The following is a 53,171-nucleotide window of genomic DNA, read 5'->3' as shown; positions in this document are numbered from 1 at the left end:
ACAGCTTCCGGAGTCCCAAGTTCCCGTGCCTTATCATAAAGAGGACAGCTTACCACATCCATGAAGCACTGTTCTTTAGAAACTTTAAGGTTCTTTATCTCATATCCATCGCTCAGTTTTGCAGCAATTCTATCCATCCTTTTCCACATAAGGGAAGGGATTCCCGGAAGAGCTGTGATTTTGCGAAAGATTCCCTGTAGTCTGCGTCCCATCTTAGTTCCGAAGCCTCGTGTAACACCCAAAGCTTCTCCGGGATAGAAATGTTCGACTGAACGATACAGTGCTACTGCTGGAAAGACATATGACACACTAGCATTATTTCTCCGGCGTAGGAAAAAGATACATCTTTTACTTCCGCATCTTCAAAATCTATTGGCGCTTTATCTGTTATATCTTTCGTCTCAGGTTCTTCATCAACGATAGCAAGCACTCTTGCTCCTGACGCCACCGTACTCTGGAGTGTCGTACCAAGTGCAGCCAGAGCTGTGACAGGGCCAAAGGATGACATTAGTGCAATAAGTGGAATCAGAAATCCATCAAATCCCACCTGCCCATTCTGATAAAACCAGGTGCATACAAACAGCATTACAATATCAGAAATCAGGATCAGCATATTTGCTATCGCCATATTTGTTCCGGTAAGCCTGCTAAGAACTCCTTGTCTTTCCGACAAGCCTTTAGTCATGTCGCCTATTTCCTTAAGTCTCTTTTCACCGTAGGAATACTGAAGCGTATCATCTATTCCTCTGATACTTTCAAGCAGTTCCAGTCTAATTTATTATCAATTTATTTCTTTACATGAAATGCATTCATTCCCGGCCAAACAGGCGCTTCGCCAAGCGGGTTTTATCATGAAGCTTGCAAATCAACCATATGTGCATACTCCCCATTCATATCCATCAGCACCTTGTGATCCCCTCGCTCCACTATCTTTCCATCAGATACGACAAGTATCTGATCTGCATCTTTTATGGTTTTGAGTCTATGAGCGATAACAAGAAGAGTTTTCTCTTTGCATAATTCTGAAATTGCTTCCTGGATTGCTCTTTCATTATCTGCATCCACGCTTGATGTTGCTTCGTCAAGTATAACGATAGGCGCATTCTTTAGAATACATCTTGCAATGGATATCCTCTGCTTTTCACCACCTGAAAGAGATGCTCCGCCCTCCCCGATCACAGTATCAAAACCTTCGGGAAGCTTCATGATAAAGTCATAGCACCTTGCCTTTTTTGCTGCTTCTTCAACTTCTTCCCGTGTTGCATCGGGGCGGCCAATGGCGATGTTATTATATACACTGTCCTGGAACAGATAGACTCTCTGGAACACCATACTTATATTGTCCATAAGACTCCCCAATGACACGTCTCTTATGTCCTCGCCCCGTACAAGAATACGTCCGCTCTTAACATCCCAGAATCTTGCAAGAAGTGAGGCTATTGTCGACTTTCCTCCACCGGAAGGGCCGACAAGTGCAGTCATCTCTCCCTGTTTCACTTCGAAAGATACATTCTTAAGCACATCTTTATCAGTATAGGCAAAGCTGACATTATCATACATGATCTCAGCAGGAGCGGATCCCGCATCTGAGATACTTCCCAGTTCTTTTCTTCCTTCATCCTTTAATTCCTCTGCTGCAAATACTTCTTCTATCCTGTCAAGGCTTGCATTTGTGACAGTAAGCCTGGCCATCTGACTGTAATAGCTCTTGATAGAAACAAACATATCAAAAAGGAATAATGCCATACCTACCATATATACATCCGATATTGCTCCTGCATTAAAAAGGTAAGCACACATCGCGAGCACAAGCGCGGTACCTATACCAAAGGTCAGGTAAAGAGCCCTCGACCAGGGGGTGTAAGCAGCTTCAAAGTCTATGCTCGATCTGCAGCTCTTTTCGAATTCATCTGTCAGCCTCTTTGAATTCTCGCCCAACATATTGTATGACTTGATGATTCCTATTCCTTCGGCAAAATCAAGCACTTCTTCTGTCAGAGACTCACTTGCCTCCTGCTTTATCACCGAATGCTTATCGGAAGTTTTGAGCATAAGATTTCCGACTATGATAAATGCCATGACAATCAGCACTGATAACAGGCCAAGCCTTATATCCATCACAAACATCATGACCGTCATAAGTCCCTGTGAAATGATAAAGGTCACCAGTTCAGATAATACACCCATACAGTTCTCTTCGATAAATACCATATCGGTGGCAAGGACCGAACTGATCTTTCCCATATTTCCTTCCGTAAAATATCCCATGGGAAGCTTTCTCAAATGATCACCAAGTCTTAGGCGCATATCCGCAAATACCATATACCCCGCCGCCGATTGGAGGACATTTGATAAATGCTCAAAAAGCGCCTGCAGAATAACGCTTAAAAGAACGGCCACTCCCAGAATTATGCACTTTGTCTTATCCATCACTCCCTGCATAAACCAGCTTATACAGAAGAAGCACAGCACAAGCGGGGCCTTCATCATGAGTCCTTTAAGGAAAGCTGTTATATATGAAGCGCGAATCCTTCCCTTATATTTTCCTGTATTATTTATAAGTCTGTGCATTATCTTTATCATGACATTACGCCTCCCTAACTTTCCAGGTACTTGCAGAAACCGATGCTTCCCATAGATTCCTGTATTCGTCACAGGAATCTATCAGTTTGTCGTGAGTATCTGCTGCGATACAATTGCCTTCCTTCATCACACAGATTTTATCAGCATTCTTTATGGTAGAAAGCCTGTGAGCAATAACGAGCACGGTCTTTTCCTTTACTATCTCATCCAGGGCCGCATTCATCTTCTCCTCATTTTCGGGATCCATAAATGCCGTTGCCTCATCAAGCACTATGATCGGCGCATTTTTAAGTATCGCCCTCGCAAGCGAAATCCTCTGACGTTCACCTCCTGAGAGCTGTTTGCCTCCATCGCCAGCCTGCGTCTCTATTCCCTGTGGAAACCTTTCAAGAAATTCATTACACTGGGCTCTCGCCGCTGCATCAAGCACTTCCTCTTTTGTAGCACCAGGCTTACCTATAAGGATGTTTTCATACAGACTTGTATTAAACAGAAACTGTTCCTGCGAAACAAATGCCACCTGATCATTCAGCGACTCAAGGGACATATCAGTGATGTCCTGCCCACCTATTGTTATACTTCCGGAATCAAGATCGTAGTAATGTACCAGAAGCTTAGCAAGAGTTGACTTTCCACTTCCGGATTCGCCCACAAGTGCTGTGGTTGTTCCCTGTTTGAGAGCAAGATCCACTCCATGCAGAACTTCTGCATCCTTGTAGCTAAAATGAACATCCCTGAATTCAACATCCATATTATTCCCTTTAAATCCTGATGTTCCTTCTTTAAGAGGAGGATGTTCCATCATCTTTTCCAACTCTGTAATCTTATAGTCGAGCTGCGGGAACTTTCCTGCAAAGTTAAGCGCCTTTAGTACTGACGGGCCCACAGCAAAGGACATACAGAATACAAGCACCATCTTATCCAGGGTGATAGTCCCGCTCAGTACCATCAGAGAACCGAATGGCAGCATAAGGAGTACAAGGCATGGCAGGACGCTTGAATATACTGCCATCCAAGGCCAACAGACCTTGTACCAGTCTAGGGTAAAGTCACGATAGCTTCTTACCACTTCCCCAAAACGCTTATAAGAATCGCCATCTTTATTAAAGACTTTAACTACCTCCATGCCATTTACATATTCGATGATTGTATTGTTCATATTTGCTGCGGATTCATAATAGGCATTCATCTTCTCCATTCCGGATTTCATCATCATGCCCATAGCAAACATTCCCACCACAAGCGGTACCAGCGATAAAAGACCAAGCCTCCAATTGAATACAAACATAAGAACAATAATGATGGCGGGGATTGCGATATTGGCAATTCCCTCAGGAATTGCATGCGCCAGCAGAAGCTCAACCTGATCTATATCATCGGTAAACACCTTCTTTATACGTCCCGAACCGAGCTCTGTTATATTTCCCAGCGGCTGCTTCTCAAGCTTTCCCTGCAGAGAAATCCTAAGGTTCTTCAGTGTGTTATATGCACTGATATGCGAAAACTCCAGCCCCTGCACATATGTAACGGAAAAAATAATCTCACATATAGCAATCGCCACGACTCTCAGCAAAATATAGGATGCATCGATATGCTCACCCCGCGTAAGAGGCGATATTATCTGATACATAAAAAAATACGGTGCAATATTTGCAATAATGCCTACAGACATCATTAACACTGCCCAAATGGTATACTTTTTGTATTCTCCGATATAAGGAGCCACTTTTTTAAACATTGCTCTCTCCTCTCTGAACATTGAAATAAAATGCAGCAATTTCACCTACGTTTACATCACAAAGTTCCATCATCTGTCCATCACTGCCTGCATCAAGATCAAGCAATCTTGTACAGGTATTCGTGATAAATTCAAAGTCATGAGAGACAAGAAAGATAATAGCCCCATTATCTGAGAGTTCCTTTATCATCTCACTCACTCTTATCATCGAATCATAGTCAAGGCCACTGGTAGGTTCATCGAAATAAAGGATCCTGCTGTTTTTTATAAGTGAAGCACCAATGGTAACACGTTGCTTTTGCCCACCCGACAGGGAAGCAGGATGCCTGTCCCTGAATTCGGAAAGAGCAAGTCTTGATAGTGTATGAGCCACCAATGCTTCATCTTTCCTGGATGTTCCAAGTGTAAGTTCTTCTTCCACACTTGATGCAAAGAGCTGATAATCCGCATCCTGCATCACCAGATATGATAATCTTCGCCTTTTTAAAGGCGAGATTCTCTTTCCCTCGAAATAAACCTTACCCGTTTTCTCTTTCATTATGCCTGTCAAAACCGATATCAGAGTTGTCTTTCCTGCTCCGTTATGACCAATGACCCCTACAACATCCCCCGGAACTGTTTCAAATGAAATTCTCTCCAATATTTTCTCTTTGCTGTCATACCAAAAAGAAAGATCATCCACTTTAAATATTTTTTGTGTATCTCTTGGTCTGTTATCCGACAGTCTTTTAAAATTGTCACCCAACTCCTTTTCCGGATAAGCGGACCTTAATCCCTTTTGTACCCTGAGAGATTTATCAAGGCTGCAAAATTCATCCTTATTGTATCTTGCGATAATCCGGCCATCTTCAATATATATGGCTGTGTCTATAAGGTCTCTCAAGTAGTAGAATCTGTGATCAGCTACAATGATCGTATAGCCTTCGCTCTTTAGTTTCTTCATAATATCCGACAGCCGTCTTGTTGCCTCATGGTCCAGATTGGCTGATGGCTCATCGAAAATATAGACACTTGGTGCCAGAGCATACACCGAGCCTATAGCTATCTGCTGTTTCTCACCACTCGATAGAGAAAAAATACTTTTGCCCAGAAATTCAGCCAGTTCAAGATCTATCACAGCTTTTTCAATCCGGTTTATGATCTCTTCGCGTGAGTACCCCATGTTTTCACAACCGAAAGCAAGTTCTCTTGTAGTGTCAGTCATAAAAAACTGCGATCTAGGATCCTGAAATACCGTTCCGACTTTTCCCGCAATCTCTGAGGGCGTCATCTCGAGCAGGGATTGATCTTCATATAAAAGCTCTCCTTTAGTCTTCCCTGGATAAAAATGTGGAATCAGACCATTTAACGAGCGTAAAATGGTTGATTTTCCGCAACCGCTCCGTCCAGTCAAAAGAAGAAACTCCCCGTCATTTATCTCAAGACTGATATTTTTCAATGTATCTTCAGGCATTCCTTCATAGCAGAAAGAAAAATCCTTAAATCGTATCATAGATGCCCCCACAAAACATACTGGCCAACTTGTAATCTGTCCAACAAAAAGAGGACTGCAACCAATAAGGCGATACCTGCCAGACTGGCATACTCCCGGATGCCAAATTCTATTTCCAGGAGCGAATTGCGCTTATTCTCTCTCTCCATACCCCGGGTGGTCCCGGATGCAGCCAGTTCATCAGAGACTTTTAAGCATCGCATGAGAAGAGGCACCAGAATGTATTCAACCGTTGCAAACGGATGCATCACAACCTTAAAGACCGTATCGCTTACACCGCGTATCTTCATAGTACTTCTGATCATTTTATACTCGATACCAAGCGTAGGAATGTATCTGAACATAACAACAAACGGTATTGTAACCGTAAGAGGTACGCCAGCTCTTTCAAGAGCCACAGTCAGTTCATCCATATATGTGCTTCTTAATACCCATCTCCCCAAGGTTATTATGGGGATCATTTTCAGCACCGTTACTCCAAACATACTCATCATAAGGCTGATAACAGGAACGGATAAATACTTAAGACAGGTATTGAGATATGAGATCAGGATATATATGAGGAGCATCTTTATTCCCCATTTCGATGCACTTCCCGCGCACACAAAAATGGCAACTGCAAGCATAAGCATCAGTTCCGGTATATCTCCGTTTATAAAAAAACTGACACATCCGAGCACAACAAGCATTATCAACTTTAGCCTCGGATCCAGCCTGGCTGTGCCATGATAGGACACAGCCAGAATTTTTTCCCTTATCGATTCATTCTCCATTTGCAAAACCCATTAAGCCTGCACAAGACCAGCTTTTACAAAATGCTTCTTTAATACTTTAAGCCCCAGCAATCCGCCAATAAAACCACCTACAAAACCTGCGATAATAATGATTGTAAGCATGGGCCACTGAGTCATCCTGACAAGGCCATCAACATACTCCTGGGAAACCCCGTTTCTGAGTGTTAATTCCATAAAGGCTTCCCTTAACAGATTCATGGGAGCAATTGCGCCAAAGGTAAATATCCCACTGAATACTGAATAAGCAGCGATCATCTTCTTTGTGGATATCTCATTTTTTCCGATAATAAGAAAATCCGCCAAAAGAGCTCCTACTATGAGCCCCGTTCCGACTGTCCAGAACGCACCGACAAGAAATGATAATAATCCCTGAATAATTCCTGCAATGGATAATGCCCCCAGCTTTGGTACCTTCGCAAGAAGGAGCATCATTACTATCCCGTTCACAACCGAAACAACCGGCGGGTAGAATACATTAGTGACCGGGCCTGCAAAACTCATGGCGATACTGATTATCATATATATGACAAACATCAGTGCTGTGAGCGCTCCCGTAAGAATCAGGTCTTTACCAACAAGTTTAGTGTTTTTCATCTTTTTTCATTCCTCCTTTAAATGTATGCGCTAGGTTAGCTATCGCTAACCAGCACTTATATTATTAGCCGTCTTTCGACGGCTTAATAACAACTGTATCAATTGATTTCAATGGCGTCTGTCCAATCAAAGAAACGGCATATGACCTTGCAATGTGTCTCAATATCATTCCATGACATGCCATGGATAAAAGGTTCATATACAGCTGTCCAGAAGGATGAGCACAGGATATGCATTTCTTCCTTGCTGATTTCCCCATTGACGAGACCTCTATCCTTTGCAGCTTTATAGAACTGTAAATATGCTTTGGTCATACGGAAAGAGAAATCGTGCTGGTAATTCTCATATCTTGTTCCGGCAGCTTTGTCTATTAGGAGTGTAAATCCATCGCGAAACTCCCATAAGGTCTTAAATAACTCCAGCGTATGCTTCTCATCCATTTTCCATGAATTTATCAGCTCTTCGTCTGACATATTCGAAAAGTCCACATTTGAACGGCTGTCAATAAAACGATCAAGAGCGTCTGTAGTATCCTTTACAACTGCACAGAAGAGTTCTTCTTTCCCTTTATAGCGCTTGTAGAGTGCGCCTGTTGTAATTCCTGCGTTTTTGCATATCGTCTTTAATTCAGCCTTTAAGAACCCAACTCTTTGGAATTCCTCCTGTGCGCTTGCAAGAAGCCTTGGGTCGATACTTCTATCCGGTACAGACATACTCTTCTCCTTGGATAATACATTTACCGATAATCTGATTATCAACTTCTTAATAATAAATACTCCAGGTTTTATCGTCAAGGAGTATTCACTACAACAAAGCGATAATATTTTTCAATAACTGCCTTTCTCTATTATGCATTCCGTATACATTAGCGGTATCGTGGATGCAAGCTGCTTTGACCTCTTTACTTCAAATCCGTTTTCCTCAAGAAATGTTTTGTAGCCGTCTGCATCCCATTTTGCTTCAAATACCACACCTGCACAGGAAAGTGCCTTGCTGAAAATCCCGCTTTCTTTAGAATTCCTACCAACATCGGCATCATGTCTGGCTGCGCTTAACGCATCCATTCTTTAATCGCCACCTGAATATGTTCATCAAGGTCTATTCGACTCCTGCGGCATTCTTTTACAAAGCCTTTCGTCTCACTGTAAAAGCGCTGAAGGATCAGATCAACCAAAAAATCCGGCAAAAGCAGCTTCACCATGGATTCCGGGAAAATCAAATGACTGCAATGATCATAAATGAGAACTTCCAGTTTGCAATTACATTCGGTTTCTTCAATCTTTTTCTTCATTCTGGAGATACCCCTGCAGGTATTCCACATAACATCGTCCCTGGCTCCTGCGAGAATCAAGTAACCATTTATCTTTTCAACCGGGATCCTTTCAGCTTCGGTCACTGGATGCTTTTCTTCAGCGAGGTCATGAAGATTTAGCGAGGCAACAAAATCTCCACGCTGTTTTCCCTCTTTCCTGAACATGTTCCAGTAATCCGGATGCTTATATGGAGAGGGCATATATGGCAGAGGCTTTCCTCTCCAGGTAAATGCTGATTCACCATCGGCAGGTCTTTCCGAAGTGCCATCCACTTTATCATTTAGTATTCCCCAATATACCCAGTCATTCGGTGTCAAGGCTATGGTCAGTGTAATTTCCGGTATTCTGGCAGCTGCAGAAAGAGCCATATTGCTGCCAAACGAACTGCCTATCACACCAAACTTCTCATATCCCTGAGACTTAAGAAAATGCACTGCATTTTCAACGTTCTCCAACGACCAGTTGTGAACACCTTTCATATACTTTTCAGGTCCGATACCCATAGCGGAAACACCGGACCTGTTCAGCCACTTCATCGCTGTCTTTACAAGATAGTTATCTGGGTGTCCGTCCTCCAGGACGATAACTGCTGCATTCCTGTTTTCTGCAATCGGTGAAAACAATCCACAGAAGCCGTCTTTTTCCACTGTATACTGTATCAAACTCATGTTGTTTGTCCCTTTATATCGTGATTACTTGCCCTGTATACTTGAAACAATTTTTAAAATGCCCCTTAAACTTCCATTTCCATAAATACATCTATTGCCTTTAGCACGGGATCTGCATATTCCTTTCCGCCAAACAACCACTGCTCGTGTTGCATGTTAAACTCTCTGATATCAGGGTCATAGAAATACTTCTTATAACGTTTCAGATACTTCTCTCCCATCTTATTGGCATAAATGAAATGCGCCCTAGTATGCTCTACACTGATATCATCCTCAAGATGTGTTAGGAGATCCGTATAATACTCATTCTTAATTGACTCAGGATTAAACTTTGAGAAACAACTCATGAACTTTTCGGCGTTTTCATCATCCATTTCAAAGAACTTTTTCAGCTTTTCCTTTGACTTATTTCTTTTCTTCTCGCTGCCTGTAAAGCTTATGAGAAGAGGTACTACAAGCATTGACTGCAGCTTTGCAGATAGTTTTCCGCTCTGATCAAGATCCGGACTGCCAAATATGGCATGATCTATATGCACGTTCTTTCTCATAACAAGCTGTCCTACAAAACTAGATCCAAGAGAAGACCCAATAGCCCCGTCTATTCTCCCGGAATGGTGCCCTTTTATGTACTTCTCAATTTTCTCAGTTACAGTTATCATATCCGGAAAAATATCATCACTTCCATCGAATCCATCGTAATTCACACATATGAGATGATACTTCTCTGACAAACTATCGATTACTGTTCCAAAATTCGTCTGCCAGTCACAGCATGTTCCCGGCAACAGCATCAATGTCTTCCCGGACATATTCCCCATCTCTTCAAATTGCATATTTCGTACTCTCCTACTATTTTGCTGTATTTTTTACTAAATCCACCATCTTATCCCAGCCTTCCTGGGCCTCTTTCACTATTGGGAATGCCGGATAACAGTGGAACATGCCTTCGCCTACGATCATTTCATAGTCCACACCATATTTTTTCATGACCTTTTCAAAAGACGGTGCACATGCATAGAGGGTCTCATCAGAGCCGTAAACATAAGTCACTCTGGGACAGTTTGTAAAATCAGCCTTCTGAAGCCATATCATATATTCAGGCACTGACATATCCCCATGTCTCATGACATCTACAGCAGTTTTCATATAACTTGCGGGAATTGCCACATCCTTTTTATTAAGCTTCAGCATCCGCTCCCACTCTTCATCTGTTTCAACGCAGGTTCCAGGTGAAATGGCTAGAATATAGCCAGGCATCGGTGTATCATCATGCCCGTCATTGATGTATGGAACCATTCCCAGCGCAAGATTACCGCCTGATGATGTACCTAGAACCGAGATGTTCCCAGCGTCATAGTCCTTTAGCATCTCTTTATATGTCTCATGGATCATTGCATATGCTTTGGTAAGGGGATAATCCGTGCAAAGGGGATAGTAAGGCACGTACACATCCACTCCTGTTTCCTTGGCAAAACGGAGTGCTTTCTTGACAGCGTCAGGTCTTGGAGCCATCACCATTCCACCACCAATGATAAAGAGATTGGCATGGGATGCCTTAGCTTTATGCTTCATCCTAATCACTGTGAAACCCATAACCTTTATCCGGTCTATGTTAAACTCAGGATCTTTAAGATCAGGTATGCGATTCTTTGCATTCGCCTTCTTTTTAGCAGCGACAATGTCTGCGGCAGATTTTCCCTCCCACATCTTTTTGAGCCCTGCGGCTTTTACTATGCGCTTAAGAATTTCGTATTTAACGCTCATTACTTCGTTCCCCACTTAAAATAATTTATTTCTCAAAACAATGAACATATCCAGGCTGCAAGCGCTGATGCTGCCGGGAAAATGATTAACAACTTTAATAACTGACTCTTGATGTTATAGCCATACTTTCTGTTCTTATAAACACTTTCAACTTCCGGAAAATAAAACTGAAAGAACTGGAATTTCATGAGCAGGAAGTAGTCAAAGCAGATCATGTCATAAAGCTTGTAAACAGTGAATATAAAGACAAATCTGAAAAAGAACTGTCCAAACGTGTAACCACTCCTGAAACCGTCCCAGATTGAGATAACGCCTACGCCCAGTATCATCAGAAAACTAAATATCATTAATGTCCATCCGATTGTCCTAGCGCCGTAGAACAATTCTTTTTCCCTTGGCAAAATAGCCTCCTGCGCTTCTTTCGGTGCTGAAGAAAAGAATTTCTTATCTTGAATAAATGCTACAGCAGAAAACATCATCAGTGTAATTGCCACACCAAAAACTAACGCCAGAAAAACAGTTAACAGCATACTCGTTTACCCCTCTGAAATATAATCCTCTATTGCTTTAACAGCCTCCATTACACCGTTTTCTTTCATTATCAGTTCCGAAATAGTCTGCGTCGTAACATCATATTTCCCGCTGACCAGGTCTTGTAGAGCATCTGAGATTTCTTCAGCAGTACATAATCTCTTTCTTATGTACAATGGTTTAGGTCCACAACAGAGTTTGTGATCAACTCTCCCATAAAAATACTGGTCAAGCGCCAGTGCTATCACCAGTGTTGGAAGCCCTGCCCTAAGTCCCAGACCATTTGTAGTGTTTCCGCCATGATGCACTACTGCTCTCACCTTTCCGAAGATATAAGCATATGGGACGTTATCTATAAAAAACAGCTTGTCAGTATTTATCTTGTCTTTTTTCGGTATCTGGTATGCCTGCACGACAGCACGAATTCCGGTCTTTTTTAAAGCATCTAATGTCAGCAGCTGTAGTCTCGCAAGTTCAGGTGACTCTGCCTTTCCAAAAGCTACAAATATCGGTTTCTCACCCGCTGTCAAAAAGTCCGTCAATTCCTCGGATTCTTCAAATTCTTTTATACTCTCTCCCGGATGATACCAATACCCTGTCACATGTATATGGTCTCCCCATGTAGGATCCATTGGCATAAGGAGAGGACTTGTGGGGTAAAAAGTAAGTACTTTTCTTCCTCCCAGCTCCGTATATCTGCTGCTTTTCTTCCACTTTGGAAGACCTACACTTTTTCTCCATTTATTTAGGGCGACAATTGTCATGAGGCTCATCCCATCCGATAGTCCATCATAGCTTTTAAGCACTTTGTCAGAATTAAAATCATCAGTATAAAGCGAGTATTGTCTGGTCGGATCCATCGGACTGTAAAAATATCTTGCACATTTGATTCCAAGATACTCAGCCGCATGTCTTGCAAAAGCTGAGCACGTACCATACATTACAAGGTCAGAGCCTTTTATAGCATCAATGGTCTGCTCCATAAATCTCGGATTTTCCTTCTTAAGCTTAAATAGCCCATTAACAAAATCAAGGCTAGTCTTATAGTCTGTAACCATATATTTCATGACATGATCTGCATCCGTATCAAGCCTTAAGAAGGTCACGCCTTTACTTTCTATGAGCGGACGGAAAGCCTCCGATGTCAGTATCCGGAACTCATGTCCCCTTTTTGTCATTTCCTCGCCAAGCTCTGCCAGAGGATTTACATCTCCCCTGGTTCCCACTGCGACAGCTGTAACAATCATTCCTTACTCCCAATACGTGTAATCCAACTAAGTATTTCATCTATAGCCAATTTCCCATTACCCACATTACAATGATTTTCCGCTTCTTCCTTGTCAGTAAACAGGCGAAATGTAAGGCTTCTGACATTCCTTAGCATGTTGATCTCTTTTCCGATAAGATGGTAATCAATGAAATGGTCTCCACTGGCCCCAAGAATCAGCATATCCTGCGTAATCTGATCTGCGACGGGTGCAATGTCATATAGCTTCAGCTTCTTGGCATAACTATATGCATCCTTGGCCTCATAGGCATAGCATCCATGCTTGATCCCCCAATCGATTATGGGAGATTTCTTAGCCTTTTTGCCAAATACCAGATTAAGAAGAGGACGAGCATGCAGCTTCATAAGGACATGGAACGCCCTCTGTGTACCCTGTGGCTGCATACTCACAAGAATATCCTGAAAGCATGGGAATATGGACCAGGCAACAACCTTTGTGATCCTCTTATCAAAGGCTGCAGCTCTCGGTGCAAGGTAGCCACCAAGGGAAATGCCTATGATAGTCACATCGGAAAGTCCAAAATAATCAAGGATTGATTTAACCGGCTTTTCCCATTCATGGGTGAAATGCATTCCCTGAACACGCATTACGCCACCCTGCCCGGGGCCTTCAAACATGTATACTTCAAAGCCCTGTTCCTGCATATATAGGACAGTGAAAAGAAATTCCTCAAAATAGCTGTCATTGCCGCCATGGATAAGTATAGTCCCCTTGCTCTCACCATAAGGCACCACATGCATCACAGGGAGTTTCACATTCTCATAGGGGACATCATATCTTTCAATCCTTGGATTTTCTCCCTCAAAGAAATCTGCATAGTACTCGTAAAAGAGCTTGGTTGCCTTCTCATAGTACTTTCTCTTATCAGGATCACCGTCATACATGAAGAACTCGCTCATTCGATAATAGGCAATGGCATTATCTGTCCTGCCCTCTTTCATGGCTTCGTCGCCGAGCAAGATAAGTTCTCTTTTCCAATCGTCACTGTTGTGGATCTTGCCGGAAACTTTTTGGACATCCTCCAGTCTGCCACCATCCCAGTTGATAACACGGTTCAGCTGATAATTGAAATTTGCTTCATCATTGAGCTTATATACACCCTTTTTAAGGATTACCGGTCTTGTGATATCGTACTTTTCCATATAACGCTATTGATCCCCCTCACAAACTTTTCCGGCCTAAATGGGGCCAGCCCTCCGTGGCCTGTGTCCTTGATCTTTCTAAATACTGTATGTGGAAAGATCTTTTTTATATATTCCACATCCCACTTTCTATCTTTGATTTCTTTTTCTGCGACCCAATATTCTATGTATTTACAGTCAGTATGGATATACTTCGGCATCGAGTAATTGTCGCAGGATTCAAATGTACGCCAGATGGTCTTAGCACTCATCATCTTCAGTACATTTGCTGCATACTGCACATCGTCTTCTGACAATTCATCCATACAGAATGCCTTTTCCAAAAGCTTTGCACCGCCTATCTTTCCAATACATATCATCAAAAAATCTCTTACCGCAATAAGCCTTGTCACAATCCAAGGAAGCTGATAAGGAGTAATACCGCCATCTATCACGGCACTCTGCACATTCACTTTGTTGTTGGCAAGCATCCTGACCACAATGCTTCCACCCATGGAGCAGCCGTAAAGACACGTCACATTGCTCAGTCCGTTCAGGTTCAGCCATTCTTCCAGTTCTGCTGAGATCTCTTCAACACTTGTGAAATCGCTCTTGTTGTCAGGGTCATACCCCGGAAGTGCAGGAATTATCAGGTGGCATTTCTTTTCCAAAAGCGGAATCACATACTCGAAGTAATCCCACATAACCACGGACGGATGTAGCAACACTATGACCTTATCATTATCTTTTCCAAATTCATGTATCGTCATTTTTCCTATCATTCCTACATTCCACGTACATTAAAGGTATTGTTGAAGGTAACTGATTTGAGTAAACTGCTGTGAATCCATTATTCCTAAGGAATTTCAGATATCCGTCAGCATCCCATTTTGCCTTGAAATCAACTCCTGCACACGAAAGAGTCTTACTCATAATCCCACTTACTTTTTTATTATTGTCATGTATGAAATTTGGAGCAATAAGCAGCCCGTCTTTTCGCAATACCCGTTTTATCTCTGATAAGACCTTTTCAGGTTCCGGGATAACATGAAGTGCATTGGCGATGATAATCACATCAAAGCTGTTATCAGCATATTGCAGGGATGACGCATCAGCTTTTTCAAAGACAAGGTTTTCAGGCACAATTCCCCTTCTTGCCATAGCAAGCATCTTCTCGGAATAATCTGTAGCAATCATCTTTTTTGCTTCATCCGCAACCTGCCTTGCAATAACACCTGGACCTGTAGCAAGTTCAAGCACTTCTTTATCCTTGATCACTGCTTTTATGCGCTTGTACATGGACTCATATGCCCTTTTGTTTCCCGGAGTTCCTGTGACAAAGTTGCTATAAACAGGTGCAAAGCGATCCCATACATTTTTATTGGACGAAGACAGAATTCGCATATCCTCAAGAACAATTTCGCTCTTCCACTCTTTCGGGATATTGTCGGGCTCATATACCATTCCGTACAGTTCTACTCCATCAGTAAAGTGCTGAGTTACTACACATTTCATGCCCAGATGCTCATATTTATTTTTCTTCAGCACAGCATCCGTATCCAATACCACAGGAACTGCCTGTCTTCGGCCTTCCTCAAATGCAATCTCCAGGACCTTGCGCATGAATCCTTTGCCCTGATATTCTTTTCTTACCGCAACCATGCCTACATAAATGAAAGGCACTTTAAGTTTGGACAGTATGGCTCCATAACTCTTTCCCGAATTAAAAAAGCCCCTCGCGGCACTTCGCAAATGACCTACATCCGCGCATCCGGGAATAGTTTTCAAAAGACCTGCAGCAGATTTCAGACTCATGTTGACTCCGGGATTCTTAAAGGCAATAAATCCCTCATGTTCCTCGCTTGTTGAGTAAAGAACTCTCTCATTAATGGCCATGCGCACATAAGCGCATATGTAATCACTCACGGCCTGTCTGCCTTTTCCAAGATACCCCATTCCAAATTCTGATTCAGCATACTGAAAATCTGCGAAAGCATCGCCTATATCACGAATCTCTTTTTCACTCAAAGAATTTATCTTAATCGACATGCCCTACTCTTCCCCCTGTTTTATATCAGATATCCGTTAGTATCCCTCTCAAGGTCTGTCCACTGCTTTGGGATATCGCCGTATTTTGCAATGTATTCCTTGAAATCTCTGTTGAGCGCACTCATCTCATCAATTGCATTCATTGCGTGGTCAGAGGTGCAGAGTTTTCCAAGTTTTGTTGCGAAAATGAATTGGTAAAATGGGGTATATTTCTTCTTGAATTTTGGATTTCTAAAGTCTTTATCAGAATCAGGCATAATTTCATGCCCGTTGTCTTCCAAAACTGTATAAGCCGCAATAGTTGCATCCATGATCCTATTGATGTAGGCTTTGTCACGCTTAAGCTTTTTTATGTCTCCGTTTGCATAGTAGCATGCAAATGCTATGGGAATAACAGAAGCAGCATGACATAGCAGCCAATCAGCCATATTGGATTCATAGACGACTTTGAAGTTTGTTCCGGAAAAGATATTTCTTATAAAAGCCTCTTGAGATGGATTTCCTTTGACACTTCCTACGGTTATCTTATTTAGTGTTACCGATCTGATATAGCTCTTTTCCCTGTGCCCGGCAGACATTGCAAATGCAAAAAGAACTGACTTCTTCGATAGTGCTTTTGTGAGTTCGTCTGTCTTGAGATTGTTCCCAACAAATACTATGTTCTTGGAGCCATTGTTATTTAGATCCTCAACAACACTGTCCACTTGAGTGTATCTGACCACTACAAAAATAACGTCGTATATATCATCTGATTTCAGTTCATTTATCACAGGTATCTTCACATTGGTCTTCCTGCCAAAATAGTGATGTATACTGAGACCATTTCGTTTTATCTCTTCATACCATTTTCCACGGGCAAGGAGTGTGACATCTTTTCCCTGTCTGTACAGGCTGTTTGCAAGATTACCCCCTAGTACTCCTGCTCCATATACAAGTATTCTCATTTCATTCCCCTTTTTATATCCACGCTCTTAGGAAACCACGGGATGCACCTATTTACGTTTTTCTTATACTCAGCGTATTCTTCCCCGTATAAATCCAGGAGCCACTTCTCTTCTGTGTTGATCAAAGCTATTGTCATGATCAGCCAGTCAATAGCAGGAAACAAGAACAGCCATGCATTGTGCCACATTAGAGTTATTCCGGATAACGCAATCCACCAACCGCTGTACATGGGGTTCCTTACCCAGGAATATATACCCTTAGTCTGGAGCCTGTTCTCTATTATTGAGTCGTCCATATCCGAGCGCAGCGCGCCTATATACCAAACAGCTACTCCTAATACAATGAGCACTGCACCAATAATGCGAAATATGAGTATCCATGGATCATAAAGGATTCCTGTCTTAAACACATAGTTGAACAGGATAATGCCTATTATGTTTACCATGGCAATTCCATAGATTATATAAGGCCCAACTCCAAAAAGCGGAAGCTTTTGGCCTTCCTTCATGTAATTCTTTAACATTTTCTGATTACCTCGTCATAGCATGCCGGACCATCTGACAAATCTGAGTGTCTGATAAACTTTACATGCCTGGTAAGCCCCGAATAGGCCCTTGTATCCGTATTGCAGAATATTTTACAAAGGGGTCTTATTCCATAGGTTTCAAACATTTCAACATACATACATTTCGAAATACTATATTCGACCTTGTCCCTGGTGACATTGAAATATGCATAAGTTATGCTGCCATCAGTCACTCGTTTTTCATGGTCGCCAATGTTCCACTTCCTGGCGATGTCAAAGCTATTTGGCAGTGTATTGATAATGGCAATAATAACATTGAAAAATGCCCTTCCAGCTTCAAATCCACTGTTTACTATATCCATAATTTCACTGCCTGAGAAACCAAATTCCTTTAGTTCCAGGCACATTGCGATTACTGCATATACGTGAGGAGTGCTTGTGGATGGATAAACATTATGCTTTTTGAAATTGTCGGAAGCATACATCTCTGATAGTCGGGCCGCAAAAGCCTCAACTTTAGCATCGATATCCCCTAAGCCGGCTTTTTCAAGGGCTTTCCTATATATCTTTTTATAGGATTTTATCTTTTTCTCCATCTGTACTTCTCCGCTTTTATCGATGGTTACTGCCTACTAAAATATAACCACTACTATCCCCGCCACAATGGCTGCACCTACTATCCAAATCAACGCAAGAAAGGTGTGGAAAGTGTTCCGAGCACACCTTCCTTCCAAACAGCGGTATTATCAGCGTTTCCTGTACTGTATTTTTCTCAATGTGATACATGCTTCTCTACTCCGCTCCTTATTTCTTCGCCATAACTGTGATCCAAGGCTTACTCTCATGATGGTCTGTCTTAACTTTAGAAAATCCTGCCCCCTTCAGAGCTCCTTCAATCTCTTCTACTGTATGGCACTTCATACCATCAATAATGCTCTCGTATTGAAGACTAACTTTATCAGTCCCATCGGACTCATTTACGATCATAAAAGTTCCGCCGGGTTTAAGTGCCTTGTTTACCTCCGAGAAACACTTTTCCAGCCCGGGCCAGAAGTAGATTGTCTCAAAGGCAGTCGCAAGATCATACTGTTCGTTCATACCAAGCTTAGAAACATCGCCCTGCTGAACTTTACAGCGCCCTTTTTTGATCATATCGGTGTTGTAAGCAGTTGCCTTTTCAACCGAAACATCTGAATAATCAATAGCCGTGAGCTTTGATGACGGATACTTTTCCATAAGCGCATGTGCATTTCTTCCACCACCGCATCCAACTTCAAGAATTTCTTCCGGCGCAATAGTTTTTAAATGTGCCATTCCCCAGTCGGCCATCTTGGCGTGCCCACTGTTCATGCCATTGACCATCATCTGTCCCAGGAAACCTTCCGGCTTTCTTGTCTGACTTACAAAGTTTTTAAAAAGTCCCATAAATCATTTCCTCCCCATAAGAATCGCAGAACCTGTAAGAGCCATCCAGGTGGACTCCCACTTGCTCATGAACATACCGTTAGTAGTATCAACAAGTTTTACTTCTTCGTATCCCATATTTTTAAGCTTTTCTACAAAGCTTTCCATATCTCCATATTTTGCCTTGGACATAATATCGTGAATAGCAAATGTTCCGCCCTTCTTAAGGGTCCTTAGTGTTTCAAGAAGAATCGCCTGTCTATCCTTACTTGGTATGTTGTGATAAACATAGTTACTAGTTACTGCATCAAAGGTTTCATCTGCAAAATCAAGCTTACACGCATCACCCTGCTGAAAGGATGTATTATTTACGCCTTCAGCAGCCGAGTTACTTTCACAGAGATTCTTGCTGAATGAAGCATACTCTTTACCCCATCTGTCTATTCCAATGATCTGAGCACTTGGATTTTTCTTTGCACAGGCAATACTTAGAGCCCCACTTCCACATCCAACATCGAGGCATTTACCGCCATCCGGGATTTTTACATAGGATGAAACACCTTCTATTATCTGCTTAGACATCTGACGTGTTCCGTTATAGGAAAATGCCCTATACATCAGGTACATCCACAAAGATATCAAGGCAAAAAACACAGTTAGAATCAGCAATACCTTTCCTACTATTGAAGCAATACCCACAATTACTGTAACAACACATATCGCTGCAGTAATTCCAATCGTCCCAAGTACCATGCCTTTCGGCATCCAATTCTTGTAATCAGCCTTCATCGCCATTCCTCCTCGTATGTTTGATCATATCTATCCTCTCAATTACTCCGATATCTTCCAGCACATTTATCATGCGGTATACAGTAGCTACTCCCACAGAGGGATCTTTGCCTCGAACAATGCAACAGATATCCTTGCAGCTGGCTCCATCATTTTCAGCAATAACATCTGCAACTATCATTCTCTGTCTGGTTATTCTCATACCGCTCTCTTTTAAAGCCTCAACAATCTGCTCATTATTCATCATGCATCACTTCCAGCCAAACATTATTTCGTTAGTTTTAGCTAACCCATTCTCAAAAGAAAAGCCCGCACTAACCGGGTGTTTTTAATAGATATTTAATATCATGAAAATCATTATCAGTTATCTCAAATGTTAGCATATGCTAACTTCATTTTCAATAGTACTGCAGTATTTTTCTGTCTCATCTCCTATCCTTATTCAGCAAGATCTATTGCCCCACTCATCAAGGAACTTCAATATTAGCTTAAAGCTGTCCTGTCTGGCCTCCTCGCACTCTTTAGAATATTTTTTCTCAGCCGGAAGCATATGATTCAGAGCCCATTTGGCATAACCGGACATTTCATCAAGCCCGTCAGTAAGTGCATGGCTTGCTTTATCATATATACGCCATTCAACTCGATATTGATAATCTGCATCTCTAAGCACTTTTATCATTCTTGGAACAGCTTCATCTGAAGGCCACGCGTCATCATCTTTTGCTGCAAGAAAAAGCACGTCTGCATGCATGTTTTCAACTTTGATCCGCGATTCTTCCGTGACAGGATTATGGTCATATCCATATCTCATGAATCTCTTCAGTCCATATCTTTTGTCCCTGATTGCTTCTATGAATATTCGCAATAATCCCTGATCAATTAGTTGCCAGGGAGAATATGGCACATCGATTCCATGCCAGGTGTAAACAGACTTTCCAAGTCTTTTAAAATTATTTGTAGTACCCTCCATAACATGATCAAAAGGCACTACAGGGATAACGCAGCTGATTTCCGGGATCAACGATGCTGCTAGAAGCGTGTAACCAGCCCCGGTCGATGCTGATGTCATGGCAATCTTATTGATGCCCTTTTCTTCTTTGAGCCATTTTACTGCTTTTTCCACATAATCAATCGGTATGGAAACAAGTTCTTTTGGAAGCCCCTTCCACATATAGAACCCCAGCACAAGGACATTGTAACCCGCCTTGCGGAGGAATCTGCTCATGGATATACTTGTTTTTTCATCACATGAGGCTCCTCCTGCAGCTATTACCGCTTTCTGTTGATGAACAGTCCCTTGGAAATAAACTCCGACAAATCCGTTATTCTCTAATGTACATCTTTCCATTCTTTCAGCCTTTCTCGAATGATTGTCCTGTCAATCCCATGCTTTTGCTCATTTTAAGTTACTTCTATTGTAATGCCTTTGCCATATCAAAATTTCAGAACATAGGAAAAATGCCGCATTGGCAAGATGCGGCATTTCAGGTAGGAGATTTCTTATGACTATTTATGTCATTTTGTTAGTTATACCTAACACAGAAGATGTTAGCATGCACTAACTCCTATTGTCAATCCATGTAAATAAAAAGTTTTCTCACCTTATCGCGTGCAGTTATGTATTGTTTTTCGATTTTTCCTATAGTATGCTTTTACTCATAGGAAGGGGGGATCTCGATGTCTTTACAGGAATCCGGAGAAATGTATCTGGAGACAATCCATGTGCTTTCCAAGAAGTTAGCAAATGTACGCGCAGTAGATATAGGCGAAGAACTCGGATATTCAAGACCATCCGTAAGCCGCGCCATGCACATCCTCAAAGCTGAGGGCTTTATTACAATAGATGACACTGGCTTTGTCAAACTCACAAAAGCAGGGCAGAAAATTGCGTCTCGGATTTACGAAAGACATACTGTCCTCACTCGTCTTTTCATCAATCTCGGGGTAAATGAAAAAACTGCTTCCGACGATGCATGTCGCATCGAACATTATATAAGCGATGAATCTTTTAAAGCCATAAAAAAGCACATGGCACAGTTCTGTTAAAATCAATAAATATCTGTATCGGTTATTTATCCTTATCAAACGTGAGAAATCTTATCAACGATAAGCCTTGAAAAAGAAGTTAGCATATGCTAACTTCTTTTTCGTAAGCATTGTAGGAATCATATTATATTCCTAGAAAGGATGAGAAAAGTATGAGTAAAGTTAAAGTTGTTTTTTGGAGTGGAAGTGGAAATACACAGGCAATGGCAGACGCTGTCGCGAATGGCATAAAAAGTGCCGGTGCTGAAGCTGAGGTAACTACATTTGATTCCCTTAGTCCATCAGATGCAGCTAATGAATCAGTGATTGCTTTTGGATGTCCGGCGATGGGAGCAGAAGTACTTGAAGAAGGAACCGTTGAGCCCTTCATGGCTGATTATGAAACAAAGTGTAGCGGTAAAAAAGTTGCCCTTTTTGGTTCCTACGGTTGGGGAGATGGCCAATGGATGAGAGACTGGCAGGACAGGCTGGTTGCTGCAGGCGCATCCATCATTGGTGGTGAAGGCGTAATTGCGAACAATGCTCCGGATGATGATGCCGTTTCACAATGTGAGGATCTTGGAAGACAGCTCGCACAGGCGTAAATCTTTGCCCCTATAAAAGGCATTGGTACAAACACCAATGCCTTTCTGTTTCTATTCACGTTATGCATCATAATACATGAAATATACAGATTGTTAAAATCTATAAGTAAATTATTCTGAAATTTTATCATTCTAAAGCTTTCTTGCCTTTATACAAAATGATATCGGTAGCATTTCAGCCTTCCTTGTCTTAATGTCCGTTTTATCAGCTGCTTCCTCGGAATCAGTATCACTCTCTTCCACAAGCTGTTCAATAACAAACCCTGCCTTAGCCAACGCATTTATATATGTTGATATCTTTCGGTTACATAATATGATTTCGCTGTCATGAACTGGCATCTTAAAGTATGATTCATCAAAATAGCTTTTTGTCATCACAAGCTTGTCATCATCAAAAACATCATGCCTTTCGCTGCAAGACCATGCAATGCAGTAATTTAACGCATGATGCCAACTAAAAATGAATATACCATTCTTTTTGAGATACGATGCAATCTTGTTAAAGGTTCCCTGCAAGTCTGTTGTCCATCCGATACCATAGATTGAATATACGTAGTCAAAATAGTTTTTGGGGACATCCAATTCATCTTCCATTCTGGCGCATTGCAGGTGTGCTGAATACCCATTTTCTTTTAATAACTCAGATGCATTTTCAAGCTGTTTCTCAGAAAGATCTATTCCCCATAGCTCTCCAGCTCCTCTTTGTGCGTTGTATAATAGCGAGTGACCACTGCCACAGCATATCTCGAGCATCTTCTTATCATTAATATTTTGAAACAGATGCAAGTCATCTTCTGTAGGAAATCGAACACCGTACTTTGGCAGAGCTGTGGTTCCAAACCATAGGTCTGCATGTTCGTTCCAGTAATTCTTATTTACTTCAATTATTTCTTCGTTATCCATCTACACCTCAAAAAAACAGCTCGTAGCCCAATCCTCTTTCTTTATTTCCATTTCGATGACATTCCATGGCTGTTTGCTCACTATTTCCTTATCTATAAATCCAACCTTCTTATAACATTTATGAGCCAACTCGTTGTTTTCAAAAACACCGATGGTTACAACATCAACGCCAAGAATCTCAAAGGCATATTTCAGACCACCCTGTAACATCTGGGTTCCATAACCTTTGCCACGAATAGAGTCATCTACAACCACCCATCCAAAACGAAGTATTTTATTATCTCCGTGCAAATATCTCATGATAAAATGTCCGAAACCCCCGTTTTCATCAAATGCTATCCATGGATAAAAGTTATCCGGTTCTTTACAGTCACCATTATTCAGGCGGTATTTCTCATCAATAGTTTCTGCTGATATTGGAAACTCACCAAAGAGTTCTCCTCCCCATTTGAGGAATGCATCTTTATCTTTAACCCATTCTGCTATCTTTACGGCGTCACTACTTTTGTATTGTCGTAACCTAACCATAATCAATTACCTCATCGAACGATAACCTGGAAGTATATTGTTTCCTTAGTCATACATTTGCGTTAGCCGCATTGTATCCGTTTTCAAATTTCCTGCCATTATCATATGTCTCAATCTCAGATGCTGATAAATCGCCTTTTCCGTCATAACGATAAAACCGTCCGCCTTCAGCTATAAACTCCAAAATACAGTAATCTTCATCTTCGACACCATTCGGGTAGTACTTTTCATCTCCTTCATTCCAAAGAAGCTCTCTGTATTCCTTCTCAAAATGGGCAACAAAGCTTCCGTACAGGCACAGTCCCTCAAATTCCGAATCGTCAGAGAAATAGAGACAAGCATTCCCATTCTTTTGCAAACTCTGAACATGGGCTGAACTAGTATTTGTTGAAACCAGATGTCTGCCCAATCCTTTGTGCCATGTGCAAAACACTCTGCGAACATTCTGTCTGCCTGCTTCGTCTGTGTAACCAATCGTTGCAAAAAGAGAACGATTGACAAGATTCATTAATTCATCTTTTGTCATGTTTTTACCCCCGTAACCTCTTTATAAAACTGGAAATCCTAACCTAACAGCTGCATTATTCCTGAGATAATCGCTGCCAAAACAGGAAATCCCACGCATGACCCCACCCACTTCCTGACTCTGACTTTAGCTGTGATGTATGGAATAAGATCTTCTGTTCCGGGAATTATCCATGCTTTGGTGCATCCTACCCACCATTCATCTATAAAGAAGCGGTCAAACAAATTCATTATCATAAATATACACAATAGCTGCTTGAAACCATCCCAAAAGCCATTAACCCCATTGAAGAAATACGCAACACAGGGAACCACCGTAATAAGCGGCACGAAAAGCGCTATACCTGAAATAATCGATGCCTTCTTTATCCTCTCGGGTGTCGTTAGTCCTAGCTCTACCACTCTGTCTTTTACATCCTGCTCATAGAACACAACAAGGCCAACCGGTCCATTGGCGATTCCCACAACGCAGATCAACAGCAACCAAAAACACATTATTAAGCCTTCTAAAACAACCAGCATATTACTGTCCTTCCCTCTCGATCTTTTCTAATGTATCTTCAAGAATTGCTTTCCTCAGCTGTGTAAGCCATTCCGAAAAAGAAACTGTATCAAACGCATATGTCTTATTGAGCTCATACTCATTTTCAGACCATGTATCAATTGGGGACTCGTTATGTTGAATCAGGGCCTCCAGCTTATCCAATGACTTGTATAGCTTAGCCTCCTTAGTTTCTTGGGCATCCATCTCTTTATAAAGAGCAGCTATTTCCGCAGACAGTTCCTCAGGAAGTGATTCAACCCACTTATTCAGCAAAGAATCCTCAATCTCCCTGTCAGAATCTGTCTTTATAAATGTAGGAATATCTCCGGTAAAGCATTCTCCAAGATCATGAATGAGGCACATATCTACAACTTTATTTATATCTAAATCTTCGAACTCATGCTTAAGAAGAAATGCCATGAGCGAAATGCGCCAGCTGTGCTCTGCCACACTCTCTGTTCTTCTTTTCGTTGTAGTACAATGACGTGGAGTGTCCTTTAGCCTTTCAGCAACATGCAAAATCTCCAAATACTCCCTTGCGTTCATACAAGCGCCTCCTTGTTCTTATTTCTCCTTCTACCCTCTACATCTTTTCAGACAACTTATGAATAATCATACCTTGTTTCAGACAAAAATAAAATAGCCCTGGGGGTCCCAGAGCTATCGATATTATCCCTCATCTACTGCTTTCTGAGGAAAAGGTATTACATTTGATGGTTCATGTTGCTGTGCAATCCACAATGTTAGTTTCTGTTGCATGTTCATCCAGCTTTCTGCTGATGTATTTGTTGCTTTACTTATTCTTATTGCCATCTCCGGACTCAATGACGCTTTCTCATTAACAAACTCAGATAATGCTTTTCTGCTAACTCCAAGCATTCTTGCAGCATCAGTAATTGTAAGATTAAGTGGTTTCATTACATCTTCCAACAGTACCTTACCTGGATGCGTTGGTCTTCTAGTCATATAACCCCTTCCTTCATATCAGCTCTAATCTATCTCTTACTACACATATTATTGCAGTCATAACCATTGCTACGATTACAATTACCATTCCCACCTTATCGTAAGATGTATAGAACCCTTCTGAGAAATGCAGTTTTACATACTTGCCCCAGATTGTGCTGAGAATGACGAGTAGTGTAAATCCCAGAGAAGCAGCATACATGAGCGAAACAATTATGCTGGCCAGAAGATTTCTATCGCCATCACATTCAATCCCGAACGAATCCAAGTTTGATGCTACGATTATCCCCATGATAACAAGATAGACTATGGTTACAAAAAGAGCCTTCTGCCAGGATGCACATTCATAGCTGTTATGTATAAGTGCCATTATCAGCCCCACAAACATGATGCAGGAGAATTTTACCATTGGTCCTCCGGTCTGTTCATTTACTGTCAGCACAAGAATGATGATCTCAACAATGGCTATCAGAGCAATAGTACTGGCACGGGATTCGCCAGGTATTATGTCTTTAAGCCCCGGAAATTGAAACTGCAGTATAAATGAGCCAATAAGTCCTGTGAAAAAAGGCATCGCCCTGAATACGCCCAAAAATACAACGGCAACAATGGCAATAACAAGTGTCAATACAATATCAAGTAATAATCCTACCATCTTAACCCCCTATGATTTAGAAACAGGCTACTTCTTGGAAGCCGCCTTACTTAGTTTGTTGCTGTACACTGCGGCACGGCATAGGAACTTCAATTTTTCTACACCGTTCTTCATGAATACAGCTCTTTCTATGCCTTTTACGACACCTTTCTTGACTGCTTCGTTATACATCTTGCCAAGTCTGGCTCTTACTGAGGCAGGTGACTCATTGATATGATTCTCGATGAGAACCTGATCAACGTCCTTGAAAGTCTGAAGATCAGAGAGAGTAAACTCCCCATCCATCTTCCGGGACTCTGAGATCATGAGCTTAAGCGCAGTGGTGTAATCGTACCTCACCCTAGTGCTGTATTTCTCCTCTATCGCTTCCAGGATGAGGCTGTTAACAGTTACTTTCTGTTTGTCTGCAACCTTCTGAAGCTGCTTGTACAGATCTTCATTTATTGACAGATTGATTCTTGGCATATCATATCCTCCTATGAGTGTTACACATTCATCATAACACTTTGAGTATATGAGTGTTGCGCATATATGTCAACATGGATCTATACGACTCCGCTAGCCATGTCATGGCTAAGCTCGGATTGATAGTAGCTGCTCATTGTGGACGGCGCATTAAACAGCGCTGCCAACAAATAGTTCTTGATGTTACGAACCTTTGTAGTATTCTCTTTCATGCAGCCCATGACATACTCAAGATGCATGTTATTGAGCTTGAGAAACTTTGACTTAACAAGGTTTGTAGGATACTCGTTCTTTGAGATCCATATGCTCGGTTTCTGACAAAGAACTGTTTCCAACACCAGGTCATATATGCCTTCAATGATCTCTGTGTCTTGAGGATAACGCTCAAGCATAGTATCAACAGCCAGATTTTCCCTGACGATCTCAGCATAGGCATTATACTCATCATTCAGATCAGCCTTCATCGAAGAGATATGATTAGTAATAGTAATTAAATTAGTATTACTTGTATTATTATAATTAGGGTCGGAATTTCCGTGGTCTTGAACCCGAATTTCACGGGGTCTTGACTCCGATATTTCCGTGGTCTTGACCCCGATTTTTCCGGGGTCTGAAACATCAGCTTCAGATTCAGAACCCGATTTTTCCGGGGTCTGAGCTTCTGCTATGCCTTCAGAAATGAACTTCTTTAGGTATATGATTGTAGGCTTCCCTTGGCCCTGCTTTTTGCGCTCAATAAGCCCGAATTCTTCTAGTTTATTGAAGAGCACACGGATCTTATCGTCCCCAAAGCCCAGCATTCCTGAGGCTTCCTGCTGTGCAAAGTAGATAAAAGCCCTCTGCTGTTCATCAAACCACTTATTCTTGAGGGATAAAGACATCCTATCCAGCATAAGGCCGTAAAGAACCTTGGCAGACACGTCAAGCTCCTTAAAATAGGCATTTGTGAACAACAGCTTTGGTATTCTGTAAAAGGACAGCATCTCGGATTCTTGACCCTTGAAATAGTCAAATACGATTCTTTCGCTCAATCCTTTTTCCTCCCTTCGGTGAGTTAGTGCGACGCTCGGTGGATTTAGGTGGTGCAATTTCTGCACTACCCTATCAACTGAAACATGCGCCTTCTATTGAAATTCTTGACGTAGATCTTGCTTGGCTTGCCTTTGGCCTGAAGCTTATAGATAAGGCCAAACTCTTCAAGCTCGTTCATGCAGTCGATGATAGTGTGCCTGGAAAAAGAAATATCTTCCTCCAGCTTTCTGAGCGGATATATGATATAAACACGGTTTTCTTCGTCATACCAGTTATGCCTTTTTGCTTCACGCATCCGGTCTAAAAGAACTGCGTACAGCATCTTGGCCGAAGCTGACAGGGAAGAAAAGCTCTTCCCCGTCAGAAGTTCTTTCGGAATCTCTACAGAAGCAAACTGCTCAGCCTGGGTATTATAGAAATAGTCCATCATAGTCAGTTGTCCTCGCTTTCGTGGTTTCTCTTCCACTCCTCACAGAAGTCCAGAAGAATCTTCTCAATCTGTGTCTGAGAGTAGTAGGCAGGAAAGTACTGGTTGAGTTTGCGCTCGTTGAAAGTGATCTTCTTTCTTACATGAGGCGTGGACCTGTTCTTGATCAGAATATCTATCATCTGCTCTTGTGTGAGAGAATCATCTTCACGATAAGGTCTGAGCTCAATTAACTGCTCCTGCTTTATCATGCCGTTTTCGGTAATGTATTCGTATAGCCATTGCTGATAAGTATGATTAAAATAGGAAATCTCTACTCCTACAAAAACGGCAAGTTTTCCTTCATCAACCATTTTCAACAACTTGGGAATCAGTTCTGTAAGTCTGATGTATCTAAACACTTGCGTTCTGTTTAGTCCACTTGCCTTGCCAACAATGTCCCCTGAGTTTGACTTTGTTTCTTCAAGAAACAAAGTTCCTGTTAACTCTTTCCCTTGGTGCTTAATTGCATCCATTTTCATCTTAAAAGCAAATGCTCTTTCGCTAGGAAGAATCTCTTCCCTCTGCATGTTCGCATTAACCATGGCAATCGTGGCATCATCATTGGTCATTTCCTTGATGATTGCAGGAATCTTCCTAAGCCCGGCTCTCTTAGCTGCATGGAGTCTTCTGTGACCTGAAATCATCTCGTAAGTGCCTTCATCATCTGGTCTTACAAGAACCGGAGTAAGAACTCCGCTTTCCTTGATGCTTTCCACCAGTTCATCCATCTTTTCATCATCAACAACCCTGAAAGGATGATTCTCAAAGGGATATATAGTCATTACATCGAGATCTACAGTCCCCTCGGTGCTTGGAACACCGAGGAGCTCATCTATACTAGATAGCTTTACTTTCTGACCAACTCTTTGTGCCATTGTTCATAACCTCCTTTATGAAACTCGTGTAAGCAAATGCTGCCTTTCCTTTTGGATCATATTGGTACAGGCTGCTTCCGGAAGCGCTTATCTCAGCTGCTCTCACAGATAAAGGAATCTCTGTCGCAAAAACATTGATGCTTGATGAATAGACATCATAAATCTGAGCTGCAATATCTTTTGCATAGTTGGTTCTGTTATCCACCATAGTGATGAGAATTCCCTCAATTTCGAGCTTGGGATTGAGCTGACGCTTAACTCTTCCTATGGTCTTAATAAGCTGTTGCAGACCCTTTACAGGAAGATATGCAGCCTGACAGGGAATAATAACGGAATCTGCACAGGCAAGTGCATTTATAGTCATCATTCCAAGAGACGGCATACAGTCGATAATAATGTAGTCGTAAAGCTCTCTGGCCTTATCCACATACTCTCTGAGGATCGTCTCCCTGCTGATAACACCGGTCATGCTGATTTCCAGACTGGAAAGCTCTATATTGCCCGGCATCAGGTCAACTCCTTCAGAATGACGGATGAGTCCCCGTGAAACATCCACGGGCTCATCATTGATGATATTTACAAGGGCTGTAGCCAGGGAATAATCCAGTCTATCCGGCTCATCACAGCCAAGACTGATTGTCATTGACCCCTGGGGATCCGCGTCGATATTCAGTACCCTGTATCCTTCTCTTGCAAGCCCGATGCCCAGATTTACCGCAGAAACGGTCTTTCCGACACCCCCTTTTTGGTTTGCTACTGCTATGACCTTAGACATATCTTTTCCTCCTTATTCCTGAAATGACTCGATGAAAGCATCAATTTTTTCCGTGTTACACAGAACCACACCCTTTACCTTTCGAGTAGCCTTAGCGTCTTTTGCCAGCTGCTCAAATGTATGAAGCCCCATTGAGTAGAGTTCGGCTCCTTCTGCGTACCTTACATACTTTTTCTTGCCTTCCTTAACCAATTCTTCGATGTTATCAACCAGTTTTCTTCTTGCCATGTCTTCGTCCTCTCTTTTCAAATCCAATATGCAGTTTTTCTCGATGTATTCATCAAGAACATCCAGATCTACAAGGGCTGTCTTTCGTAGCTTTATATTTGCCTTGGCCTCCTTGCAGATATTCACAAATGACCAGTAAGCCATCGCATAGAGCCTCGCTCCCTGAGCGTAGGTGCAGTAGCGATGTTTCTTACCTTCCAGGTACTTTTCCAGATCAACTGGCGGTGGGGATTTTGAACGATTCATCTGTAACCTCCGTTTTTTGGTGTTACAGGATGTGATTTAAGAAAAAAGAATTGAGATTTTTAGAAATAAAAAAACCACATTTCCTCTTTTTAATAGAGAGAAATGTGGATTAGAATTAAGCTTCTTTGGATTCAAAAAGATATGAACCGCTTATTCCTCGAGACATTTGCCCCGGGATAAAGACTTTTCTCAAAATCTTTATCCCGTTTAAGTCGTTTTTGGACCATTTTTCGGACTTTTTTATGTCTACATATTCATCCATGGAAGCCCTGTTTCATGCTGGCAATCTGTACGTACTCATCCACTGACATACTATGATGTCCAATGGAATCGTTGTAAATCCAATGCATTTTTGGATTCAGCGGGTTCTCCACGGAGAAACGTGGTAAATACGCGAAGCTGTGTGTCATTTGCTTGATTTTAGCGTAGGGAACAGCAATACATCCCTAATTCCTGCGCTATTTGTCAGCAGCATGCACAGTCTGTCGATACCGTATCCGATACCGCCTGTTGGTGGCATACCGATCTCAAGGGCGTTGAGGAAGTCCTCATCTGTATGCTCAGCCTCTTCGTCGCCGGCTGCTGCGTTAGCATCCTGGGCTGCGAAACGCTCACGCTGATCGATAGGATCGTTGAGCTCTGAGTATGCGTTGCACATCTCCCATGTGTTGATGAAGAGCTCGAAACGCTCAACCTTCTCAGGGTCAGATGGCTTCTTCTTGGTAAGAGGTGAGATTGCAAGAGGGTGATCCATGATGAATGTAGGCTGGATCAGCTCTTTCTCGCAGAACTCCTCAAAGAAGAGGTTGATGATATCGCCCTTGGTATGACGATCCTCAAACTCGATGTGGTGCTCATTGGCAAGAGCCTTGGCCTCTTCGTCAGTCTTAACCTGGTCGAAGTCAACGCCTGCGTACTTCTTGATAGCGTCGTTCATTGTAAGACGCTCGAAAGGCTTACCGAGGTCGATGATGTTGTCGCCGTAAGGAATCTGTGTTGTACCGCAAACCTTCTCAGCAAGGTAACGGAACATGCTCTCTGTGAGCTCCATCATACCCTCGTAATCTGTATATGCCTGGTAGAGCTCCATAAGTGTGAACTCTGGGTTGTGTCTTGTGTCAGTACCCTCGTTTCTAAATACACGTCCGATCTCGAAAACTCTCTCAAGACCGCCAACGATAAGTCTCTTAAGGTAAAGCTCAAGAGAGATACGAAGCTTGCGCTCCTCATCAAGGGCATTGTAATGTGTAAAGAATGGTCTTGCAGCAGCACCGCCTGCGTTCTCAACAAGCATAGGTGTCTCAACTTCCATGAAGTCTCTGTCTGCAAGAAAGTTTCTGATCTCGCGAAGGATAGCTGATCTCTTCTTGAAGGTCTCTTTAACCTCCTCGTTCATGATGAGGTCAACGTATCTCTGTCTGTATCTGATCTCTGTATCTGTAAGTCCGTGGAACTTCTCAGGAAGTGGCATGAGAGATTTGGACAAAAGAGTCAGCTCCTTAACATGCACTGAAAGCTCTCCGGTACGTGTTCTGAAAGCAAAACCCTTAACGCCGATGATATCGCCGATATCCATCTTCTTGAACTCAGCATAAGCCTCATCGCCAAGGTCATTTCTGGATACGTACAGCTGCATGCGGCCATCTCTGTCCTGAAGTCCGGCAAAAGAAGCCTTACCCATGACACGCTTGCTGAGCATACGTCCTGCAAGGGATACGACCTTGTCAGCCGGGATATCTTCAAAAGGAACAACAACTGCCTTGCCCTCTTCATCTACAGGTGGTACAAACTCAAGAGTCTCGAAGTTGTCTCTGATATCCTGTGTGTGATGTGTCTGGTCATACTTGACGATCTGGAATGGGTCCTTGCCCTGAGCCTGAAGCTCTGAGAGCTTGTCTCTTCTGACCTGACGAAGGCGTCCCACATCTTCCTGTGGTGCATTGTTTTGCTGATTATTCTCTGCCACGATATTTCCTCCTAATTTTGCGGTGATAATATATAAGCCGACGATGGTTCGCCGGCTCAAATGTCATGTTTAAGGCTTTGGCAAAAGAGATTACTCTGCCTTAGTCTTGTCGATTGCAAGTACCTTGTACTTGAACACGCCAGCCTGTGTCTCTACAGAAACTGTCTGTCCCTTCTTGGCACCAAGTAAAGCCTTGCCTACAGGTGACTCATTTGAGATCTTACCCTTAAGGCTGTTAGCCTCCTGTGAACCTACGATCTTATACTCAAGGTCCTCGCCAAGCTCAAGGTCACGGATCTTAACATTACATCCGATGCTGATCTTGTTTGTATCTACATCCTCTTCAACTACTACCTCAGCGTTTTTGAGGATCTTCTCAAGTGCCTCAATTCTCGCCTCGATGTCACGCTGCTCATCTTTTGCTGCGTCGTACTCTGCGTTCTCTGAAAGGTCGCCCTGCTCTCTGGCTTCCTTGATCTTCTGAGCAACTTCCTGTCTCTTGTTTACCTTGAGGTCCTGAAGCTCGTCCTCGTATTTCTTGAGACCTTCATAAGTTAAGATGTTTTTCTTTTCCATAGTGCCTAAACGTCCTCCATAAGAAAAAGTCTAATCTATATAAATATTGCATTTTCTCTTTTTAACTTTGCTATTATACTGTTATTTATTTTCCGTGTCAACAATAGCGTCATGTAGCATAACCTGGCGACATGCGTCCTTAAGTGAAGCCATATCCGTCATCTGGTTGATCTCGTTCCTGAACCTGGCGCTGCCTGGCATTCCAGTGGTGTACCATGACACGTGCTTGCGCATCTCGCGGATTCCGATGTACTCGCCCTTGTATTTAAGCTGCATGTCAGCGTGTCTGATCACAGTGTCGTAGATCTCCTGGGCTGTTGGCCGCTCGCAGGCCTCTCCCTTTTCAAAAAAGCTAACAATCTCCCTGAAGATAAAAGGATTACCCTGAGCTGCTCTGGCTACCATAACGCCGTCGCACCCGGTCTCCTCAAACATTCTCTTGGCACTTGGTCCGTCCACCACGTCACCATTTCCAATTACAGGAATCTTCACTGCCTCTTTGACCTGACGGATTATATCCCAGTCAGCTTCTCCAGAGTAGTACTGCTCTCTTGTCCTGCCGTGAACCGCAACTGCTGCCGCTCCGCCTGCCTCTGCTGCCAGCGCACACTCAACTGCGTTTATGGAATTCTCGTTAAACCCTTTACGGATCTTGACCGTAACGGGCCTGTCAGACACCTGGAAAAGAGCTCTCACCAGCCTCTCAATAAGTCCCGGATCCTTCATAAGAGCAGACCCTTCACCATTTCCAACAACCTTTGGAACAGGACATCCCATGTTGATATCAACGATGTCAAAAGGCCTGTCTTTTATCATGTCATAGGCCTTCTGCATGATCTCCGGCTCTGAGCCAAAAAGCTGCAGGGAAACCGGATGCTCTTTTTCATGGATCTCAAGAAGCATGTTGGTGTTGCGATTCTTGTAGGTGATGGCCTTGGCGCTTATCATCTCCATGCACACCAGACCTGCACCCATTTCGCTGCATAAAACTCGAAAAGGCAGGTCCGAGACACCTGCCATTGGTCCTAAAATTATGTTGTTGTCCAGAGTTACGCTGCCAATCTGCAGCTTACCGTATCCGGGCATAGTATCAGTCTTCCTCTAGTATATCCGCAGGATTCTCGTGAAGCACGTAGATCCTGTAGTAAAGTCCAAGGGCCTCGAAAAGGTCCTGTCTCTTTCTCCTTACTTCGCTCACAAGAAGACCAGCTGTGATCTCATCGTAGGTGATGTCCTCTTCGTCGGCGTTGGTCTCGATTGAGATGCTGCCATCCTCCTCAAAGACGATGGTGAAGATTCCGCCTGCTTCCTGAGTAAAAAGGACGCTAATGATGTTAAGCTCCTTCTTGATGCTCTCAGGAATCTGTCTGAAGATCGGGTTAAAGTAGTACTTCTGCTCGTAGGCATTGGCGCCGCACAGAACCACTCTCTCCCCTGCAACCTTCTCAAACTCGCGGGACTTATTGGTCTTTTGCATCTCGTCTATCTTGAGGTCTTCCTTGGTCTCTTCCTGGAGCTCCTCCTCGAAGTCGTCCTCAGGAATGATCCCTTCAAATTCTCTTTTGTATTCTCTCTCAAAATCCTTAGCGCTCATATCTCTCACTCCGGCTGATTGGTATCATCAAATTCTTTGTTCTGTGGTTTGTTCTTTCTATTCTTGTTGTACAGGATCTGCAATCCCTTAAGGGTAAGGGTTGGATCGTAGATGTCGATGGTGTCTGTCTCGTTGGCAATAAGTCTTCCAAGACCGCCTGTTGCTACGACCTTCATCTCAGGGCAGTTTGAAGCTTTTTTGATCTCATTGATAATGTACTCTGTCTGGCCGATCTGTCCATAGATAAGTCCGGCCTGCATGCAGGAGATGGTCTCCCTTGCAAGGATTGATTCGGGCTTTTTGATCTCAATCTCAGGGAGCTTGGCTGTGCCTTCCCAGAGAGCCTTAGCCGAGATCCTGATACCAGGAGAAACAACGCCTGCGTAGAACTCGCCCTTCTCATTGATTGGAACGTAGGTTGTAGCTGTTCCAAAATCAACAACCAGAACTGGTCCGCCGTAGATCTCGTAAGCTGCAACTGAATCAACGATAAGGTCAGGGCCTACTTCCTTGGGGTTATCTATTGTCACCTTGATACCGGTCTTGATGCCAGGTCCCACAATGTAAGGCTTCTTGCCGATATACTTGACGATGGCATTTACCAACGCATGCATAACCTGTGGCACAACGCTTGCGATCATTACGCCTTCGATCTTGTCCTTGCTAACTCCGTTCATGCCAAGCATGTTGAGAAGCTGCGCGCCGTACTCATCAGAAGTATGAGCTGTCTTGGACATCATCCTGAAAGATGTCATAAGCTCCTCTCCGTCAAACACGCCAAAGGTAATATTGGTATTTCCTACATCAATAACCAGAATCATGACTATTACTCCTATACGTAACTATATAATCCGCGGACGGAAACTTCCCCCGCACCAATAACTCTGATATCTCCAGGCGCCGCTTCAACAAGCAATTCGCCCTTTTCTGTAATTCCAAGAGCACGTCCCTCAAAGCCATCCTTAGGGTCAAGGACTCTTACCATCTCGCCCTTGTTGATGAGCCTTCTTTCGTACTGCTCTTTTAATGAAGACAGATCGTAGCCTTCCTGGAACTTCTCATAGTTTTCTTCAAACCGATCCATAACCCGGGCCACTACAAGGCTCCTGTCCACTCTTTTTCCAGTCTGGGACAAAAGAGATCCCGCGATCTCCCTAATCTCATCCGGGAACTGGGTCATATTTACATTTATCCCAACTCCAATAACTACATCAGAAATTGTGTTGTCAGAATTCATGTGGAGCTCTGTAAGAATACCACAGATTTTGCGCTTGTCAATGACAACGTCGTTAGGCCACTTGATCCGGGCACTTGTTTCTCCCAGCGCCAGGTCAACGCCTTCCGCGACGGACAATCCCATCACCAGTGTCAGCATTGATACGCGATCTGCAGGCGCTTTGGGCCTCACCACAAGACTCATTGCAATGTTGGTTCCTGCAGGAGTCTCCCAGCTTCTGCCACGAGACCCTCGTCCGGAATCCTGCCTGTCTGCTACGACAAGACTTCCGTGAGGTGCTCCCTCTTTTGCCAGGTCCCTTGCATCATCGTTGGTGGAACCTGTAACTTCCTTATATACAATGTTGCAGGCAGCCCATTTGGTGTGGAGCTGCCTTTCAATTTCCTGTTTATTAAGCATGTTCTCTTGCTTCCTGAAAAGCAGCGTCGCTTCTCATTTCTTCAAAGTTGCGTACATTACTGCTTTGATGGTGTGCATTCTGTTCTCAGCTTCCTGGAACACGATTGATCTGTCTGACTCGAAGACTTCATCTGTAACTTCCATCTCATCAAGACCATATTTAGCCTTGATCTCTTTTCCAATACCTGTGTTGAGGTCGTGGAAAGATGGCAGGCAGTGCATGAATACGCAGTCTGGGCCAGCGTTGTTCATAACGTCCATGGTCACGCGATAAGGCTCGAGATCCTTGATGCGCTCCTCCCAAACTTCATCAGGCTCGCCCATGGATACCCAGATGTCAGTTGAGATAACGTCTGCGCCCTTGGTGCCTTCCATAACATCCTCTGAGAAGTCGATGACTGCGCCGGTCTCTTTTGCGATCTCTCTGCAGGTGTTAACAAGGTCCTCTGAAGGGAAGTACTTCTTATTAGAAACTGCGGTGAAGTGCATGCCAAGCTTAGCACACATAACCATCAGTGAATTGCCTGTATTGTAGCGGGCGTCTCCAAGGTAAACCAGGTGAATTCCCTTGAGCCTTCCAAAGTGCTCTTTTATTGTGAGGGCGTCAGCCAGCATCTGTGTTGGGTGGAACTCGTTGGTAAGTCCGTTCCATACTGGCACCTTGCTGTACTTGGCAATAGTCTCAACGATCTCCTGATCAAATCCTCTGTACTCGATTCCGTCGTACATACTGGCAAGGACTCTCGCTGTATCTGCGATGCTCTCCTTTTTGCCGATCTGGGAATCTGTTGGGTTAAGGTATGTTGAGCCCATACCAAGGTCGCTTGCTGCTACTTCAAAGGAGCATCTGGTTCTGGTACTGGTCTTTTCAAAAATAAGAGCAATGTTCTTACCCTTAAGTTCGTCGTGAAGAATGCCCTGCTGCTTCTTGGCCTTGAGCTCTCCAGCCAGGTCGATCAGGTACTCAATCTCTTCAGTAGAAAAATCCAGTAGTTTCAAAAAGTCACGTCCATACAAGTTCATTGTGATACTCCTCCTATCAGAAAATATAGTAAATCATACCACATTACTGTAATTCGTGAAAGTAAAAGTCCGCAGACAGTTGGTTCTGCCTGCGGACACTAATATCATTATTACCAGAATACGTGAGCTCCGATGATGATGCCCTCTCTTCCGTTTGCACGTCTGAAGTGGAGCGCGCTGCCAACTGTTGTATCGCCGTTAAGCGCTGCCTGAGCGGCCTGATAGTTGGTATCACTGATCTTGCCTGAGTTGTAAACTCTTGCAACAGTACCGTTAAGAGCTGGTGTAAACTGACCTGATGCGTAGATAACACCGTAGATACTGTTAGGATAAGCACCGGACTTAACACGGTTCATAACAACCGCACCAACCGCAACTCGTCCTTCATAAGGCTGGTTACCAGCTTCGCACTGGATAAGTGCTGCAAGGAGCTTGACCTCATCAGCATCTGCGCTGACTGCTCCGCGGTTCTTGGTGAGAGACGCTTTCTTTTCAGCCTCCTCACGGATCTTGATGGCTGCTATGGTCTCGCCTGCATCAATCTTGAATGAAGTAGTAACAAACTCGGACTGAACGTATGCCTTCTCATCGTTGTAATCAACGCTGATCCAGCCATCGCCTGTGTCCTCGATAAGATCAACAAATGCGTTCTCTGTAAGAACACCTAAAACTTCTGCGTTAGAAGAAGCCTCTGCTCGAACATTGAGTGCGCTTGAATTGCTGGTAACGATCTGTTTTCCAACATCCTGCGCAAGGCTCTCTGCCTCATCGTCAAATAAAAGGTACTCGTCCTTGGCCCATCCAATAAGGTCTCCAGATTGGATCTTGGTCCAACCGTCCTGTCTGTCTAATATCTTGCCGCCGCAGTCCTTGTAAAGAACTCCGACCTTGATTGAATCTTCGTTGGGCTCTTCCCTGACGTTCATCACTGTGCTGACATTTGCCATAAAGATATTGGACTCCTGCTCCTCTTCTTCCTGAAGAGAACCGGTCCTCTCTGCGTTGGCTGCAACCTGAACTTCTGTTGCAGAATAGTCAACACCAAGTGGTGACAATGGGCTGATTATATTTGAAATTCCTGTAGAAAGCTCTAAATAGCTTGTAGCTCTGTTTCTTGCCTCTACAGTTAACCCCTGGGATAAAAAGCAAACTACCGCAAGTGCTATTACAAGCACATGACGGAAAATCCCACGGGATAACTTAAGTGCATTGTCCATACCTTTGCTATCCTCTAAAACTACTCTCATAAATTGTTACAATTTTGTTTCAACTTATTAAGATTAAGATAATCCGTTGGTAATATTAGCATAAGATATGATTTTTTGTCAAATTTTCGATAGGAAATTAGAGACTTTTACTCTTATCGATGCACGCTGTTACAGCATCCATCACTACTCCGCGGAAACCACCTTCCTCAAGTGCCCTTACAGCCTCGATTGTGGTGCCTGCAGGTGAGCACACCATGTCCTTGAGCTCTCCAGGGTGCTTGCCTGTCTCAAGAACCATTTTTGCACTTCCAAGAACTGACTGAGCAGCGAACTCGTAAGCCTGTTTCCTTGGCATTCCACCTGCTACAGCCGCATCTGCCATAGCCTCGATGAAAAGAAATACATAGGCCGGAGATGATCCGCTTACACCTACAACTACGTCCATGAGAGTTTCTGGAACTGTGTAGGCCTTACCAAAGCTCTCAAGGAGCTCTTTTACAAAGTGATAATCATCGTCACTTACAAGATCATTTCTGCAGACTGCAGAGCATCCCTCTCCTACAAGGGCAGGAGTGTTTGGCATTACTCTGATGATCTTGGTGGGTTTCTCAAACTCTTTTTCAATCCAGCTGATAGTCTTGCCTGCTGCGATGCTGACAATTACCTTGTTCTCATCTACTGAGTCCATAATGTCGGCGATGACAACCTTAAGAAACTGGGGCTTAACTGCAAGGACGATAATGTCCGCCTCCTTGGCAACAGCTGCGTTGGAGCTCCTGGTCTGGATGCCATACTTGCTGGCAACCTTCTGGCAGGTGGCTTCTGTCTGAGCTGCACCAATTATCTCATTGGGTCCCATGAGGCCCTTCTGAAGAATACCGCCAATCATGGCCTTTGCCATATTGCCAAGTCCGATAAATCCCAGTGTCATTTCAAGTTACCCCCTTCTTTGTCTTGAAGCTTCGAATGTAAGAATTGCTGCTGAAGTGGCCGCGTTCATGGATTCCACTTCCCCCTTCATTGGGATAAGGACGTACTCTGAAGCAGCATCCGCTGTCTCTTTTGTAAGTCCGTTACCCTCATTGCCTATAAGAAAAGCTGTTGGCCTTGTATAGTCAAACTCGTCATAGCTCTTTTTCCCTTTAAGGTGAGCTGCGTAGGTTGCGATGCCACGGCTGTTTAGCTCTTTTACCATCTCGGGAACATTCTCTACATATATAAATGGCATTCTGAAAATGGATCCCATGGTGGAGCGGATAACCTTTGGGCTGTAGATATCTGCTGAGCCCTTGGACAGGATGATTCCTGTAACTCCTGCGCCTTCGCCGGAACGAAGCATGGTTCCAAGGTTTCCAGGATCCTGGATGTTCTCAAGGATTAAAAGGAGCGGAGAATTCTCTTTTCCCAAAGCGCTCTGATTGTAGCCCTCAAGGACCTCCTCAAGGGTGTAGGGATACTGCCTTATGACTGCAAGGACGCCCTGAGGTGTCTGGGTGTCTGCCATCTTGTTCATGACTTCCTCGGAAACAGTCTCTGCGCCGTATCTCCACAGGATCTCCTTGTCCTCTTCGGATGCGGTGTTTACGAACTTCTCAGTGACGTAAACCTCGGAAACCTGAAGTACTGGAGCCTCCCTAAGCATTTTCATTCCTTCTATAATAAAGACACCGTCTTCTCTTCGTGCCTTTGACTTCTGACCGTAGGCCACAACGCGCTTAACGCGGTCATTGCTGGTACTGGTGATCATAATACTCTCTCCTGTGATAATTGTGAGTACACTTATACTACCACATGTTAATTAATTATTACATATGAAAACATATTTTTAGGAAACAAAAAAGCCACCGACACGCTAAGTGCCGATGGCTGCTATTCTGTATTAGATTGTACGTGCGATCTCGTACATGTACTCGTTGATGTTCTTGGTCATTGCAAGAGCCTCGTCGATGTCGTAATCAACGAACTGGCCGTTGCGGTAACCTACTACTCTGTTGGTCTTGCCTGCTGCAAGGATATCTGCTGCATAGCATCCCATCATTGATGCGTAAACACGGTCCTTACATGTTGGGCTACCACCACGCTGCATGTAACCAAGGATTGAAGCTCTGGTCTCAAGACCTGTAGCTGCCTCGATTCTGCGGGCCATTGATGTTGAGTGTCCGATACCCTCAGCGTTTACGATGATGTGATGTGTCTTGCCCTTCTTACGGTTGTCGATGATATTGTCGATGATGCGCTGCTCGTTGTAGTCATACTTCTCAGGAAGAAGGATGTCGTCTGCACCGTTGGCGATTGAGCACCAAAGAGCGATGTATCCTGCGTGACGTCCCATAACCTCTACGATTGAAACTCGCTCGTGAGATGATGATGTATCACGGATCTTGTCGATAGCGTCCATAGCTGTGTTGATAGCTGTATCGAATCCAATTGTATAGTCAGTGCAAGCAATATCAAGATCGATTGTTCCTGGAATTCCTACAGTGTTGATGCCCTGAGCTGAAAGTTTCTGAGCTCCGCGGTATGAACCGTCGCCACCGATAACTACCATTCCATCAATTCCATGTTTGCGGCACACCTCTGCGCCCTTAGCCTGTCCTTCAGGTGTTGTGAACTCCATGCAACGAGCTGTTCCAAGGATTGTTCCACCTCTCTGGATGATATCTGAAACGCTTCTGCGGTCCATATCAATGATCTCTTCATTGAGAAGACCCTGATAGCCCTTCTTGATTCCCTTAACCTTAAGTCCGTTTGCAAGTGACTTACGAACTACTGCACGGATTGCGGCATTCATTCCAGGTGCGTCACCGCCGCTGGTAAGTACGCCGATAGTCTTGATCTGCTTTGCCATATTAGTATCCTCGATTCTGTTTCTTAACCTAATTGCCGGTACAGTCCCCTGCTGAACCGACGCAAATCGTTACAATATTAACGTTTTCTAACTTATTATATTATCGCATGTCTTGGCAAACTGCAAGAATTTCTTGCGCATTCCTCAAATTGATATCTCGGCCCCTAAATGATATCATGGAAAGGAAGTTTTGGGAGGGTTAATAATGGCATTTGCGCATCTTCACGTCCACACAGAATACAGTCTTTTGGACGGTTCCAATAAGATAAAAGAATATGTGAAGCGCCTCAAGGACCTCGGCATGACAGCCGGGGCTATTACTGACCACGGCGTTATGTACGGAGTCATTGACTTCTACAAGGAATGTCGCGCGGGTGGCATTAATCCCATCATCGGGTGTGAAGTTTACGTCGCCCCTGGCTCCCGCTTTGAAAAAGAAACTGCCGGCGACCACGACAGATACTACCACCTGGTACTTCTTGCAGAAAATAATGTTGGTTACGCCAACCTTTCACATATCGTAAGCCGCGGATTTACTGAAGGCTACTACTACAAGCCCCGTATCGACATGGAGCTTTTGGAGCAGTACCACGAGGGTATCATAGCTCTTTCTGCATGTCTTGCAGGTGAGATTCCCCGTAACATCATCAAGGGTGCTCCAGACAAGGCAAAAGAGGCAGCTATCCGCTTCGACAATATTTTCGGCCATGGAAATTTCTTTTTGGAACTTCAGGACCATGGCATTCCAGAGCAGCGTCAAGTCAACACCACTCTCCTGGCTCTCTCTGACCAGCTTGATATTCCGCTGGTTGCAACTAACGACTGTCACTACACCTACGCTGACGACGCAGAGGCTCACGACCTTCTTTTATGCATTCAGACTGGTAAAAAAGTCTCCGACGAAGATCGCATGCGTTATGAGGGCGGTCAGTACTATGTAAAAAGTGAAGAGGAGATGAGAGCTCTTTTCCCATATGCGCAGCAGGCTCTGGACAACACCCAGAAGATCGCTGACAGGTGCAATGTGGAGATCGAGTTTGGTGTTACCAAGTTGCCACACTTTGAGGTTCCTGAGGGGTACGACTCCTGGACATACCTCAACAAGCTATGTCTTGATGGTCTTCACGAGCGCTATCCTGATGATGATGGCACGTTAAAAGAAAAGCTGGACTACGAGCTTGGCGTTATCAAACGCATGGGCTATGTTGATTACTTCCTTATTGTATGGGACTACATCAACTACTGCCGCGAGAATGGCATCGCTGTTGGCCCGGGACGTGGCTCTGCGGCGGGCAGTATCGTGTCCTACTGCATGCACATCACCAACATTGATCCTATCAAGTATGATCTTCTCTTCGAGAGATTCCTTAATCCTGAGCGTGTGTCCATGCCCGATATCGACGTGGACTTCGAGTACGAGCGCAGGCAGGATGTTATAGATTACGTCACTGAGAAATACGGCGCTGACAAGGTTGTGCAGATCATCACCTTCGGTACGCTGGCTGCCAAGGGCGTTATCAGGGATGTGGCGAGGGTTATGGATCTGCCTTACAGCTATGGCGATCAGATAGCCAAGATGATCCCTAACGAGCTTGGTATCACGCTGGCCAAGGCGCTGACCATGAATCCCGAGCTTCGCAAGCAGTACGAGGAGGATCCTACGGTTCACAAGCTCCTTGATATGTGCCAGAAGCTGGAGGGCCTTCCTAGGCATACTTCCATTCACGCGGCGGGCGTTGTTATCTGCCAGGCTCCTGCTGAAGATCTGGTGCCACTTTCAAGGTCCGCTGAAGGTAACATCACTACTCAGTTCACCATGACCACCATTGAGGAGCTGGGACTTCTTAAGATGGACTTCCTGGGACTCAGGACCCTGACTGTAATTAAGGATGCTACGAATTTTGCCAACCAGTCTCTTGGACTTAAGCCAGGAGACGAAGGTTACATTAATATAGATGAGATCGATTACAACGACCCTCAGGTTCTTGCTTCTATCGGAACCGGCAGGTGCGATGGAATATTCCAGCTGGAGTCTGGCGGAATGCAGGCCTTCATGAAGGAGCTTAAGCCCCAGTCTCTGGAAGACATTATCGCGGGAATATCTCTTTATCGCCCGGGTCCTATGGACTTTATTCCAAAGTATATCGCGGGCAAGAACGACTCTGGTTCAATCAGCTACGCGACACCAGAGCTCAAGCCTATCCTGGAGCCAACCTACGGCTGTATCGTTTACCAGGAGCAGGTTATGCAGATCGTTCAGCAGCTTGGCGGCTATACTCTTGGACGAGCTGACCTTGTTCGCCGTGCCATGAGTAAGAAAAAGCAGCACGTCATGGAAGTTGAGCGAGAGAACTTCGTCAATGGTAATGACAAAGAGGGCGTTCCTGGCTGTGCTTCCAAGGGAATCTCCGGAGAAGTTGCCAACGCCATCTACGACTCCATGATGGACTTTGCAAAGTACGCTTTCAACAAGTCTCATGCTGCCTGCTACGCAGTTGTAGCGATCCAGACCGCATGGCTTAAGTACTACTACCCTGTTGAGTTTATGGCAGCTCTCATGACTTCAGTCATTGATAATCCTGGAAAAGTGTCTGGATATATCATGAGCTGCAGGAATATGAATATTACGCTGTTGCCACCTGATGTTAATAAGGGGTACAGTGGATTCTCAGTGGCGGAGGTAGTTAAGGAAGATGGCTCTCGTGAGAAAGCTATCCTATATGCACTTACAGCGATCAAGGGTATTGGACGCCCTGTGATCAACGCGATTGTCAGGGAGCGAGAAGCCCGCGGCGAATTCAAGGATCTTAACGACTTCCTTACAAGGATGCAGGACGGAGCTGGCGGCGAAGTAAATCGTCGTGCTATCGAGAACTTCATCAAGGCTGGCGCTTTTGACTGTTTCCCTGGAACAAGAAAACAGAAGATGACCATCTATGGCCAGATCATGGACCAGCTCAAAGGTGCTGGCAAAAACAGCATGGCAGGCCAGATGTCTCTTTTCGACATCGCAGGCGAAGACAGCAAGAAACAGTACGAGATCCCTCTTCCTAACGTAGGCGAGTTCGACAAGGAGCTCATGCTTGAATTCGAAAAAGAGGTTCTTGGATTCTATATAAGCGGACATCCTCTTGAGGAATACATCTCTCTTTGGAAGAAAAAGATCACTAATACTACAACTGACTTCTATCTTGATGAGGAGACAAACGTTCCGGAAGTTCGCGATGGATCCAACGTCATGATAGGCGGAATCATCAGCGACAAGAAGATCAAGTACACCAAGAACGACCAGATCATGGCGTTCATTACTTTGGAAGACCTGGTTGGCTCTGTGGAAGTCATCGTATTCCCTAAGACCTACGAAGCAAATGCTCCCCGTCTTAACGAGGACGCCAAGGTCTTTATCGAAGGCCGCGTCTCAGTAGAAGAAGACCGCGACGCCAAGCTTATCGCCAGCAAGATCCTTACCTTTGACGAGATGCCAAAGACTGTGTGGATAAGGTTTGGCAGTAAAGAGGCCTATGAAGCCAAAGCGGAAGTGCTCGACAAACTTATTGCAGAGAGCGATGGTGGCGATGAAGTCGCTATCTACCTTGGCGACACCAAGCAGGTCAAGAAACTCGGCCGCAGCCAGACCATCCGCGCCGACAAAGACATGCTGTCTATCATGGCGGAGGAATTTGGAAAAGATAACGTGCAGCTGAGCTGAGGGACAACTGGTGAATTTCTTTATACACAAAAAAGGTGACCACTTTCGTGGTCACCTTTTATTCGTTGTATGTTGTCAGATATTACTGAACTGCCTTCTTGAGCTCCTCAGCCTTGTCTGTCTGCTCCCAAGGAAGGTTAAGATCGTTGCGGCCAAAGTGTCCGTAAGCAGCTGTCTGCTTGTAGATAGGACGACGAAGGTCGAGCATCTTGATGATACCAGCTGGACGAAGGTCGAATACCTTACGAACTGCCTCTGTAAGCTTCTCATCAGAAACCTTACCTGTGCCAAATGTATCAACGAGGATTGATGTAGGCTGTGCTACACCGATAGCGTATGAAAGCTGGATCTCTGCTCTGTCTGCAAGGCCTGCTGCTACGATGTTCTTAGCAACATATCTTGCTGCGTAAGCTGCAGAACGGTCAACCTTTGTGCAGTCCTTACCAGAGAAAGCTCCGCCGCCGTGACGAGCTGCTCCACCGTATGTGTCAACGATGATCTTACGTCCTGTAAGTCCAGCGTCACCCTGAGGTCCGCCGATTACGAAACGTCCTGTAGGATTGATGTAGATCTTAGTATTTGCATCAACCATAGAAGCATCAACTACTGCATCGATAACGTACTTCTTGATGTCAGCGTGGATCTGCTCCTGAGTAACCTTCTCATCGTGCTGAGTTGAAATAACGATAGCCTCAAGTCTCTTTACCTTGCCGTTCTCGTCGTACTCAACAGATACCTGGCTCTTACCATCTGCTCTGAGGTAATCAAGAGTTCCGTTCTTTCTAACCTCTGTGAGCTTCTTTGTAAGCTTGTGTGCAAGGCTGATTGCGTATGGCATATACTCCTCAGTCTCGTTTGTTGCGTAACCAAACATCATACCCTGGTCACCAGCACCGATTGCCTCAAGCTGCTCATCTGTCATCTGGTTCTCTCTAGCCTCAAGTGCCTTATCAACACCCATAGCGATATCAGCTGACTGCTGATCAAGAGCTACAAGTACAGCACATGTGTTGCCGTCGAATCCCTTAGCTGAGTTGTCATAACCGATCTCGCAGATTGTCTCTCTTGCGATCTTAGCGTAATCAACGTTAGCCTTTGTTGTGATCTCACCTGTGATGAGAACGAAACCTGTGCATGCTGCTGTCTCGCAAGCTACACGGCTCATTGGGTCCTGTGCCATGCAGGCATCAAGGATTGCGTCAGAGATGTTATCGCAGATTTTGTCAGGATGTCCCTCTGTTACTGACTCTGATGTGAAAATAAACTTATCCATTTTGTTTCCTTTCTGTGTATGAATACACTGCGCGTTGCCTACAGCTCTTTTCCCGGGCTATTAGCATTAGCGCGTAAAAAATCCGCTTGTTGCGTGCACAAACAAGCGGAACTGATTAACACTCAGATCCTCTTATTGCTCGTTGTGTCATAAGTTGTCATGACAGTTGCACGCTCAGGTTGGCACCTTCCTGACTGATCAAGGGGTTGCCGTGGCTTCCCAGGTCCTATGTACCTCCACCACTCTGAATAAGAGAACAGTTACAATATACCATTCAGACACATTATCTCGTGTCCGTTCTATGATGATACATTATGTCGCCCATAAAAGCAATAGGGCAATTGATTATTTTTATCTATAATTTCTATTAAATTGATCATTGTTTTTATCACACAAAAGACCAGCCGTTTCCGACTGGTCTTTTGTTCGGGTAAGTATTTCTTTGTTAGATGAGGTGTGTTATATGCATAATCTTTAAATACTTAATTCTTGATACTTAGTTCTCTTCTTTTTTACGTGCTACCATTGTAAGCATTGTTGCAACTGCTGCCATAGCTATTGCAAATATCCTTATTGGAAGATTGGTTGTATCGTCTGTACTTCCTCTTCTTGCTCCAAGAACTGCTGCACCGCTGTTTGTTGCAACTACTGTGTTATCTCTTCTCTCTCCAAGAACTGCTGCTAATGGAACGGGCTGCTCTACTATTGTAGCCACAGGTACAGGAACTACTGAAGGTGCTGGAGTTGGCTCAGGTCCTGGCCCTGGTCCTGGAGTTGGCTCTGGTCCTGGTCCAGGTGTTGGCTCTGGTCCTGGTCCAGGTGTTGGCTCTGGTTCTGGTTCTGGCTCTGGCTCTGGTTCTGGCTCTGGTTCTGGTGGATTAATTGTAATGTTGTTGCCAGTAGGTGTAAGTGAATTGTTGAAAATAGTCACGTCATAGATATCAGTAAGTACTGTAACCTCTCCTGTTTCCGAGATGGTACCTATTACGTGAAGGTTGTGCCCAACGCTTCCTATACTTGGGCCTGCATTGTTATCATTTGATGGGATTAGTCTTTTGAACCATGCATAGCCTTCCTGACTATTATTTCCATTAGTTCTTCCATAACGATAGTAAACTACTTCCTTTACCTTGCCATTTTTCTCAATAATTCCGATGTATATTGTTTCTGGCTGGTCTTTTAATGCTGTAGGGAGTTCTGAAAACGTATTTTGATTATTTTCTTTATGATCGATTGCTATTGAATATCCATCAGTATGAACCCAAGTTAATATATCAATCTGTTCTAATAAGTTTGCAATAAAATCTTGAGAGATTTCTTCTGAAGTTGGCACTGTGGTGGTTAATGTATTTTGATTAACTTCATAGGTTCCTTCCTCCAGATCTGCTATCCTTTCATCTTTGGCAGTCTCTGAAAGATTTGTTTCAGTAGTAGAACTTTCTGTCTTTGTAACCTCTGCAAAAGTAACCACTCCTGTCTCTTCATCTTCTGAATATGTGTAAAACTTTTCGTTGCCTTCTTCATCAGTCACTACATATACATCCTGGCCGTTAATCTGCTGAACTGATACTGTACCAGCATCATCGCCAAGATTTTCTGCTAAAACATCTGCAGGTGTCTGAGCAGGTTCATTTTCTGAAGGATCATTATCTGACGACTTATCCTCTTCAGGAGCAGTAGCCTTGGTTTCAGCTGCTGGTGTTTCAGCTACTGGTGTTTCAGTTTCTGAACCAGGAGTTTCGTCCTTATCAGCATCTACTGGCTCTTCTTCCTCTTCGGGATCTTTATCGTCTTTATTACCTTTGTTGTCTTTATTGTCCTTATTACCCTTGTTGCCTTTTACTTTCTTAGTAAAATCTTCTGCAACAAGAGCTTCTTCTGCTTTTTCAGCTTCCTCGACAGGGGCTACTATTTCTTCTGCAGGAGCTACTTTTTTCTCCTCAGGAGCTTCTTTTTTCTCTTCAGGAGCTTCTTTTTTCTCCTCAGGAACTTCTTTTTTCTCCTCAGGAACTACTGCTTCTGCAGGAGCTTCTTTTTTCTCCTCAGGAACTACTGCTTCTGCAGGAGCTTCTGCTGGAGCTTCTTCTGATTTTTCTACTTCTGCAGCGGGAGCTGGTGCTTCCGGAGCAGGAGCTTCTACTTCACCTTCTGCCAGGGCTTTTACAGAAGCGAAGTCGCTACAGAAGCCACCAGCTATAAGCGTTACAGATAATACAAAAGTTAAAAGTTTCATCCATCTCTTATGCATATATTTGCCCTCCTCATTTATTCCTCATTGGTTCCTCATTGGTTCTATAGGTACAGTGTAAACAATGCCCCATCATAAAAATCATCATATTTTACCACCTATTTTCTTTTAACGATTGTTTAGAATATAGGCATAATCAGGTTATAAATAGGCAATAATTGTTTATAATCCAATCATGATTTATGCCACAAATGACATGAGATTATGCAATTCTGTCTGTTTTCAAATGATATCAAACAAAAAAGACGGCCCTCCACTGTTTGGAAAGCCGTCATTTTAATTTTACTTTCATGGATTTACAGGACAACCTATGGGCGTTGTGGCCACCGGTTATCAGTCATTAGCGTTACCCCTAAAGATAACAATACCCTTTTTCTTAAATTTCTTAGGAGCCTCGTTCCCAGCGGCATCACTAGCTGGGCGCTTGACTGCTTCAGCATCAACGGCAGGCTTGTGTTCTGCCTTCTTGACTGCTGGCTTTTTAGTAACTCCACTTGCCTCTGCAACCTGCTGAACTACGGAAGTTTTCTTGGGAGCTGCCTTCTTTTCAGGAGTGCTAGCCGCCTTAGGAGCTGGCCTCTGAGCAGCCTTGGCTGCTGCCTCTGCAGCTACCTTGGCAGGATCGCCAAGCTTCATGGTAAGAGAGATTCTCTTCTTATCAAGCTCAACATCAAGAACCTGGACATCAACGATATCTCCTACGCTTACAGCCTCGAGCGGATGCTTGATGAACTTGTCTGTGATGTGAGAAATGTGTACCAGTCCATCCTGGTGTACACCTATATCTACGAAACAACCGAAGTCGATTACGTTTCTAACAGTTCCCTTAAGGATCATGCCAGGCTTAAGGTCCTTCATATCAAGGACGTCGCTTCTAAGGATAGGAGCAGGCATGTTCTCACGAGGGTCTCTTGATGGCTTCTCAAGCTCTGACAGAATATCTGTAAGAGTGATCTCACCAATTCCAAGCTCCTCAGAGAGTTTCTTTTTCTCAGCCTCTGTTACCTTCTTGGAAAGGCTTCCTGCTGCTCCAGCGCCATTTCCTGCACCAGCAGCGCCGTTACCAGCTGCGTTTCCGCCTTTGCCACGGCCATTGTCAGCACCATCATCCACTACTGCAAGATTGCTTCCAGCAAGGGCTGCTGCAAGAGCTGCGCCCATAGCTGTGCTTGTATTTCTGATAACTACCTGCTTAGGCTTCTTGGCAGGGCGAGGTCTGTCACCGCCTTCGCTCTTAGGCTTCTCCATGGCTGCCTTGGCTGCGTTCTTCTGGGCAGCTCTGACATCATCGAAAGTAATTCCAAGCTTGTCCATGAGCTTTAATGTAGCTTCATAGGACTCAGGGTGAACACTGGTTGCATCAAGAGGGTTCTCGCCGTCTGCGATCCTTAAGAATCCAGCGCACTGCTCATAAGCCTTAGGTCCAAGCTTAGGAACTTCAAGGAGTTCCTGTCTTGTCTTGAACTTACCGTGCTCTTCTCTGTAATCAACGATGTTCTTGGCAATAACTTTGCTGATACCTGAAATATACTGAAGGAGTGGAGCAGATGCAGTATTGAGATCAACTCCAACCTTGTTAACACAATCTTCTACTACGCCCTCAAGGGTCTCACCCAGTTTCTTCTGGTTCATGTCGTGCTGATACTGGCCTACACCGATTGACTTAGGGTCGATCTTAACCAGCTCTGCAAGAGGATCCTGAAGTCTTCTAGCGATAGAAGCAGCGGATCTCTGTCCTACGTCAAACTGAGGGAACTCCTCTGTAGCAAGCTTACTTGCTGAGTAAACAGAAGCGCCAGCCTCGTTTACGATAACGTACTGAACAGGCTTGTCCAGCTCCTTGATGAGCTCTACGATAACCTGCTCTGACTCACGAGAAGCTGTACCGTTACCAACAGAGATAAGATCTACGTCGTATTTATCAATGAGCTTTTTAAGCTCTACCTTGGACTCCTCAACCTTGTTCTGTGGAGCTGTAGGATAGATGACCTTGGTATCAAGGACCTTACCCGTAGCATCAACGATTGCCAGCTTACATCCTGTTCTGAAAGCAGGGTCCCAGCCAAGTACAGTCTTACCTGCGATCGGAGGTGCCATAAGGAGCTGAGTTAAGTTCTTGCCAAATACGGTGATAGCGCCGTCCTCAGCCTTCTCTGTGAGCTCGTTTCTGATATCTCTCTCGATGGCAGGAGCAATAAGTCTGTCGTAAGCGTCCTCGTTGATCTCCTCGATAACGGGAGTAGTGATAGGGTTGTCGTTCTTGAGCATCTTTTTATTCAGATACTGAAGGATCTGATCCTTAGGTGCCTCGATCTTAACAACCAGGAACTTTTCTGCCTCGCCTCTGTTAAGGGCAAGAACTCTGTGTCCAAGAACCTTCTCAAGGGGCTCCTCGTAGTCGTAGTACATCTCGTATACTGACTGAGCCTTCTCGTCCTTGGCCTTACTTGTAAGAAGTCCCTTCTCCATAGTGACTTCTCTTATATATGTACGGAAATCTGCGTTGTCTGAAACATCCTCAGCGATGATGTCCATGGCTCCCTGAAGAGCCTCCGCAGCGTCGTTAACTCCCTTTTCCTCATCGATGAAGGCTGCTGCCTCCTCTGAAAGAGGCTTTGTTGTCTCCTGTGCAAGAAGGATCTCTGAAAGTGGCTCAAGTCCCTTCTCTCTTGCAACTGAAGCTCTTGTCTTTCTCTTTGGCCTGTATGGAAGGTACAGATCTTCGATGGCAACCATGGTCTCTGCAGCCACGATCTTGGCGCGAAGCTCATCTGTCATCTTGCCCTGCTCCTCGATAGAAGCAAGCACCTGTTCTCTCCTCTCTTCAAGGCCTCTTAAGTACTTAAGTCTCTCGTCCAGGTTACGAAGCTGCTCGTCGTTAAGTGAGCCGGTAACCTCTTTTCGATAACGGGAAATGAAAGGAATGGTGTTGCCCTCATCAATAAGTTTGATGGCTGCCTCAACCTGCCACTTCTCAACCTTAAGTTCTTCTTTGATCTTTAAAACGATATCCATAAAACCTCTCCAAAAACAGAAAAATACTGCCCGTGACCAATTAACTCCATAGGAATTTTACCTTAAATTTCTATTAACCGTCACGCACTCCCCTATTATACCAAGCTATAAGCCCCATTTTCAATACTTGACCCAGTCGCCCCAAACCTCCTCCAAAGCCCCTCAAACATTGAAAAAAAGCCCTAATCGTAGTAATATCTATAGTAAGAATGAGGATTTGAGGAAAAGTTTTGATGGGTGAAAACGAAAACGGCGATTATTACTACAACAACTATAACTATAATCGCACCCACAACGAGCTGGACCAGCATGTGAAGCTTGCAGGAACCGCTCTGGTACTGGGTCTAATTTCTATCCCCCTTTGCTTCGTGATCAACATCGGGGTGATATTTGGAGGCATCGCCATCGTGCTTGCCTTCCTCAGCAAGGGAACCATGGACAAGCTCCTTCCACAGGCCAAAAAAGCTATCCTGTACGGAACCCTTGGAATAGTTATAGGTTATGGTGTTTTCGCATACGATGTTTACAGGGTGTTCACTGATCCGCAGCTTAGGACTCAGTTAAACACCATGTCAGAGCAGATGAACGGTGTAAGCTTTGACGATATGCTCAAGGAACTTGGCGTCACAATAGACAACTAACCAATTACCTTGGGCATGAAAAGAGGTGCCTATGAGTATAATTGGTGCAGTTACAAACGGAGCAGTTAATAGCGGATACGCAGCTTATGCAGGCGCGTACGGTGCTGGAGTAACAGGTTCAGGCGCAGCCCAGGAAGCTGAGGGCCCAAAGGCCATACTTAATCCAGGAGAATCCACCAAGGCCAACCCAGGGAAAAGAGTTTCTCCCGCCGAATGTGAAACCTGCAAGAACCGTAAGTACCAGGACGGCTCCGATGAGATGGTTTCTTTTAAATCTGCACAGCATATAAGCCCACAGGCCGCAGCAGCAAGAGTTCGCGGTCATGAGGCAGAGCACGTAAGTAATGCCTACAAGGATGCAGCCATGAACAACGGCAAGGTCCTTCAGGCTTCAGTTTCAATCAAGACCGCAGTATGCCCTGAGTGTGGACGCACCTACGTTTCAGGTGGAACGACCCACACCAAGATATCATACAGTAATGAGGAGAATCCTTATACACAGGCGAGAAAGGACCTGCACAAACAGGGCCTCTTAGGAGCAAATGTTGACCTCGCCGGATAAGGTGGGGAGCATTTATTTCAATGAGCAACTACAAAACCGCAGCACAGCTTAAAGGCATTGCAAAAGAGAAATCTCTGGGACGGTACGGGACCCTGATTGGGGCCAACCTTCTCATCCTTGCCATCCAACTCTTAGTTGGAGCAGTCACCACAGTTTCCAGCGGTGGCAGCATAATCATCATCGTTATCAACAGCATAATATCCATTATCGTCAATATCCTTCTGGGCCTTCTTATGTCCGGCAAGGCTTATCTTTATATGAATCTTTTATATTCCCAGAACGTGGCTACATCAGATATCTTCTACGGTCTTCGCCAGAACTCACAAAAGGCCGTGGCTATCCAGGCAGTCTTTGTGCTGGTGGACTTTGTGGTGTCCCTCCCAGCCCAGATCTTCCTTGTGATGTACATGCGTTCCCAGGCTCCTGAGCAC

Annotated in this window: 57 protein-coding genes and 1 riboswitch (1 of these 58 only partly in view); of the genes, 6 read left to right on the top strand and 51 right to left on the bottom strand. The window is 44.0% G+C overall.

Annotated features, from left to right (window positions below):
* The 24 genes from D6855_RS15250 to D6855_RS15130 all read right to left on the bottom strand — a co-directional run.
* The coding region (locus tag D6855_RS15250; protein WP_147368153.1) for a hypothetical protein at positions 1 to 212 on the bottom strand (212 nt) is incomplete at its 3' end.
* A 71-nt stretch (positions 213 to 283) separates the two neighbouring features.
* Complete coding sequence (locus D6855_RS15245; RefSeq protein ID WP_120742630.1) at positions 284 to 685, bottom strand: ABC transporter ATP-binding protein; 402 nt, start codon at positions 683 to 685, stop codon at positions 284 to 286.
* A 164-nt stretch (positions 686 to 849) separates the two neighbouring features.
* Positions 850 to 2,583: an ABC transporter ATP-binding protein gene (locus D6855_RS15240; protein ID WP_120742628.1), complete on the bottom strand. Its 1,734-nt coding sequence runs from the start codon at positions 2,581 to 2,583 to the stop codon at positions 850 to 852.
* Between the two features lie 4 nt (positions 2,584 to 2,587).
* Positions 2,588 to 4,321: an ABC transporter ATP-binding protein gene (locus D6855_RS15235; protein ID WP_120742626.1), complete on the bottom strand. Its 1,734-nt coding sequence runs from the start codon at positions 4,319 to 4,321 to the stop codon at positions 2,588 to 2,590.
* The gene (locus D6855_RS15230; RefSeq protein ID WP_120742624.1) at positions 4,314 to 5,813 is read right to left on the bottom strand and encodes an ABC transporter ATP-binding protein; all 1,500 of its coding nucleotides are present in this window, start codon (positions 5,811 to 5,813) and stop codon (positions 4,314 to 4,316) included. The genes D6855_RS15235 and D6855_RS15230 overlap by 8 nt, the downstream gene beginning before the upstream one ends.
* A complete protein-coding gene (locus tag D6855_RS15225; RefSeq protein ID WP_120742622.1) occupies positions 5,810 to 6,586 on the bottom strand; it encodes an energy-coupling factor transporter transmembrane component T family protein in 777 nt (258 codons plus the stop codon). Before D6855_RS15225 ends, D6855_RS15230 begins: the two co-directional genes overlap by 4 nt.
* A 12-nt stretch (positions 6,587 to 6,598) precedes the next feature.
* Positions 6,599 to 7,201, bottom strand: a complete 603-nt coding sequence (locus D6855_RS15220; RefSeq protein WP_120742620.1) for an MptD family putative ECF transporter S component — start codon at positions 7,199 to 7,201, stop codon at positions 6,599 to 6,601.
* A gap of 98 nt (positions 7,202 to 7,299) precedes the next feature.
* On the bottom strand, positions 7,300 to 7,914 hold the full coding sequence (locus D6855_RS15215) for a TetR/AcrR family transcriptional regulator (protein ID WP_120742618.1): 615 nt from the start codon (positions 7,912 to 7,914) through the stop codon (positions 7,300 to 7,302).
* A 114-nt stretch (positions 7,915 to 8,028) separates the two neighbouring features.
* A complete protein-coding gene (locus D6855_RS15210; protein ID WP_120742616.1) occupies positions 8,029 to 8,265 on the bottom strand; it encodes a hypothetical protein in 237 nt (78 codons plus the stop codon).
* Positions 8,253 to 9,182, bottom strand: a complete 930-nt coding sequence (locus D6855_RS15205) for an acyl-CoA thioester hydrolase/BAAT C-terminal domain-containing protein (protein ID WP_120742614.1) — start codon at positions 9,180 to 9,182, stop codon at positions 8,253 to 8,255. The genes D6855_RS15210 and D6855_RS15205 overlap by 13 nt, the downstream gene beginning before the upstream one ends.
* A gap of 65 nt (positions 9,183 to 9,247) precedes the next feature.
* Positions 9,248 to 10,015 (bottom strand): alpha/beta fold hydrolase, encoded by a 768-nt coding sequence (locus D6855_RS15200; protein ID WP_243111987.1) that lies wholly within the window; start codon positions 10,013 to 10,015, stop codon positions 9,248 to 9,250.
* 16 nt (positions 10,016 to 10,031) lie between these two features.
* On the bottom strand, positions 10,032 to 10,946 hold the full coding sequence (locus D6855_RS15195) for an alpha/beta hydrolase (RefSeq protein ID WP_120742612.1): 915 nt from the start codon (positions 10,944 to 10,946) through the stop codon (positions 10,032 to 10,034).
* A 32-nt stretch (positions 10,947 to 10,978) separates the two neighbouring features.
* On the bottom strand, positions 10,979 to 11,476 hold the full coding sequence (locus tag D6855_RS15190) for a hypothetical protein (protein WP_120742610.1): 498 nt from the start codon (positions 11,474 to 11,476) through the stop codon (positions 10,979 to 10,981).
* Between the two features lie 6 nt (positions 11,477 to 11,482).
* Positions 11,483 to 12,724 carry a glycosyltransferase gene (locus D6855_RS15185; RefSeq protein WP_120742608.1) on the bottom strand — a complete coding sequence of 414 codons (1,242 nt, stop codon included), beginning with the start codon at positions 12,722 to 12,724 and terminating at the stop codon, positions 11,483 to 11,485.
* A complete protein-coding gene (locus D6855_RS15180; protein WP_120742606.1) occupies positions 12,721 to 13,908 on the bottom strand; it encodes an alpha/beta hydrolase in 1,188 nt (395 codons plus the stop codon). Before D6855_RS15180 ends, D6855_RS15185 begins: the two co-directional genes overlap by 4 nt.
* Positions 13,878 to 14,669, bottom strand: a complete 792-nt coding sequence (locus D6855_RS15175; RefSeq protein WP_330546991.1) for an alpha/beta hydrolase — start codon at positions 14,667 to 14,669, stop codon at positions 13,878 to 13,880. The genes D6855_RS15180 and D6855_RS15175 overlap by 31 nt, the downstream gene beginning before the upstream one ends.
* Positions 14,644 to 15,915 carry a methyltransferase domain-containing protein gene (locus D6855_RS16980; RefSeq protein ID WP_243111985.1) on the bottom strand — a complete coding sequence of 424 codons (1,272 nt, stop codon included), beginning with the start codon at positions 15,913 to 15,915 and terminating at the stop codon, positions 14,644 to 14,646. Before D6855_RS16980 ends, D6855_RS15175 begins: the two co-directional genes overlap by 26 nt.
* 41 nt (positions 15,916 to 15,956) lie before the next feature.
* Entirely contained in the window at positions 15,957 to 16,880 is a 924-nt protein-coding gene (locus tag D6855_RS15165; RefSeq protein WP_120742604.1) for a ketopantoate reductase family protein, read from the bottom strand.
* On the bottom strand, positions 16,877 to 17,404 hold the full coding sequence (locus tag D6855_RS15160) for a methyltransferase family protein (RefSeq protein WP_120742602.1): 528 nt from the start codon (positions 17,402 to 17,404) through the stop codon (positions 16,877 to 16,879). Before D6855_RS15160 ends, D6855_RS15165 begins: the two co-directional genes overlap by 4 nt.
* Positions 17,398 to 18,003, bottom strand: a complete 606-nt coding sequence (locus tag D6855_RS15155) for an L-2-amino-thiazoline-4-carboxylic acid hydrolase (RefSeq protein WP_120742600.1) — start codon at positions 18,001 to 18,003, stop codon at positions 17,398 to 17,400. Before D6855_RS15155 ends, D6855_RS15160 begins: the two co-directional genes overlap by 7 nt.
* Positions 18,004 to 18,211: 208 nt before the next feature.
* A complete protein-coding gene (locus D6855_RS15145; RefSeq protein ID WP_120742598.1) occupies positions 18,212 to 18,832 on the bottom strand; it encodes a class I SAM-dependent methyltransferase in 621 nt (206 codons plus the stop codon).
* Between the two features lie 3 nt (positions 18,833 to 18,835).
* Positions 18,836 to 19,600, bottom strand: a complete 765-nt coding sequence (locus D6855_RS15140; protein ID WP_120742596.1) for a class I SAM-dependent methyltransferase — start codon at positions 19,598 to 19,600, stop codon at positions 18,836 to 18,838.
* Entirely contained in the window at positions 19,590 to 19,847 is a 258-nt protein-coding gene (locus D6855_RS15135) for a Fur family transcriptional regulator (protein ID WP_243111983.1), read from the bottom strand. Before D6855_RS15135 ends, D6855_RS15140 begins: the two co-directional genes overlap by 11 nt.
* A 195-nt stretch (positions 19,848 to 20,042) precedes the next feature.
* Positions 20,043 to 20,948, bottom strand: coding sequence for an acyl-CoA thioester hydrolase/BAAT C-terminal domain-containing protein (locus D6855_RS15130; protein ID WP_120742594.1), 906 nt, complete (start codon positions 20,946 to 20,948; stop codon positions 20,043 to 20,045).
* A 329-nt stretch (positions 20,949 to 21,277) separates the two neighbouring features.
* Between D6855_RS15130 and D6855_RS15125 the strand changes: the two genes are divergently transcribed.
* Together D6855_RS15125 and D6855_RS15120 are read left to right on the top strand one after the other, a co-directional pair.
* Complete coding sequence (locus tag D6855_RS15125; protein ID WP_120742592.1) at positions 21,278 to 21,646, top strand: metal-dependent transcriptional regulator; 369 nt, start codon at positions 21,278 to 21,280, stop codon at positions 21,644 to 21,646.
* 152 nt (positions 21,647 to 21,798) lie between these two features.
* Entirely contained in the window at positions 21,799 to 22,230 is a 432-nt protein-coding gene (locus tag D6855_RS15120; protein ID WP_120742590.1) for a flavodoxin, read from the top strand.
* 132 nt (positions 22,231 to 22,362) lie between these two features.
* Here the strand turns inward: D6855_RS15120 and D6855_RS15115 are convergent, their stop codons facing one another.
* The 24 genes from D6855_RS15115 to pfkA form a co-directional block, all read right to left on the bottom strand.
* Positions 22,363 to 23,133, bottom strand: coding sequence for a class I SAM-dependent methyltransferase (locus D6855_RS15115; protein ID WP_120742588.1), 771 nt, complete (start codon positions 23,131 to 23,133; stop codon positions 22,363 to 22,365).
* A complete protein-coding gene (locus tag D6855_RS15110; protein ID WP_120742586.1) occupies positions 23,134 to 23,661 on the bottom strand; it encodes a GNAT family N-acetyltransferase in 528 nt (175 codons plus the stop codon). It lies immediately after the preceding gene.
* Between the two features lie 49 nt (positions 23,662 to 23,710).
* Positions 23,711 to 24,187 carry a pyridoxamine 5'-phosphate oxidase family protein gene (locus tag D6855_RS15105; protein WP_120742584.1) on the bottom strand — a complete coding sequence of 159 codons (477 nt, stop codon included), beginning with the start codon at positions 24,185 to 24,187 and terminating at the stop codon, positions 23,711 to 23,713.
* A gap of 38 nt (positions 24,188 to 24,225) precedes the next feature.
* Positions 24,226 to 24,681 carry a hypothetical protein gene (locus tag D6855_RS15100; RefSeq protein ID WP_243111981.1) on the bottom strand — a complete coding sequence of 152 codons (456 nt, stop codon included), beginning with the start codon at positions 24,679 to 24,681 and terminating at the stop codon, positions 24,226 to 24,228.
* A 28-nt stretch (positions 24,682 to 24,709) separates the two neighbouring features.
* Positions 24,710 to 25,276 (bottom strand): HD domain-containing protein, encoded by a 567-nt coding sequence (locus D6855_RS15095; protein WP_120742580.1) that lies wholly within the window; start codon positions 25,274 to 25,276, stop codon positions 24,710 to 24,712.
* 123 nt (positions 25,277 to 25,399) lie between these two features.
* The gene (locus D6855_RS15090) at positions 25,400 to 25,696 is read right to left on the bottom strand and encodes a HigA family addiction module antitoxin (RefSeq protein WP_120742578.1); all 297 of its coding nucleotides are present in this window, start codon (positions 25,694 to 25,696) and stop codon (positions 25,400 to 25,402) included.
* A 13-nt stretch (positions 25,697 to 25,709) separates the two neighbouring features.
* Positions 25,710 to 26,351 (bottom strand): hypothetical protein, encoded by a 642-nt coding sequence (locus tag D6855_RS15085; protein WP_120742576.1) that lies wholly within the window; start codon positions 26,349 to 26,351, stop codon positions 25,710 to 25,712.
* Between the two features lie 27 nt (positions 26,352 to 26,378).
* Positions 26,379 to 26,816, bottom strand: a complete 438-nt coding sequence (locus D6855_RS15080; protein ID WP_120742574.1) for a hypothetical protein — start codon at positions 26,814 to 26,816, stop codon at positions 26,379 to 26,381.
* Between the two features lie 80 nt (positions 26,817 to 26,896).
* Positions 26,897 to 27,847, bottom strand: coding sequence for a DUF6017 domain-containing protein (locus D6855_RS15075; RefSeq protein WP_120742572.1), 951 nt, complete (start codon positions 27,845 to 27,847; stop codon positions 26,897 to 26,899).
* 65 nt (positions 27,848 to 27,912) lie between these two features.
* Complete coding sequence (locus tag D6855_RS15070; RefSeq protein WP_022770059.1) at positions 27,913 to 28,278, bottom strand: replication initiator protein A; 366 nt, start codon at positions 28,276 to 28,278, stop codon at positions 27,913 to 27,915.
* A 2-nt stretch (positions 28,279 to 28,280) separates the two neighbouring features.
* Positions 28,281 to 29,192: a ParB/RepB/Spo0J family partition protein gene (locus D6855_RS15065; RefSeq protein ID WP_120742570.1), complete on the bottom strand. Its 912-nt coding sequence runs from the start codon at positions 29,190 to 29,192 to the stop codon at positions 28,281 to 28,283.
* Entirely contained in the window at positions 29,155 to 29,967 is an 813-nt protein-coding gene (locus D6855_RS15060; protein ID WP_120742568.1) for a ParA family protein, read from the bottom strand. Before D6855_RS15060 ends, D6855_RS15065 begins: the two co-directional genes overlap by 38 nt.
* A 12-nt stretch (positions 29,968 to 29,979) precedes the next feature.
* Positions 29,980 to 30,441: a DUF6462 family protein gene (locus tag D6855_RS17190; protein ID WP_330361286.1), complete on the bottom strand. Its 462-nt coding sequence runs from the start codon at positions 30,439 to 30,441 to the stop codon at positions 29,980 to 29,982.
* A 406-nt stretch (positions 30,442 to 30,847) separates the two neighbouring features.
* A complete protein-coding gene (gene lysS, locus D6855_RS15045; RefSeq protein ID WP_120742566.1) occupies positions 30,848 to 32,407 on the bottom strand; it encodes a lysine--tRNA ligase in 1,560 nt (519 codons plus the stop codon).
* A gap of 90 nt (positions 32,408 to 32,497) precedes the next feature.
* On the bottom strand, positions 32,498 to 32,983 hold the full coding sequence (greA, locus tag D6855_RS15040; RefSeq protein WP_120742564.1) for a transcription elongation factor GreA: 486 nt from the start codon (positions 32,981 to 32,983) through the stop codon (positions 32,498 to 32,500).
* Positions 32,984 to 33,064: 81 nt separating this feature from the next.
* Entirely contained in the window at positions 33,065 to 34,069 is a 1,005-nt protein-coding gene (gene dusB / locus D6855_RS15035; protein ID WP_120742562.1) for a tRNA dihydrouridine synthase DusB, read from the bottom strand.
* Positions 34,070 to 34,073: 4 nt separating this feature from the next.
* Complete coding sequence (locus tag D6855_RS15030; RefSeq protein ID WP_243111971.1) at positions 34,074 to 34,577, bottom strand: DUF6145 family protein; 504 nt, start codon at positions 34,575 to 34,577, stop codon at positions 34,074 to 34,076.
* 5 nt (positions 34,578 to 34,582) lie between these two features.
* A complete protein-coding gene (locus D6855_RS15025) occupies positions 34,583 to 35,398 on the bottom strand; it encodes a type III pantothenate kinase (protein ID WP_120742560.1) in 816 nt (271 codons plus the stop codon).
* An 11-nt stretch (positions 35,399 to 35,409) separates the two neighbouring features.
* Positions 35,410 to 36,213 carry a biotin--[acetyl-CoA-carboxylase] ligase gene (locus D6855_RS15020; protein ID WP_120742557.1) on the bottom strand — a complete coding sequence of 268 codons (804 nt, stop codon included), beginning with the start codon at positions 36,211 to 36,213 and terminating at the stop codon, positions 35,410 to 35,412.
* A gap of 33 nt (positions 36,214 to 36,246) precedes the next feature.
* Entirely contained in the window at positions 36,247 to 37,236 is a 990-nt protein-coding gene (gene argF, locus D6855_RS15015; RefSeq protein ID WP_120742555.1) for an ornithine carbamoyltransferase, read from the bottom strand.
* A 110-nt stretch (positions 37,237 to 37,346) separates the two neighbouring features.
* Complete coding sequence (locus D6855_RS15010) at positions 37,347 to 38,453, bottom strand: cell wall hydrolase (RefSeq protein WP_120742553.1); 1,107 nt, start codon at positions 38,451 to 38,453, stop codon at positions 37,347 to 37,349.
* Positions 38,454 to 38,580: 127 nt separating this feature from the next.
* Positions 38,581 to 39,375, bottom strand: a complete 795-nt coding sequence (gene proC, locus D6855_RS15005) for a pyrroline-5-carboxylate reductase (protein ID WP_120742551.1) — start codon at positions 39,373 to 39,375, stop codon at positions 38,581 to 38,583.
* Between the two features lie 6 nt (positions 39,376 to 39,381).
* Positions 39,382 to 40,191, bottom strand: a complete 810-nt coding sequence (locus tag D6855_RS15000) for a TrmH family RNA methyltransferase (RefSeq protein ID WP_120742549.1) — start codon at positions 40,189 to 40,191, stop codon at positions 39,382 to 39,384.
* Positions 40,192 to 40,323: 132 nt separating this feature from the next.
* Complete coding sequence (pfkA, locus tag D6855_RS14995) at positions 40,324 to 41,292, bottom strand: 6-phosphofructokinase (RefSeq protein WP_120742547.1); 969 nt, start codon at positions 41,290 to 41,292, stop codon at positions 40,324 to 40,326.
* Between the two features lie 205 nt (positions 41,293 to 41,497).
* On the opposite strand from pfkA, the gene D6855_RS14990 reads away from it, so the two are divergent.
* Positions 41,498 to 45,001: a DNA polymerase III subunit alpha gene (locus D6855_RS14990; protein ID WP_120742545.1), complete on the top strand. Its 3,504-nt coding sequence runs from the start codon at positions 41,498 to 41,500 to the stop codon at positions 44,999 to 45,001.
* Positions 45,002 to 45,083: 82 nt separating this feature from the next.
* On the opposite strand, the gene metK is transcribed toward D6855_RS14990, so the two are convergent.
* From metK to D6855_RS14975, 3 genes are all read right to left on the bottom strand, one after another.
* Positions 45,084 to 46,274, bottom strand: coding sequence for a methionine adenosyltransferase (gene metK, locus D6855_RS14985; RefSeq protein ID WP_120742543.1), 1,191 nt, complete (start codon positions 46,272 to 46,274; stop codon positions 45,084 to 45,086).
* A gap of 129 nt (positions 46,275 to 46,403) precedes the next feature.
* A riboswitch (SAM riboswitch) is annotated at positions 46,404 to 46,529 on the bottom strand.
* Between the two features lie 241 nt (positions 46,530 to 46,770).
* Positions 46,771 to 48,522, bottom strand: coding sequence for a hypothetical protein (locus D6855_RS16835; protein WP_199712464.1), 1,752 nt, complete (start codon positions 48,520 to 48,522; stop codon positions 46,771 to 46,773).
* Between the two features lie 333 nt (positions 48,523 to 48,855).
* Positions 48,856 to 51,537: a Tex family protein gene (locus D6855_RS14975; protein WP_120742541.1), complete on the bottom strand. Its 2,682-nt coding sequence runs from the start codon at positions 51,535 to 51,537 to the stop codon at positions 48,856 to 48,858.
* Between the two features lie 233 nt (positions 51,538 to 51,770).
* On the opposite strand from D6855_RS14975, the gene D6855_RS14970 reads away from it, so the two are divergent.
* The 3 genes in view from D6855_RS14970 to D6855_RS14960 are tightly spaced (at most 31 nt apart) and all read left to right on the top strand, a layout consistent with a single transcriptional unit that may run on beyond the window.
* On the top strand, positions 51,771 to 52,178 hold the full coding sequence (locus D6855_RS14970) for a hypothetical protein (RefSeq protein WP_120742540.1): 408 nt from the start codon (positions 51,771 to 51,773) through the stop codon (positions 52,176 to 52,178).
* Positions 52,179 to 52,209: 31 nt separating this feature from the next.
* Positions 52,210 to 52,740, top strand: a complete 531-nt coding sequence (locus D6855_RS14965) for a hypothetical protein (RefSeq protein WP_120742538.1) — start codon at positions 52,210 to 52,212, stop codon at positions 52,738 to 52,740.
* A 20-nt stretch (positions 52,741 to 52,760) separates the two neighbouring features.
* Positions 52,761 to 53,171 carry the 5' portion of a DUF975 family protein gene (locus D6855_RS14960; RefSeq protein WP_120742536.1) on the top strand. 321 nt of this gene lie beyond the right edge of the window, so the window shows 411 of its 732 coding nt (coding positions 1-411); it begins with the start codon at positions 52,761 to 52,763; its stop codon lies off the right edge, out of view.

The sequence above is a fragment of the Butyrivibrio sp. CB08 genome (genome assembly GCF_003625485.1).
Taxonomy (GTDB): Bacteria; Bacillota; Clostridia; order Lachnospirales; family Lachnospiraceae; genus Butyrivibrio.
Note: the sequence above shows the minus strand (reverse complement) of the source record. Positions and strands in the feature narration are given on the sequence as shown.

What these genes read in the sequence shown, in the direction of transcription:
- D6855_RS14975 (WP_120742541.1), bottom strand. Translation starts at nt 51,537, where the DNA reads ATGGATATCGTTTTAAAGATCAAAGAAGAACTTAAGGTTGAGAAGTGG.
- D6855_RS15165 (WP_120742604.1), bottom strand. Translation starts at nt 16,880, where the DNA reads ATGAGAATACTTGTATATGGAGCAGGAGTACTAGGGGGTAATCTTGCA.
- D6855_RS15085 (WP_120742576.1), bottom strand. Translation starts at nt 26,351, where the DNA reads ATGGTAGGATTATTACTTGATATTGTATTGACACTTGTTATTGCCATT.
- D6855_RS15130 (WP_120742594.1), bottom strand. Translation starts at nt 20,948, where the DNA reads ATGGAAAGATGTACATTAGAGAATAACGGATTTGTCGGAGTTTATTTC.
- D6855_RS15235 (WP_120742626.1), bottom strand. Translation starts at nt 4,321, where the DNA reads ATGTTTAAAAAAGTGGCTCCTTATATCGGAGAATACAAAAAGTATACC.
- D6855_RS15195 (WP_120742612.1), bottom strand. Translation starts at nt 10,946, where the DNA reads ATGAGCGTTAAATACGAAATTCTTAAGCGCATAGTAAAAGCCGCAGGG.
- D6855_RS15180 (WP_120742606.1), bottom strand. Translation starts at nt 13,908, where the DNA reads ATGGAAAAGTACGATATCACAAGACCGGTAATCCTTAAAAAGGGTGTA.
- D6855_RS15185 (WP_120742608.1), bottom strand. Translation starts at nt 12,724, where the DNA reads ATGATTGTTACAGCTGTCGCAGTGGGAACCAGGGGAGATGTAAATCCT.
- D6855_RS15230 (WP_120742624.1), bottom strand. Translation starts at nt 5,813, where the DNA reads ATGATACGATTTAAGGATTTTTCTTTCTGCTATGAAGGAATGCCTGAA.
- D6855_RS15125 (WP_120742592.1), top strand. Translation starts at nt 21,278, where the DNA reads ATGTCTTTACAGGAATCCGGAGAAATGTATCTGGAGACAATCCATGTG.
- D6855_RS15030 (WP_243111971.1), bottom strand. Translation starts at nt 34,577, where the DNA reads ATGAGCGCTAAGGATTTTGAGAGAGAATACAAAAGAGAATTTGAAGGG.
- D6855_RS15060 (WP_120742568.1), bottom strand. Translation starts at nt 29,967, where the DNA reads ATGTCTAAGGTCATAGCAGTAGCAAACCAAAAAGGGGGTGTCGGAAAG.
- D6855_RS15215 (WP_120742618.1), bottom strand. Translation starts at nt 7,914, where the DNA reads ATGTCTGTACCGGATAGAAGTATCGACCCAAGGCTTCTTGCAAGCGCA.
- dusB (WP_120742562.1), bottom strand. Translation starts at nt 34,069, where the DNA reads ATGCCCGGATACGGTAAGCTGCAGATTGGCAGCGTAACTCTGGACAAC.
- greA (WP_120742564.1), bottom strand. Translation starts at nt 32,983, where the DNA reads ATGGAAAAGAAAAACATCTTAACTTATGAAGGTCTCAAGAAATACGAG.
- D6855_RS15145 (WP_120742598.1), bottom strand. Translation starts at nt 18,832, where the DNA reads ATGGGACTTTTTAAAAACTTTGTAAGTCAGACAAGAAAGCCGGAAGGT.
- D6855_RS15110 (WP_120742586.1), bottom strand. Translation starts at nt 23,661, where the DNA reads ATGGTTAGGTTACGACAATACAAAAGTAGTGACGCCGTAAAGATAGCA.
- D6855_RS15160 (WP_120742602.1), bottom strand. Translation starts at nt 17,404, where the DNA reads ATGTTAAAGAATTACATGAAGGAAGGCCAAAAGCTTCCGCTTTTTGGA.
- D6855_RS15070 (WP_022770059.1), bottom strand. Translation starts at nt 28,278, where the DNA reads ATGATGGACTATTTCTATAATACCCAGGCTGAGCAGTTTGCTTCTGTA.
- D6855_RS15175 (WP_330546991.1), bottom strand. Translation starts at nt 14,669, where the DNA reads ATGATAGGAAAAATGACGATACATGAATTTGGAAAAGATAATGATAAG.
- D6855_RS15025 (WP_120742560.1), bottom strand. Translation starts at nt 35,398, where the DNA reads ATGATTCTGGTTATTGATGTAGGAAATACCAATATTACCTTTGGCGTG.
- D6855_RS15080 (WP_120742574.1), bottom strand. Translation starts at nt 26,816, where the DNA reads ATGCCAAGAATCAATCTGTCAATAAATGAAGATCTGTACAAGCAGCTT.
- D6855_RS15240 (WP_120742628.1), bottom strand. Translation starts at nt 2,583, where the DNA reads ATGATAAAGATAATGCACAGACTTATAAATAATACAGGAAAATATAAG.
- pfkA (WP_120742547.1), bottom strand. Translation starts at nt 41,292, where the DNA reads ATGGCAAAGCAGATCAAGACTATCGGCGTACTTACCAGCGGCGGTGAC.
- D6855_RS15105 (WP_120742584.1), bottom strand. Translation starts at nt 24,187, where the DNA reads ATGACAAAAGATGAATTAATGAATCTTGTCAATCGTTCTCTTTTTGCA.
- D6855_RS15095 (WP_120742580.1), bottom strand. Translation starts at nt 25,276, where the DNA reads ATGAACGCAAGGGAGTATTTGGAGATTTTGCATGTTGCTGAAAGGCTA.
- D6855_RS16835 (WP_199712464.1), bottom strand. Translation starts at nt 48,522, where the DNA reads ATGCATAAGAGATGGATGAAACTTTTAACTTTTGTATTATCTGTAACG.
- D6855_RS15190 (WP_120742610.1), bottom strand. Translation starts at nt 11,476, where the DNA reads ATGCTGTTAACTGTTTTTCTGGCGTTAGTTTTTGGTGTGGCAATTACA.
- D6855_RS15205 (WP_120742614.1), bottom strand. Translation starts at nt 9,182, where the DNA reads ATGAGTTTGATACAGTATACAGTGGAAAAAGACGGCTTCTGTGGATTG.
- proC (WP_120742551.1), bottom strand. Translation starts at nt 39,375, where the DNA reads ATGACACTGGGATTTATCGGACTTGGCAATATGGCAAAGGCCATGATT.
- D6855_RS15020 (WP_120742557.1), bottom strand. Translation starts at nt 36,213, where the DNA reads ATGCTTAATAAACAGGAAATTGAAAGGCAGCTCCACACCAAATGGGCT.
- D6855_RS15155 (WP_120742600.1), bottom strand. Translation starts at nt 18,003, where the DNA reads ATGGAGAAAAAGATAAAATCCTATAAAAAGATATATAGGAAAGCCCTT.
- metK (WP_120742543.1), bottom strand. Translation starts at nt 46,274, where the DNA reads ATGGATAAGTTTATTTTCACATCAGAGTCAGTAACAGAGGGACATCCT.
- D6855_RS15010 (WP_120742553.1), bottom strand. Translation starts at nt 38,453, where the DNA reads ATGGACAATGCACTTAAGTTATCCCGTGGGATTTTCCGTCATGTGCTT.
- D6855_RS15135 (WP_243111983.1), bottom strand. Translation starts at nt 19,847, where the DNA reads ATGATGAATAATGAGCAGATTGTTGAGGCTTTAAAAGAGAGCGGTATG.
- D6855_RS17190 (WP_330361286.1), bottom strand. Translation starts at nt 30,441, where the DNA reads ATGAATCGTTCAAAATCCCCACCGCCAGTTGATCTGGAAAAGTACCTG.
- D6855_RS15100 (WP_243111981.1), bottom strand. Translation starts at nt 24,681, where the DNA reads ATGTGTTTTTGGTTGCTGTTGATCTGCGTTGTGGGAATCGCCAATGGA.
- D6855_RS14970 (WP_120742540.1), top strand. Translation starts at nt 51,771, where the DNA reads ATGGGTGAAAACGAAAACGGCGATTATTACTACAACAACTATAACTAT.
- argF (WP_120742555.1), bottom strand. Translation starts at nt 37,236, where the DNA reads ATGAACTTGTATGGACGTGACTTTTTGAAACTACTGGATTTTTCTACT.
- D6855_RS15090 (WP_120742578.1), bottom strand. Translation starts at nt 25,696, where the DNA reads ATGACTAGAAGACCAACGCATCCAGGTAAGGTACTGTTGGAAGATGTA.
- D6855_RS15000 (WP_120742549.1), bottom strand. Translation starts at nt 40,191, where the DNA reads ATGATCACCAGTACCAGCAATGACCGCGTTAAGCGCGTTGTGGCCTAC.
- D6855_RS14990 (WP_120742545.1), top strand. Translation starts at nt 41,498, where the DNA reads ATGGCATTTGCGCATCTTCACGTCCACACAGAATACAGTCTTTTGGAC.
- D6855_RS15200 (WP_243111987.1), bottom strand. Translation starts at nt 10,015, where the DNA reads ATGCAATTTGAAGAGATGGGGAATATGTCCGGGAAGACATTGATGCTG.
- D6855_RS15245 (WP_120742630.1), bottom strand. Translation starts at nt 685, where the DNA reads ATGACTAAAGGCTTGTCGGAAAGACAAGGAGTTCTTAGCAGGCTTACC.
- D6855_RS15140 (WP_120742596.1), bottom strand. Translation starts at nt 19,600, where the DNA reads ATGAAGGCTGATTACAAGAATTGGATGCCGAAAGGCATGGTACTTGGG.
- D6855_RS15120 (WP_120742590.1), top strand. Translation starts at nt 21,799, where the DNA reads ATGAGTAAAGTTAAAGTTGTTTTTTGGAGTGGAAGTGGAAATACACAG.
- D6855_RS15220 (WP_120742620.1), bottom strand. Translation starts at nt 7,201, where the DNA reads ATGAAAAACACTAAACTTGTTGGTAAAGACCTGATTCTTACGGGAGCG.
- D6855_RS15210 (WP_120742616.1), bottom strand. Translation starts at nt 8,265, where the DNA reads ATGGATGCGTTAAGCGCAGCCAGACATGATGCCGATGTTGGTAGGAAT.
- D6855_RS15065 (WP_120742570.1), bottom strand. Translation starts at nt 29,192, where the DNA reads ATGGCACAAAGAGTTGGTCAGAAAGTAAAGCTATCTAGTATAGATGAG.
- D6855_RS14965 (WP_120742538.1), top strand. Translation starts at nt 52,210, where the DNA reads ATGAGTATAATTGGTGCAGTTACAAACGGAGCAGTTAATAGCGGATAC.
- D6855_RS15115 (WP_120742588.1), bottom strand. Translation starts at nt 23,133, where the DNA reads ATGGATAACGAAGAAATAATTGAAGTAAATAAGAATTACTGGAACGAA.
- D6855_RS15225 (WP_120742622.1), bottom strand. Translation starts at nt 6,586, where the DNA reads ATGGAGAATGAATCGATAAGGGAAAAAATTCTGGCTGTGTCCTATCAT.